At 70.3% G+C, this 57,671-nt stretch carries 48 protein-coding genes and 1 pseudogene (1 of these 49 running past the window's edge); 31 read left to right on the top strand and 18 right to left on the bottom strand.

The window, feature by feature from the left end; all coding sequences use genetic code 11:
* The 4 genes from KUTG_RS45420 to KUTG_RS45405 all read right to left on the bottom strand — a co-directional run.
* Positions 1-2,066: the 5' portion of a glycoside hydrolase family 172 protein gene (locus KUTG_RS45420; RefSeq protein ID WP_232241285.1), read on the bottom strand. Its footprint begins 340 nt before the window's first position; 2,066 of the gene's 2,406 nt are visible here — the first part of the coding sequence; the start codon lies at positions 2,064-2,066; its stop codon lies beyond the left edge, outside the window.
* A 79-nt stretch (positions 2,067-2,145) separates the two neighbouring features.
* Positions 2,146-2,475 carry an STAS domain-containing protein gene (locus KUTG_RS45415; RefSeq protein WP_043726119.1) on the bottom strand — a complete coding sequence of 110 codons (330 nt, stop codon included), beginning with the start codon at positions 2,473-2,475 and terminating at the stop codon, positions 2,146-2,148.
* Complete coding sequence (locus KUTG_RS45410; protein WP_232241284.1) at positions 2,472-3,701, bottom strand: PP2C family protein-serine/threonine phosphatase; 1,230 nt, start codon at positions 3,699-3,701, stop codon at positions 2,472-2,474. The genes KUTG_RS45415 and KUTG_RS45410 overlap by 4 nt, the downstream gene beginning before the upstream one ends.
* A complete protein-coding gene (locus KUTG_RS45405; protein WP_043732938.1) occupies positions 3,698-4,513 on the bottom strand; it encodes an alpha/beta fold hydrolase in 816 nt (271 codons plus the stop codon). The genes KUTG_RS45410 and KUTG_RS45405 overlap by 4 nt, the downstream gene beginning before the upstream one ends.
* Positions 4,514-4,748: 235 nt before the next feature.
* Here KUTG_RS45405 and KUTG_RS45400 point away from each other — a divergent pair, with 235 nt between their 5' ends.
* The 15 genes from KUTG_RS45400 (at position 4,749) to KUTG_RS45330 (ending at position 21,607) form a co-directional block, all read left to right on the top strand.
* On the top strand, positions 4,749-6,635 hold the full coding sequence (locus KUTG_RS45400; RefSeq protein WP_043726113.1) for an RICIN domain-containing protein: 1,887 nt from the start codon (positions 4,749-4,751) through the stop codon (positions 6,633-6,635).
* Between the two features lie 199 nt (positions 6,636-6,834).
* Positions 6,835-8,220: a sugar porter family MFS transporter gene (locus KUTG_RS45395; protein ID WP_052396832.1), complete on the top strand. Its 1,386-nt coding sequence runs from the start codon at positions 6,835-6,837 to the stop codon at positions 8,218-8,220.
* Positions 8,221-8,443: 223 nt separating this feature from the next.
* Positions 8,444-8,587 (top strand): hypothetical protein, encoded by a 144-nt coding sequence (locus KUTG_RS62440; RefSeq protein WP_198047546.1) that lies wholly within the window; start codon positions 8,444-8,446, stop codon positions 8,585-8,587.
* Between the two features lie 620 nt (positions 8,588-9,207).
* The gene (locus KUTG_RS45385) at positions 9,208-10,512 is read left to right on the top strand and encodes a hypothetical protein (protein WP_198047545.1); all 1,305 of its coding nucleotides are present in this window, start codon (positions 9,208-9,210) and stop codon (positions 10,510-10,512) included.
* Between the two features lie 12 nt (positions 10,513-10,524).
* Positions 10,525-11,769 carry an ATP-grasp domain-containing protein gene (locus tag KUTG_RS45380; protein WP_043726103.1) on the top strand — a complete coding sequence of 415 codons (1,245 nt, stop codon included), beginning with the start codon at positions 10,525-10,527 and terminating at the stop codon, positions 11,767-11,769.
* The gene (locus KUTG_RS45375; RefSeq protein ID WP_198047544.1) at positions 11,766-12,503 is read left to right on the top strand and encodes a tryptophan 2,3-dioxygenase family protein; all 738 of its coding nucleotides are present in this window, start codon (positions 11,766-11,768) and stop codon (positions 12,501-12,503) included. Before KUTG_RS45380 ends, KUTG_RS45375 begins: the two co-directional genes overlap by 4 nt.
* Positions 12,500-13,591: an aminotransferase class V-fold PLP-dependent enzyme gene (locus KUTG_RS45370; RefSeq protein ID WP_043726100.1), complete on the top strand. Its 1,092-nt coding sequence runs from the start codon at positions 12,500-12,502 to the stop codon at positions 13,589-13,591. Before KUTG_RS45375 ends, KUTG_RS45370 begins: the two co-directional genes overlap by 4 nt.
* Entirely contained in the window at positions 13,578-14,828 is a 1,251-nt protein-coding gene (locus tag KUTG_RS45365) for a tryptophan 2,3-dioxygenase (protein WP_052396177.1), read from the top strand. Before KUTG_RS45370 ends, KUTG_RS45365 begins: the two co-directional genes overlap by 14 nt.
* The gene (locus KUTG_RS45360; protein WP_052396176.1) at positions 14,825-16,420 is read left to right on the top strand and encodes an FAD-dependent monooxygenase; all 1,596 of its coding nucleotides are present in this window, start codon (positions 14,825-14,827) and stop codon (positions 16,418-16,420) included. The genes KUTG_RS45365 and KUTG_RS45360 overlap by 4 nt, the downstream gene beginning before the upstream one ends.
* The gene (gene ilvE, locus KUTG_RS45355) at positions 16,417-17,352 is read left to right on the top strand and encodes a branched-chain-amino-acid transaminase (RefSeq protein ID WP_043726097.1); all 936 of its coding nucleotides are present in this window, start codon (positions 16,417-16,419) and stop codon (positions 17,350-17,352) included. The genes KUTG_RS45360 and ilvE overlap by 4 nt, the downstream gene beginning before the upstream one ends.
* Complete coding sequence (locus KUTG_RS45350; protein ID WP_043726093.1) at positions 17,349-18,113, top strand: cyclase family protein; 765 nt, start codon at positions 17,349-17,351, stop codon at positions 18,111-18,113. Before ilvE ends, KUTG_RS45350 begins: the two co-directional genes overlap by 4 nt.
* 86 nt (positions 18,114-18,199) lie before the next feature.
* Positions 18,200-18,619 carry a PPOX class F420-dependent oxidoreductase gene (locus KUTG_RS45345; RefSeq protein WP_043726088.1) on the top strand — a complete coding sequence of 140 codons (420 nt, stop codon included), beginning with the start codon at positions 18,200-18,202 and terminating at the stop codon, positions 18,617-18,619.
* A 27-nt stretch (positions 18,620-18,646) separates the two neighbouring features.
* On the top strand, positions 18,647-19,222 hold the full coding sequence (locus KUTG_RS45340) for an NADPH-dependent FMN reductase (RefSeq protein WP_043726084.1): 576 nt from the start codon (positions 18,647-18,649) through the stop codon (positions 19,220-19,222).
* Positions 19,219-20,430, top strand: a complete 1,212-nt coding sequence (locus KUTG_RS45335; protein ID WP_043726080.1) for an ATP-grasp domain-containing protein — start codon at positions 19,219-19,221, stop codon at positions 20,428-20,430. The genes KUTG_RS45340 and KUTG_RS45335 overlap by 4 nt, the downstream gene beginning before the upstream one ends.
* Positions 20,423-21,607, top strand: coding sequence for an MFS transporter (locus tag KUTG_RS45330; RefSeq protein WP_043726077.1), 1,185 nt, complete (start codon positions 20,423-20,425; stop codon positions 21,605-21,607). Before KUTG_RS45335 ends, KUTG_RS45330 begins: the two co-directional genes overlap by 8 nt.
* Here KUTG_RS45330 and KUTG_RS45325 read toward each other — a convergent pair.
* Positions 21,597-22,457, bottom strand: coding sequence for an LLM class flavin-dependent oxidoreductase (locus tag KUTG_RS45325; RefSeq protein WP_043726075.1), 861 nt, complete (start codon positions 22,455-22,457; stop codon positions 21,597-21,599). The two genes, KUTG_RS45330 and KUTG_RS45325, sit on opposite strands and share 11 nt — an antisense overlap.
* Before the next feature lie 12 nt (positions 22,458-22,469).
* Positions 22,470-23,063 carry a TetR/AcrR family transcriptional regulator gene (locus tag KUTG_RS45320; RefSeq protein ID WP_052396175.1) on the bottom strand — a complete coding sequence of 198 codons (594 nt, stop codon included), beginning with the start codon at positions 23,061-23,063 and terminating at the stop codon, positions 22,470-22,472.
* An 89-nt stretch (positions 23,064-23,152) separates the two neighbouring features.
* Here KUTG_RS45320 and KUTG_RS45315 point away from each other — a divergent pair, with 89 nt between their 5' ends.
* Positions 23,153-24,118 (top strand): LLM class flavin-dependent oxidoreductase, encoded by a 966-nt coding sequence (locus KUTG_RS45315; protein ID WP_043726070.1) that lies wholly within the window; start codon positions 23,153-23,155, stop codon positions 24,116-24,118.
* Here KUTG_RS45315 and KUTG_RS45310 read toward each other — a convergent pair.
* The 4 genes from KUTG_RS45310 to KUTG_RS45300 all read right to left on the bottom strand — a co-directional run bounded on the left by KUTG_RS45310 (position 24,056) and on the right by KUTG_RS45300 (position 28,915).
* A complete protein-coding gene (locus tag KUTG_RS45310) occupies positions 24,056-25,972 on the bottom strand; it encodes an ATP-binding protein (protein WP_052396174.1) in 1,917 nt (638 codons plus the stop codon). The two genes, KUTG_RS45315 and KUTG_RS45310, sit on opposite strands and share 63 nt — an antisense overlap.
* Positions 25,973-26,015: 43 nt before the next feature.
* Positions 26,016-28,145 carry an ATP-binding protein gene (locus KUTG_RS45305; protein WP_052396173.1) on the bottom strand — a complete coding sequence of 710 codons (2,130 nt, stop codon included), beginning with the start codon at positions 28,143-28,145 and terminating at the stop codon, positions 26,016-26,018.
* Between the two features lie 72 nt (positions 28,146-28,217).
* The gene (locus tag KUTG_RS66765; protein ID WP_369794676.1) at positions 28,218-28,469 is read right to left on the bottom strand and encodes an MmyB family transcriptional regulator; all 252 of its coding nucleotides are present in this window, start codon (positions 28,467-28,469) and stop codon (positions 28,218-28,220) included.
* Positions 28,352-28,915, bottom strand: coding sequence for a helix-turn-helix domain-containing protein (locus KUTG_RS45300; RefSeq protein WP_369794590.1), 564 nt, complete (start codon positions 28,913-28,915; stop codon positions 28,352-28,354). Before KUTG_RS45300 ends, KUTG_RS66765 begins: the two co-directional genes overlap by 118 nt.
* A gap of 180 nt (positions 28,916-29,095) precedes the next feature.
* On the opposite strand from KUTG_RS45300, the gene KUTG_RS45295 reads away from it, so the two are divergent.
* Positions 29,096-29,410, top strand: coding sequence for an alpha/beta hydrolase family protein (locus KUTG_RS45295; RefSeq protein ID WP_052396172.1), 315 nt, complete (start codon positions 29,096-29,098; stop codon positions 29,408-29,410).
* 89 nt (positions 29,411-29,499) lie between these two features.
* Here KUTG_RS45295 and KUTG_RS45290 read toward each other — a convergent pair whose 3' ends face one another.
* The gene (locus KUTG_RS45290; RefSeq protein ID WP_232241283.1) at positions 29,500-31,131 is read right to left on the bottom strand and encodes an alpha/beta fold hydrolase; all 1,632 of its coding nucleotides are present in this window, start codon (positions 31,129-31,131) and stop codon (positions 29,500-29,502) included.
* A gap of 213 nt (positions 31,132-31,344) precedes the next feature.
* On the opposite strand from KUTG_RS45290, the gene KUTG_RS45285 reads away from it, so the two are divergent.
* The 3 genes and pseudogenes from KUTG_RS45285 to KUTG_RS66755 all read left to right on the top strand — a co-directional run bounded on the left by KUTG_RS45285 (position 31,345) and on the right by KUTG_RS66755 (position 34,010).
* The gene (locus KUTG_RS45285; RefSeq protein ID WP_043726068.1) at positions 31,345-32,337 is read left to right on the top strand and encodes a LacI family DNA-binding transcriptional regulator; all 993 of its coding nucleotides are present in this window, start codon (positions 31,345-31,347) and stop codon (positions 32,335-32,337) included.
* Between the two features lie 29 nt (positions 32,338-32,366).
* Positions 32,367-33,509, top strand: a pseudogene (locus KUTG_RS66760) (arabinofuranosidase catalytic domain-containing protein); the annotation flags it as partial.
* A complete protein-coding gene (locus KUTG_RS66755; RefSeq protein WP_369794675.1) occupies positions 33,492-34,010 on the top strand; it encodes an AbfB domain-containing protein in 519 nt (172 codons plus the stop codon). The pseudogene KUTG_RS66760 and the gene KUTG_RS66755, both read left to right, overlap by 18 nt.
* Before the next feature lie 46 nt (positions 34,011-34,056).
* On the opposite strand, the gene KUTG_RS45275 is transcribed toward KUTG_RS66755, so the two are convergent.
* Together KUTG_RS45275 and KUTG_RS45270 are read right to left on the bottom strand one after the other, a co-directional pair.
* On the bottom strand, positions 34,057-35,427 hold the full coding sequence (locus tag KUTG_RS45275; protein ID WP_084580557.1) for a polysaccharide lyase 6 family protein: 1,371 nt from the start codon (positions 35,425-35,427) through the stop codon (positions 34,057-34,059).
* 134 nt (positions 35,428-35,561) lie between these two features.
* The gene (locus KUTG_RS45270) at positions 35,562-35,840 is read right to left on the bottom strand and encodes a response regulator transcription factor (protein WP_043726063.1); all 279 of its coding nucleotides are present in this window, start codon (positions 35,838-35,840) and stop codon (positions 35,562-35,564) included.
* A 349-nt stretch (positions 35,841-36,189) separates the two neighbouring features.
* Between KUTG_RS45270 and pip the strand changes: the two genes are divergently transcribed.
* Entirely contained in the window at positions 36,190-37,125 is a 936-nt protein-coding gene (pip, locus tag KUTG_RS45265) for a prolyl aminopeptidase (RefSeq protein WP_043726060.1), read from the top strand.
* A 280-nt stretch (positions 37,126-37,405) separates the two neighbouring features.
* Here pip and KUTG_RS45260 read toward each other — a convergent pair whose 3' ends face one another.
* Positions 37,406-38,542, bottom strand: a complete 1,137-nt coding sequence (locus tag KUTG_RS45260) for an aminotransferase class V-fold PLP-dependent enzyme (protein ID WP_043726058.1) — start codon at positions 38,540-38,542, stop codon at positions 37,406-37,408.
* A 277-nt stretch (positions 38,543-38,819) separates the two neighbouring features.
* On the opposite strand from KUTG_RS45260, the gene KUTG_RS45255 reads away from it, so the two are divergent.
* The 3 genes from KUTG_RS45255 (at position 38,820) to KUTG_RS45245 (ending at position 42,220) form a co-directional block, all read left to right on the top strand.
* Positions 38,820-40,223 (top strand): MFS transporter, encoded by a 1,404-nt coding sequence (locus tag KUTG_RS45255; RefSeq protein WP_043726052.1) that lies wholly within the window; start codon positions 38,820-38,822, stop codon positions 40,221-40,223.
* A 98-nt stretch (positions 40,224-40,321) separates the two neighbouring features.
* Positions 40,322-41,737, top strand: a complete 1,416-nt coding sequence (locus KUTG_RS45250) for an NF041680 family putative transposase (protein ID WP_043715290.1) — start codon at positions 40,322-40,324, stop codon at positions 41,735-41,737.
* Between the two features lie 21 nt (positions 41,738-41,758).
* Positions 41,759-42,220 (top strand): winged helix-turn-helix transcriptional regulator, encoded by a 462-nt coding sequence (locus tag KUTG_RS45245; protein WP_043726050.1) that lies wholly within the window; start codon positions 41,759-41,761, stop codon positions 42,218-42,220.
* Here the strand turns inward: KUTG_RS45245 and KUTG_RS45240 are convergent.
* A complete protein-coding gene (locus tag KUTG_RS45240; RefSeq protein ID WP_198047543.1) occupies positions 42,200-45,592 on the bottom strand; it encodes a BTAD domain-containing putative transcriptional regulator in 3,393 nt (1,130 codons plus the stop codon). The genes KUTG_RS45245 and KUTG_RS45240 overlap by 21 nt on opposite strands.
* A gap of 99 nt (positions 45,593-45,691) precedes the next feature.
* Between KUTG_RS45240 and KUTG_RS45235 the strand changes: the two genes are divergently transcribed.
* The 4 genes from KUTG_RS45235 to KUTG_RS45220 all read left to right on the top strand — a co-directional run bounded on the left by KUTG_RS45235 (position 45,692) and on the right by KUTG_RS45220 (position 51,588).
* Positions 45,692-46,309, top strand: a complete 618-nt coding sequence (locus tag KUTG_RS45235) for a DUF7019 family protein (protein ID WP_043726048.1) — start codon at positions 45,692-45,694, stop codon at positions 46,307-46,309.
* Positions 46,309-49,722, top strand: coding sequence for a WD40 repeat domain-containing serine/threonine protein kinase (locus KUTG_RS45230; RefSeq protein WP_052396170.1), 3,414 nt, complete (start codon positions 46,309-46,311; stop codon positions 49,720-49,722). The genes KUTG_RS45235 and KUTG_RS45230 overlap by 1 nt, the downstream gene beginning before the upstream one ends.
* Positions 49,719-50,807 (top strand): protein kinase domain-containing protein, encoded by a 1,089-nt coding sequence (locus tag KUTG_RS45225; protein WP_052396169.1) that lies wholly within the window; start codon positions 49,719-49,721, stop codon positions 50,805-50,807. The genes KUTG_RS45230 and KUTG_RS45225 overlap by 4 nt, the downstream gene beginning before the upstream one ends.
* Positions 50,808-50,871: 64 nt before the next feature.
* Positions 50,872-51,588: an SDR family oxidoreductase gene (locus KUTG_RS45220; protein ID WP_043726046.1), complete on the top strand. Its 717-nt coding sequence runs from the start codon at positions 50,872-50,874 to the stop codon at positions 51,586-51,588.
* Here the strand turns inward: KUTG_RS45220 and KUTG_RS45215 are convergent.
* Positions 51,581-52,036, bottom strand: a complete 456-nt coding sequence (locus KUTG_RS45215) for a winged helix-turn-helix transcriptional regulator (protein ID WP_043726043.1) — start codon at positions 52,034-52,036, stop codon at positions 51,581-51,583. The genes KUTG_RS45220 and KUTG_RS45215 overlap by 8 nt on opposite strands.
* 200 nt (positions 52,037-52,236) lie before the next feature.
* Here KUTG_RS45215 and KUTG_RS45210 point away from each other — a divergent pair, with 200 nt between their 5' ends.
* Positions 52,237-53,781: an APC family permease gene (locus tag KUTG_RS45210; RefSeq protein ID WP_043726042.1), complete on the top strand. Its 1,545-nt coding sequence runs from the start codon at positions 52,237-52,239 to the stop codon at positions 53,779-53,781.
* A gap of 78 nt (positions 53,782-53,859) precedes the next feature.
* Positions 53,860-54,624, top strand: coding sequence for an alpha/beta fold hydrolase (locus KUTG_RS54780; RefSeq protein ID WP_052396168.1), 765 nt, complete (start codon positions 53,860-53,862; stop codon positions 54,622-54,624).
* Here KUTG_RS54780 and KUTG_RS45200 read toward each other — a convergent pair.
* Complete coding sequence (locus KUTG_RS45200) at positions 54,615-55,733, bottom strand: epoxide hydrolase family protein (protein ID WP_043726040.1); 1,119 nt, start codon at positions 55,731-55,733, stop codon at positions 54,615-54,617. The two genes, KUTG_RS54780 and KUTG_RS45200, sit on opposite strands and share 10 nt — an antisense overlap.
* 19 nt (positions 55,734-55,752) lie before the next feature.
* Positions 55,753-56,253 (bottom strand): hypothetical protein, encoded by a 501-nt coding sequence (locus KUTG_RS45195; RefSeq protein WP_157495239.1) that lies wholly within the window; start codon positions 56,251-56,253, stop codon positions 55,753-55,755.
* Positions 56,254-56,531: 278 nt separating this feature from the next.
* Here KUTG_RS45195 and KUTG_RS45190 point away from each other — a divergent pair, with 278 nt between their 5' ends.
* Entirely contained in the window at positions 56,532-57,656 is a 1,125-nt protein-coding gene (locus KUTG_RS45190; RefSeq protein ID WP_084580551.1) for an ALF repeat-containing protein, read from the top strand.
* Positions 57,657-57,671: the final 15 nt, after the last annotated feature.

Genomic DNA, 57,671 nt, shown 5'->3' with positions numbered 1-57,671 from the left:
CGAGTCTCGCCGCCGGCCTGATACCCATGCGCGGCACGGCTTCCGGCGTCGGCCGGATCGACCACATCGGACTGTGCCGCAGTGGCATTGCCGTCGCCGTACCAGTAGGCGGTGGAGCTGTAGGCCGCCGCGGCGTCGTTGGCCGGCCCATGCTCGATGCCGAACCTCAGGCCGGTGTCGAACGGCACGGAATCGGGCAGCAGTAGACGATATGCGCCCGTGCAGTCGTACTGGCAGCCGTCGCCGGCGGTCTGGTAGGCGGGGTTGCCGACCAGCGGCATCGCGTAGGTGGTGCCGTCGCGGAAGTACCAGCCGGACTCGTAGAAGTCCTCGGTGCCCGTGCCGTGCCAGGCCGGACTGGCCGAGCCGTCCACGTAGGCCCGCTCGTCGCCTTCGAGGTAGGCCCGCTGGTTGCCGGTCGGGATCAGCCCTCGCATGGTGTGGGTCGCGCCGTAGAACACGCCGTGACCACGCACGTCCATGAACGGAAAGTCCTTCCCGTTGACCGTGGTCGAGGCGATGTGGGTGGCGTGGAAGGGATCCTGGGCACTGCCGCCCGGTGCGGAGGTGATCTCCGCCGTGGCGCCGGCGATCGCCGCGCCGCTGCCGTTGACGAGCTGCACGGTCGCGGTGCTGGAGAACGGCATCGGCCACCACGCGGTCAACCAGCCGCCGGGAGTGGCGTCGATCGAGGACATGAGGGTGCGGGTGTCGAACTCCCCGAGCCCGGAGCCGAAGAACTCGCCCAGTGGAGCGTCCACAGTGGTCCGACCGTCGAAGGCGATGCGCAGCCGGGCGTTGGACAGCACGGAGTTCGTGGCGTCGACCTGACCGGCGGGCACGTCGTAGCGGAACACCCGGCTGCCCTGCCAGGTCGGCGCGGTGATCTGGTAGCCGTGGGCCTGTTCCTCGCCGGGATGACCGGGACCGAGGTCGACCACGTCCGTGCGGTTCCAGTCGGCGCCGACCTCGCTGTGCACGTCGTACCGGAACTCGTTGACGTCCACGGAGGACGACACGAAGTCGTTCTCCACGTGCAGCAACGACTTCCCCGCCGTCAACGCCGCCGGCAGCTCGATCGCCTGCTCGGCCCACATCCCGCCGGGCACCGCGGCCCCGTTGGACCACTGCCCCACCGACTGCCCGTCGACCACGAGGTTGGCGCGCTGACTGCCGATCCCCGGGTCGTAGCGACGGGTCAACCGCACACCCGAGTTGGCGGGATCGATCGCCACCGTAAAGGCACTGTGCCCGCCGGCGCCGAAGGCACGGCCGTCGTCGTTGACCCGCGGACTGCGCACCAACTGCGGCAACCGCAGGCGCAGCTGCGTGATTCGGCCCGGGCCGGCGAGCTGGGCCAAGGTCGTCGTCCCGCCGGGAAGGGCATCGGCCGACGCCGGCACGGTGCTCGCACCGGCCGCGGATCCCTTGGGATCGCGCAACCCGAACGCCCGCAGCTTGTCGATCACGTCCTGCGCCCGGTCGCCGGGATCGAACGTGCTCACACCGGCGGGATCGGCGAACGTGCGGTAGTCCACGTGGTAGAAGAGCGGATTCTGTTCGGTGGTCACGCGCATCGACTGCCGGTACGGCATCGGCACCTTGATCACGGAACCGCCCGCGGTGTCGTCGCCGTTGCCGACCAGCGGCCACACGAACGGCGCCCCCAGCTTGCCGTCCACCACGTCCTGAAGCGGGGCGTTGAGCACGATCTTCCCGTCGAGCTCCACCTTGATCCGACCGGTCTTGGCCACCACGCCGTAGTCGCGCGTGAACCAGATCGACGACAGCTCACCGGCCCCGGAGCGCTCCGCGATCACGCAGCCGTCGGCCGTCGTGCGCAGGCAGGAGTAGGTGCCGTTGAACCCGTCCTCATTGCCGCCGGTTCGGTCGAAGCTGGAGAACTGGCGGCTGCGCGCCCCGTCCTGCGGCAGCCCCAGGGCATCCATGTGCCGGTAGACGTCCCAGCCGACCGGACCGTTGTCCACAATGGACATGGGCCGGGCCGATACCGGCGAGGTGAGCATCGCCGCCAGGCCCAACGCGCACAACACCCTGCCGATCACCGGGTCCCCCTCCGCCGCACGGAATCCCGAGTCAACCAGCCGAGGACACGCGCTGTCCACGGCGGCGGCCTTCGTGTTTCTACAAGCCGTCGACCGAGTCGTACAGGGTGAAGAAATCGCTCAGACCGATCATCGCGAACACCCTGGTGAGCTGCATGGGCGGCGCGGCGATGGCGAACGTGGCGCCGAAGGACTCGACCAATCGGCTGCTGACGATGAATGCCGAAACGCCGCTGGAGTCGCAGAACCCGAGGTCGGACAGGTCCAGCACCAACTCCTGGCCCGCCGTGAAGGTCAGGCCCTGGCACGCCTCGCGCAGCTCGGGCGCGGTGGCCATGTCCAGATCGCCGTGCAGGCTGAGAATGTGCCTGCGCGGGCTGGAGCGCGTGGTGATGGCCAATCCGCTCACGACTCGGCCCGGACGGTCAGTGCCAACAGGGCGGTGTCGTCGGTGAGCCGGTCGCCGAGGCCGTCGAGCATCGTCGCCAGGGACGACACGATCTCGGCGGCGCCGCGGCCGACGAAGCCTTCGGCCAGCTGGGCGAGATGCTCATCGCCCAACTGGGCTCCGTCGAAATCGCGGGCCTCGGTGAGGCCGTCGGTGTACAGCAGCACGGACTCCCCGGGGGCCAGACGCGTTGACGCGACGGCAATGGTGGCGTCGGGCAGGATGCCGATCAGCTGGCCGCCCGGCGTGTTCAGCATCTCGACCCGCCCGTCGGCCCGGGCCACCAGGGCCGGTGGGTGACCGCCGCTGGCGACGGTCAGCGTGAAGCCGTCGCCGTCCGGCACGAGCAGCCCGAACACGACCGTGCAGTACCGGGCATCGGCGGCATGGCCCTGTTGCAGCACAACACTGTTGAGGTTGGACAGCACAGCGACGGGATCAGGGTCGTAGACGGCGGCCGCCCGCAGGGTGTACCGCGTCAGCGACGTGACGACGGCGGCCTCGGGCCCCTTGCCGCAGACGTCACCGAGGAAGAACGCCCATCGGTTGCCCGCCAAGGGAAACAGGTCGTAGAAATCGCCGCCGATGTGCTCGTACGACGCGGCGTGGTAGTGCGCCGCGACCTCCAGTCCCGGCACTGCCGGCAGAATCGGCGGCAGCAAGGTCCGCTGGAGCGTTTCGCTCAGCCGCTGCCACCGGGCGCGTTCCTGCTCGGCGGCCTCGCGGGCCCGCAGCAGCTCACGCTCGTAGGCACGGCGTTGGCGGGCGTCGAAGACCGTGCTGCGGATCAGCAGCGGCGCCCCGTCCGCGCCGGTCTTGACCGTGGAGTTGATCAGAACGGGCAGCCGCCGGCCATCGGCGGCCACCAGTTCCAGCGCGATCTCCCGCGCCTGCCCCTGCATGCGCAGCAGCGGCGCGAAGTGGGTCTCGTGGTAGAGCCGGCCGCCGACGGTGAGCAGGTCGGTGAAACGTTTGCGGCCCACCAGATCCTCGCGGGCGTAGCCCAACCAGTCCAGCAGCGTCGCATTGATCTTGGCGATCTCCCCGTCCAGCAACGTGGACAGGTAGCCGCAGGGGGCGTTGTCGTACAGGTCGGCCGCGTCGTCCTCCAGGAGCGCGGAGAATGACGGGCGGTTGTCGTCCTCTGCTGGGCCACCAACGGATTCGTCGTGGGCGGGGCTCATCATGCGCGGCTCGCGGGCAACGTCTCGAGAAAAGCCCGCAGCGCCTTGGCCGTCTGCTCCGGCGCGCTCAGGTGCGGGCAGTGCCCGGTGGCCTCCAGCACGACCATCTCGCTGCCCGGAATGGCCCGGTGCACGTACTCGCCGACGGCGAGCGGGGCGATCAGGTCCTCGCGGCACTGCATGATCAGCGTCGGCACGGTCACGCCGGCCAGGTCGGACCGGTTGTCGCCGGTGAACGTGACGTGGGCGAAGTGTCGGGCGATGGCCGGGTCGGTGCGGCAGAAGCTGTTGGTGAGCTCCTCGCCGAGCGCGGGCCGGTCCGGGTTGCCCATGATCGCCGGCGCCATCGCCGCCGACCAGCCCAGGTAGTTGCTGTCCAACGAGTCGAGCAGCTCGTCGATGTCGGCCGCGCTGAACCCGCCGGTGTAGCCGTCGTCGTCGATGTAGCGCGGCGAGGGGCCGACCATCGCCAGCGCGGCGAAGCGGGACGGCTCGCGGGCCGCCGCGAGCACGCCGATCATCGCGCTGACCGAGTGCCCCACGAACACCACATCGCGCAGGTCGAGCTCGTCGCAGATCTCCAGGACGTCGTCGGCGTAGCCGCCGAGGGTGGCGTACCGCTCGGGCCGCCAGGCGTCGAGGTCCGAGCGGCCGGCGCCGACGTAGTCGAACAGAACGATGCGGTAGTCCTCGGCGAAGGCGGGCGTCACCAGCCGCCACATGTTCTGGTCGCAGCCGAAGCCGTGCGCGAACATCAGCGCCGGACCCTCGCTACGACCACCGACCGTGACGTGGTTCCTGCCGCGTATACCCATGATCACCGAGTATGGCACCGGCCCGGCCCGACCGCCGCGCGTCTGGGCCGTCCGGCCGAGTCGAGGGACCGCGGCCCGGACCCGAAATGCAGCTTTGTTTCATTTGTTACGGCATTGTCCGACGCATTGTTTCGTTGTGCACCAGTCTTTCTTGACATCTCCAACAACCAGTGCTGCACTTCCTGAACCCTGTTACAGATGCGTTACATTTGTTTCACAAGGAGGGTGTCCCTGCATGACCTCCACCGAATCCCGCCGCAGAGTGCTGGCGACCTGCGCCGCCGCGGCCCTGGTGGCCTCGGGGGCCGTCTACGCGGTGGCCCAGGCGCCGTCGGCGTTCGCGGCGACCTCGGCCAACGTGTGGCTGACCACTCCCGACCGGTCAAACCTGTTGACGCAAAAGGCATCTGTGCCGTTCGGGACGCCGGGCAGCGGCGCGGTGATCACCGTCGACCCGAACACCACCTACCAGTCAATGGTCGGCTTCGGGGCCTCGCTCACCGACTCCGCGGCCTGGAACATCTACAACTCCCCGGCCCGCAACAGCATCATGACCGCGCTGTTCAGCCCGACCAGCGGCGCCGGCCTGGACTGGCTGCGCCAGCCCCTTGGCGCGAGCGACTTCTCGCGCAACTTCTACAGCTACGACGACGGCTCGGCCGATCCAGGCCTGTCGCGGTTCTCGGTCAGCCATGACCAGTCCTACATCCTGCCGCTGGTCACGCAGGCCAAGCAGCTCAACCCAGCCACCTCGGTGATGGTCGTGCCGTGGAGCGCGCCGGGGTGGATGAAGACCAACAACAACCTGGTCGGCGGGTCGCTTTCCACCAACTACGAGAGCACCTTCGCCGACTACCTGGTCAAGTCGGTGCAGGCCTACCAGTCGGCCGGCGTGCCGGTGCAGTACCTGGCCGTGCAGAACGAGCCGCAGAACCAGCCCGGCGGCTACCCGGGCATGCTGATGGACGCCGCCCAGCAGAGCCGGATCATCAACACCCTGGCGCCCAAGCTGTCCGCGGCCGGGCTGGGCACGAAGATCCTGGCCTGGGACCACAACTGGAACCTACCGTCCTACCCGGAGCAGGTTTTCGCCGCCACCGGCAACAACACCGTCGGCTCGGCCTGGCACTGCTACCTCGGCGACCCGAGCGCGCAGAGCGCCGTGCATGACCAGTACCCGAACAAGGACATCTTCTTCACGGAGTGCTCCGGCACCGAGTCGGGCAACACCTTCGCCGACTCGTTGCTGTGGCAGGGCCGCAACCTGGCCGTCGGTGCCACCCGCAACTGGGCCCGCAGCGTCAGCCTGTGGAACATGGCGCTGGACAACAACCATGGCCCGGTCATCGGCTCCTGCGGCAACTGCATGGGCCTGGTCACGGTCAACGGCGGCAGTGTCACCTACAACGCCGACTACTACGTGCTCGGCCACCTGGCCAAGTTCGTCAAGCCCGGTGCGGTGCGGATCAACTCCACCGCGCAGAACCAGGGCGGCATCGAGAACGTGGCCTTCCGCAACCCGGACGGCTCGATCGCGCTGGTCGCGGTGAACTCCGGCGGCACGCAGAACTTCCAGGTCTCCTACGGCGGCCAGTCGTTCGGCTACAGCATGCCCGCCGGCTCGATGGCCACCTTCACCTGGAACGGCTCCGGCGGCACCACGCCGCCGCCCACCGGCCCGATCGACTCGTCCAAGTGGTACTCGGTGACCAACCAGAACAGCAGCAAGTGCCTGGACGACGCCAACCGCGGCACGGCCGACGGCACCGCGCTGCAGCAGTGGACCTGCACCGCGGCCACCAACCAGCAGTGGCAGTTCCGGTCCACCGGCGACGGCTACTACCAGGTCGTCAACCGCAATGCGACCAACCTGAGCTGGGATGTGGCCGGCGGGTCTTCGGCGACCGCCGACGGCGCTCAGGTGCAGCTGTGGAGCTATGTCGGCGGCTCCAACCAGCAGTGGCAGGCGGTGGACCAGGGCGGCGGGAGCTACCGGTTCGTCGCACGGAACAGCAACAAGTGCCTGGACGTGCGGGATCAGTCCACAACGGACGGCGCCCTGCTCCAGCAGTGGACGTGCAGCGGTGGGCCGGCGCAGTCGTTCCAGTTGACGGCCCAGTGACCGTTCGGGCGCGCGCCGCGTCGGGGCGCGCGTCCGAATGCCCGCCCTCCCGTGACCGACCTGTGCCCGTTTCGGGGCGATGACGGAAGAACGGCTCTGCACTTTCCTACCGATGTTCACTCGGTTGCCGGAAACGGGCCTGCCCGAATGCCGTTCTCCTGAAGATGCCTCACTTGTGCGGCGGCCCTATGGTGTGATGATGACCTCTGCCACGGCACCGACGCCACGGCGTACCGCAGCGCGGAACTACGGAATCTGGTTTTTCGGCGCGCTGGGCGGCATTCTGTGGGGCTATGACACCGGCGTGATCTCCGGTGCCTTGCTGTACATCGACAAGGACATTCCGCTGAGCCCGCTCGACCAGGGCCTTGTCGTGTCCGGCCTGCTGGCCGGCTCCATGCTGGGCGCGGGGCTGGCGGGCCGGCTGGCCGACTCGTGGGGCCGGCGCAGAATGATCCTGGGCAGCGGTGCGGTGTTCGTGCTGGGCACGCTGGGCGCGGCGCTGTCCGGGAACGCCACGTTCCTGGTGGGCTTCCGCTTCGTCATGGGTGTCGGCGTCGGTGTCGCTTCCGTTGTGGTGCCGATGTATCTGTCGGAGCTGGCGCCCAAGGAGGTGCGGGGAAAGCTCACCTCGCTGATGCAGCTGCTGGTGACCGTGGGCATTCTCTTGGCCTACATCGTCGACTTCGCGTTTTCGGCCGGCGGCGACTGGCGCTGGATGATCGGGCTCGGCGTGATTCCGGCCGTGCTGCTGATGTTCGGCATCTATACCCAGCCGGAAAGCCCACGCTGGCTGGCCGTGCACCACAAGGACAGCGACGACGCCGAGAAGGTCCTGTTGTCCCTGCGCGGTGACAAGGAGGCCGCGGCGGCGGAACTCAGTGAGATCAAGGAAAGCGTGCGCAGGGAGGCCGAGCAGACCGAACCGCTGCGGCTGCGCATGCTGACCACCGGCCGGCTGCGGCCGATCTTCGTCGTCGGCATGCTGCTGGTGTTCTTCCAGAACTTCGTGGGCATCAACACGATCATCTACTACGCGCCGACCCTGCTGACCAACGTCGGTTTCGGGGCGTCCGGGGCGATTCTGGCCAATGTCGGCATCGGCGCGGTGAACATGCTCATGACGCTGCCCGCGATGCGGCTGATCGACGTGGCCGGCCGGCGGCCGCTGCTGCTGTGGGGCGCCCTGGGCATGTGCGTGGCGATGATCCTGTTGGCCGTGGTCAACCTGTCCGGCCTCAGCACCGGTCCGCTGCTGCTGACGCTGACGCTGGTCGGCATCGTCGGCTACATCGCGTCGTTCTCCATCTCGTGGGGCCCGGTGCAGTGGGTGGCGCTGCCGGAGTTGTTCCCGCTCAAGGTCCGCGCCGGCGCGGTCGGCCTGTGCGTGGTGTTCAACTGGCTGTTCAACCTGGTGGTGGCGCTGGCCTTCCCGTCGCTGCTGGCGACGTTCGGGGCAGGGCTGAACTTCCTGTTCTTCGCGGTGATGACCGGACTGGCCTTCCTGTTCGTGTCCAAACTGATGCCGGAGACCAAGGGCCGCAGCCTGGAGGACATCGGCAACGATCTCGTGTACGGCCACTGAGTCCGCCCCATCGGGCAGCCCTGGTGGCGGGCCGCGGGCCACACTCGAACCGTGGATCGGGTGGCACGTGACCTCGCGGCCCTGCCCCGGCCGGGGCAGGGCGCCGCCGAGCTGGAGGAGGCGCTGTCCCGCGCCATCCGGCCGCTGGTGGCGCACGGCGGCCTGCGGCTGGTCGGCCGCAACCCGAACGCCTCGATCGCGTTGGAGTCGTTCAGTTTCGTGCATGGCTACGAGCCGGAGTTTCGGCCGGGCGCTGTACCAGGGCCTGGTGGCCGGGGCGGATCCCTACCCGCTGGACACGCTGGAGCGGCGGCCGGTGCCGGCGGCGGTGATCGCGCACCACGGGCGCAGGCGTCACGCGGCATGATCCACGTCAGCTGCTCGGGCCCAACCCCGTTGGCCAGCAGCCACAAGCAAGCGTCGACGCCGGTCTTGCCTGCGCCGACGACCGTGTAGTGGCCGGCCGGCTCGGGCGCGGTGGCCAGACCGTTCGGCGGCACACACCGCACCCCGTCGGTCACCTCGAACGCCGGCGGCCTCGTCGATCCGGCCGCTGCCCAGCTCCGTCGACCCCACGCCGTAGAAGGACGACGGCTGGTGCAGCCGCACATACGGGGACGCGACAGTCCAGTGCCCGCCCGGCCGGTGGTAGCGGTCGACCATCGCGACAGTCGCGTCCGACTCGGTCAGCAGCGTGTCCACGAACGCCATCCCCATCGCGCCCGCGCCCACCACGAGATAGTCGGCCTCGATCCCCCTCGTCGCGCTCATGCCCGAATCCTGGGCCCGAGCGGGGCGGTTCGGCTACCCCAGGACTTGGGGGTGGACAGGACGTGACGCGGGTCGAAGAAGGCTGGCCGGACTCCGTCAAGTCGGCCGACAAACGCCAATCCTCGTCAACGTAGACTTCACACCGTGAGCGAAACAGCAATTGCTCACCCTCCGCATTCACCATTCACCAGCAGGGGGTCACCAACAGTGCCGAACGTGGTCACCAAACATTATCTCGCGGAATCCTCGGTGTCGAAACCGCTCCGCGAAACCGCGCGTGAGCTGCGCCTTCCCGAGGCCTATGCCGCTTCTTATGGTACGGTCCAGCTCGATCGCCCGCTGTTTGTCCCCGAACGGGAGATCGGTGATTTCGCCACCGATCTCGCCGCTGTCTTCGACATTCTGGTTTCGCTGCCCGGCCGCCTGTTCGACGGTGACCTCCGCCGCTACTGCGCCGCGCTGGGCATGGACGACCGGTTGGCCGAGCTGATGTGCCGCGGCGCCACCGGCGCGCCGCCGTTGTACGCCCGGGCCGACGCCTACCACGACGGCACCTCGTTCAAGCTCCTGGAACTCAACATCGGCAGCGAACTCGGCGGCCTCGACACCGCGCAACTCAACCGCGCCTTCCTGGCCCGGCCCGAGTTCGCCGACTTCGCCCGGCGGCACGAACTCGGCCACGTCGACACGATTCCCCGCGTCGCCGCGGCCCTGCGCGCAGCCGCCCTCGTCGACGAGCCGGTGGTCGCGCTGATCGAGAGCACCAACGGTCTCGCCGCCCACGCCCACGTGTTCACCGCGCTACGGGAAGCGTTGCGGGATCAGGGAATCGACCTGTTGCTGGGCGAGATCGACGAGCTCGGCGAGCGGAACGGCCACATCACGCTGCGGGGCCGGCCGCTCGACGTCGTGCTGCGCTACTTCGTCGCCGGCGAGCTCGTCGACGACCCGGCCGGGCAGGAGAAGCTGGACCTGCTGATCGCCGCCCCCAAGACCGTGTTGTTCACACCGTTGGAAGGCGGGGTGCACGCGAGCAAGGGCAGCCTGGCGATGCTGCACGACCCGGACGTCCGCGCCACCTTCACGCCCGACGAGCACGCCGTCGTCGACCGGGTCGTGCCATGGACGCGACTACTCGGCACCGCCGCTGACCAGGACGAACTGGTCCAGCACTGCCGGAACGAGCGCCGCAATCTGGTGCTCAAGCCGGGCGTCGGCTACGGCGGCGTCGGCACCGTGGTCGGGCATTCCGTCACCGACGAGCAGTGGGAGCGGGCCCTGGCCGAGCGCCGGACCGGCGACCACGTGGTGCAGCGCCGGGTCCGGCCGAGGACCGAGCCGGTGCTGAACGCCGAGACGAACACAGGAGAGGAATGGGTGGCGAACTGGGGGATTTTTGTCGACCCCGCCGGTTATGCCGGCGGATTCGTGCGGGCGCTCAAGCCCGCCGACGGGGCCGTGGTGTCGTATTCCAATACCGGCACCCGCGGGACCTGTGTCTTCACAACCAGAACTTCCTGAACGGATCCTGACATGACCAGAGCAACGGGGGGCGATGACGCGCGCCCGCACGTCGTCGTCATCAACCGGTGGCGCGAGCACTACGCCGACTACCACCGCTATCTCGACCATTCGACACATCGGGTCACCTACATCAGCACCGAGATCGGCCTCGGTTCGGTGCCGCCGACCGCGACCGACATCGCACTCGTCGACGCCACCGACGATTTGTCGCAGGCCCGCGCGGCATTGGCCGAACTCGTTTCGAAGTACGGTCCGCCGCACCGCATCGTGGCATTGAAGGAGGACGACCTGCTCGTCGGCGCCCAGCTGCGCGAGGAGTGGGACGTGGCGGGACACCGGCCGGCCGATCTGCTGAGGTTCCGCGACAAGTTCCTGATGGGCCAGGCCATCGCGGCCGCCGGGCTGCCCATCCCCGCGTTCGCCACGGTGACCGGACCGGAGTCGGTGCTCGACTTCGCCGACGTCCATGGCTGGCCGGTCGTGCTCAAGCCCCGCATCGGCAGCTCCAGCGCCGGCGTCGTGGTGCTGGACGGCCCGGCGGCGCTGGCCTCGTTCGAGCTCACCGACGAGCCGATGCTGGTGCAGGCCTTCAATCCGCACCCGATCCATCACGTGGACGGCGTGTTCACCGGCACGGATCTGGCCTGCCTGCGGGTTTCTCGCTACGTCAACACCTGCCTGGGCTTCCGCGAGGGCTCCTTCCTCGGCTCGGTCGAGGTGGACGACCCGTTGGTGATCGGCGCGGTTCGCGCCGCCGCCACCGACTTCCTCCGTGCCCTCACCGACCGGCCTACTCCCCTGCACCTCGAAGTGTTCTTCGACGGCGAGACCTGCACCTTCCTGGAGGTCGGGGCCCGGGCCGGCGGCTCGGAGATCCCGTTCATCTGGCGTGACCTGCACGGTTACGACCTCATGCGCGCCGCCTTCGACCTCCAGCTGGGCCTTGAGCCCCAGCTGCCCCCGACAACACGTGTTGTCGAGGTCGGCGGCTGGCTGCTGATCCCGGCACCCGCGGCTCGCCCGTGCCGGATCACCGAGGTGACATCGATGGTCGGTGGCCAGCCCGGGCCGTACGCGGAGGCGCTGCTCGGCGTCGGCGAGATCCTGCCTGAGGCCGATGCCTACTACGAGCACGTCGGCGGCCGGTTCCGCTTCCGTGGCCGGTCGAGCGCCGAGGTGGCCGAAGCCCTGGAGGCGACGGCCAAGGGCTTCCGGGTCAGCGCGGAACCGGTCGAGCGGGTGGGTGCCCGATGAACAACGACCAGGTCCTGCGGGACTACTCGGAGCAGATCCTCGACGGCGACGGCGGCAACGACTACGAGCGCTACATGCACACGGGCACGCTGCTGTCGTTGCAGCGGCGGCCCGAGGAGGTCGTGCACCGCGACGAGCTGCTGTTCCAGGTGGTGCACCAGTCCACCGAGCTGTGGCTCAAGCTCGCCCACGCTGAGCTCGTCACCGCGACCGACCGGCTCCGCGCCCGTGACCTCGACGCCACGGTCGCCCTGCTGACCCGGGCCTCGCTCGGCCTCGTTCTGGTGACCGAACAGCTGGAGATGATGCACCACCTGTCGCCGTGGGACTTCCAGACCATGCGGACTGTGCTCGGCCACGGCTCCGGCGCGGACTCCCCCGGCTGGCGTTCGATCCACCGGCAGGGCAACGCGCTCGGCCGCGCGTTCACCGACTACGTGACCGCCGAGGGCGTCGACCTGGCCGAGCTGTACCGCAGCCAGGTGCACAGCCCCCAGCACCGTCTGGCCGAGGCGATGATCGAGTTCGACGAGCGGGTGTCGCTGTGGCGGGTGCGGCACTACAAGATGCTCACCCGGGTCATCGGCAACGAGGTCTTCGGCACCCAGGGCACCCGCACCGACGTGCTGGCCCGGCTGATCGAGGACCGGTTCTTCCCCGAGCTGTGGCGGCTGCGCACCGAGCTGACCGAGACCGGCCCGATGGGCCGGTACCACCTCGGGACGTCGTCGTGAGCCTGTCCCCCGCCGCCTTCCGGGCCCACTTTCCCGTGCTGGGCACCAAGGTCCACCTGGCCAGTTGCAGCCTCGGCGCGCGGTCGGTGGACGTGGACGCCGCGCTGGAGCAGATGCGGGCCGACATGTCCTGGGACCGCTTCGAGGACCAGCTGCGCCAGGCCCGGCACGGCTTCGCGGCGCTGGTCGGCGCTCGGCCGGAGCAGATCGCCGTGGTGCCCAACGCCTCCGTCGGGGCGTACCAGGTCGCCTCCACAATGGACTTCGCTCGGCGATCGAAGATCGTGACCACAGACCTGGAGTTCCCGTCCGTGGCCCACGTCTGGTTGGCGCAATGCCCTCGCGGCGCGGAAGTCGTGTTCAGCGGCGAGATCGACGCCGACACGCGGCTCGTGTCGGTGCCCATGACCGGGTACCAGTACAGCGAGCGGCTGCCGGTCGCCGACGTCGTCCAGCGCGCCCATGAGGCCGGCGCCGAGGTGTTCGTCGACGCCTACCAGGCCGTGGGCACCGAACCCGTCGACGTCGACCGGCTCGGCTGCGACTACCTCGTCGCCGGCACCATGAAGTACCTGCTGGGCCTGCCCGGCCTCGCCTTCCTCTACGCGCGCTCCCCCGAGCGCACCGATCGTGATCCGCAGCTGACCGGCTGGTTCGGCCGGGTCGACCCGTTCGCCTTCGACCCGCGGCGGCTGGATTTCGCCTCCACGGCAACGAGATTCGAGACGGGCACCCCCGCCGTGCCGGCCGTCTACACGGCTAACGCAGGCCTGCGGCTGGTCGCCCGGGCCGACCTCACCGCCGTCCGCGAGCATGTCCTCGGGCTCACCGACCTGGCCGTCGAGCGCCTGACCGCGATGGGCCGCCCGGTCCGGGCCCTGCCCCGCGATCGGCGCGGCGCGCACATCGGGCTGGTCGACGCCGATCCTGTCGGCCTCGCGAAGCGGTTGACAGAGCACGACATCGCGGTCAGCCCCCGTGGCGACGTCGTGCGCCTGTCGTTCCACCACCACAGCAACAGCGATGACATCGACGCGCTCTGCGCGGCACTTTCCCGAATCGAGCGACAGAACCATGTCCACGGCTGAGTTACGCACCTGGCTCCACGAATCCGACCCCAAGAAGTTCCCGTACGCCGCCGTCGTCGGCCACTACCGCCGTGTCGGCAAGCACTTCGTGCGCCCCGAGCTGCTGTCCCTGCTGGCCGAGGTCCGCGACCGGCTGCCGTCCATGCACGGCCCCTGGGAACACATCCAGACCCTTGCGTCCTTTCTGGACACCGCGCTGGACAAGCCGGACCAGCGCTACGACTACCCGACCTACCTCGCCCTCGCACTGCTGCAACTGCCCACTGTGGACGACCCGGTGGAGCAGGCGCCGTTCGCCCGTTCACGGTGCGACCGACTGATCGCGCAGCTGGTGGCCGACGCGTTGGCGTTCGAGGTCGCCGCCTCCGAGGGCGCGACCGCGCTGCTGCCGGAGATGCGGCCCGATCCGGACCTGGTCGTCAAGCGCTGCAAGCACGGCCTGCGCGTGATCCGACCCGTGCTGGCCCGGATGTCCCTCGACGGCGGCCTCACCGCCACCGAGCCGCTGGAGCTGGCGCGGCAGGCGTGTTCCGTCGTGCAGGCGGACATGTCGTTCAGTGAGGAACGGGCGCAGGAGCTCAGCGTGCTGCCGGTCTACACCGCGCACGACGAGTACCTGTTCCTGCGTGTGCTCCAGACGTTCGAGACGACGTTCTCCCTGCTGGCCGTGCTGCTTCGCGGCGTGACGGCCGCGCTGGCCGACCGCGAGATCGATCGGGCCGCGCACTTCCTGGCCACCGCCGAGAACGCGCTGCGGGAATCCGCGCCGCTGTTTTCCATGCTGGCCACCATGCAGGTCGAGTCGTTCCGCACCTTCCGCGAGTTCACCGAAGGCGCGAGCGCGATCCAGTCCCGCAACTACAAGCTCGTCGAGTCGCTGTGCCGGGTGCCCGACCCCGACCGCGTCGATTCGGCCGCCTTCCACTCCGCGCCGGACGTACGAGAGCGCGTGCTGGCCGGACAGGACACTTTGGACTGTTCCTTCCGTGAGCTGTGCGATTCCGGCGTCAGCAAGGAGGACCGCGAACGGATCGCCGAGGGCATGAAGAGATTCGCCCGCGCGCTGATGCGATGGCGTAACACCCACTACCGGCTGGCTGTGCGCATGCTCGGCGAGGCGTCCGGCACCGGATACACCGAGGGCACGCCGTATCTGAAGGCCGTGCGGACCGTTCCGGTGTTCCACGCCGTTGACGTGGCCGACGAGGAGACCGACGAGACTGCGAGGACCCGATGACTGATTTCGACGCACCCGTCGGCATCGTCGGGGCCGGCCCGGTCGGCCTGGTCGCGGCGCTGCGGCTGGCCCGGTTCGGAGTGCCGACCGTGCTGCTGGAGGCCAGGCCCGAGCTGCTCAAGCAGGGCTCCAAGGCCTGCCTGATCCAGGGCGACGTGCTGGAGATCCTGGACAAGTTCGGTTGTGCCGAAACGATTCGGGACGAAGGCGTGACGTGGACCGTGGCGCACACCTACGTGCGCAACCGGGTCATCCGCTCCGCCGAGTACCCGCGCGGCCTCGGGTTCGGCCCGTTCGTGAACATCTCGCAGCACCGCATCGAGCAGGTGTTGGTCGAGGCGGCCGAGGCCAACCCGCTGTGCGATCTGCGTTGGGGCCACGAGGTTGTCGAGGTGGCACAGGACTCAGACGGCGTGACCGTACGGGTCGACACCCCTGACGGCGAGCGGGATCTGCGGTTCGCCCACCTCGTCGCGGCCGACGGCGTGCGCAGCAAGATGCGTGAGTTGATGCAGGTGGACTGGACCGGCTACACGCACAAGGACCGGTTCCTCATCACCGACATCAAGGCGAAACTGCCGCTGGCCAAGGAACGGCACTTCCACTACGACCCGTCCTTCAATCCCGGCCGGCAGCTGGTGATGCACCCACAGCCCAACGACATCTGGCGCATCGACTGGCAGTTGCCGCCGGACGCCGACATCGTGGCCGAGCGCCTCGACGGCCGCTTCGACCAGCGGGTACGCGCGGTGATCGGCGACATCCCGTACGAGATCGACTGGGTCAGCACCTACCGGTTCCACCAGCGGGTCGTGGCGCGCCTGCGGGTCGGGCGGGTGCTGTTCGCCGGCGACGCCGCGCATTCCCTGCCCCCGTACGGTTCCCGTGGCATGAACAGCGGCATCCAGGACGCCGACAACCTGGCCTGGAAGCTCGCGTCCATCCACAATGGAGAAGCCGGCGAGGAGTTGCTGGAGTCCTACCACGTCGAGCGGTACGCGGCGGCTCGCGAGAACCTGCGGGTCACCGAGGCCACCATTCGGTTCATGGTGCCGCCCAACCGCCTTCGCCGCTGGGCCCGGGCCGCGTTGCTGGGACTGTCGCATTCGCTCGGGCTGGCCCAGAAGCACGTCAACAGCGGGCGCATGGCCGAGCCGTACGTCTACACCTGCTCGCCCATCGTGCAGCCGTCCGACGACTCCCTGCTGGGGTCGTTCGCGCCGGACCTGCCGATCGTCGAGGAGCCGTTGCGGCTGCGGCGGCTGCTCGGGCACCGCTTTGTCGCACTGTGCTTCGCCACCACCGGCCGTCGCGCCGCCGAGTTGTTGCAGCAGGCCCGTTCCAGCTCGTGTGACCTGGTCGTGGTGATGCCCGAGGGCGCACCGACGGATGGCGTTCCCGCCGACGCGCGGGTCGTTCGATCGTCCGACGCCGCCGCGCTCGCCCGATACGGCACGGTCGGCGGCACCTGGTGGGTCGCACGACCGGATGGACATCTCGCCGCCCGTGGCACCAAGGGCGAGGATTTCGCCGCGGCCCTACGATTCTCCGCCGGCGTCGACCGCACACTCGTGAAGGGATCCCCCGCATGACCGCCCCCGATTACGCCTGGCAGAACGGCCGTCTGGTCCGGTGGGACGAGTGCGTCGTGCACGCCCGCAGCCAGGGCGCCTTCTGGGGCGCCAACGTCTTCGAGGGCGTCCGGGCCTACGCCGATGACGGCGCCATGCGGGCGTTCCGCCTGGACGATCACCTGGCCCGGCTGCGGCGCTCGATGAAGAGCCTGCACATGGGGATCGCCCACAGCGACGCCGAGCTCAAGCGGGCATGCCTGGACCTGGTGCGGGCCAACGACCTCACGGTCGACACGCATCTCTGCGTGGTGGCCTACTTCGACCAGGGCCCGAACTTCGACCCGTTGGCGTACACCACGTCCACCGGCGTGCACATCACCGCACTGCCGATGCCGCGCTCCCCCAAGCACGAAGTCGGTGCCGCTGCGAGCATCGCGTCGTGGCGGCGGATCAGCGACGACTCCATGCCGCCACGGATCAAGACCGGCGCCAACTACCACAACAGCCGGCTGGCCCAGCACGAAGCCGTGCGCAATGGTTACGACACGACGCTGCTGCTGAACCAGCGTGGCACCGTGGCCGAGGCTCCGGGCGCATGCGTGGTGATGGTCCGCGACGGCGAGCTCGTCACGCCGCCGGGCACCAGCGGCGTTCTGGAGGGCATCACCGTCGACACCGTGGCCCGCCTGGCCGAGGAGAGGCTTGGACTTTCCTTGCACCGCCGCGAGATCGACCGCACCGAGCTGTACGTGGCCGACGAGCTCTTCCTCTGCGGCACGCTGGCCGAACTGCTGCCCGTCACCAGCGTCGACCGAACCCCCGTGGGCAGCGGCCGACGCGGCCCGATCACCGCCCTGTTGCAGAACCACTACGACGACGTCGCCCGCGGCCGCAGCGACCATCCCGAGTGGAGCACGCTCGTGCCCGCCCGACAGGAGGTGTCGGCATGACCGTGCTCGCCGACCTGTTGACCGCCTTGAACACCGGTGCGGTCGAGGTGATCGACCTGACCGCGCCGCTGTCCGAGGACACGCCGATCATCGACCTGCCGGCCGACCGCGGCCAGCCATGGCCGTTCTCCCGCGAGGTGATCAGCGAGTTCGACGCCGCCGGGCCGACCGTGCACTGGAACAACATCCGGCTGTCCGAGCACACCGGCACCCACTTCGACGCGCCGTCGCACTGGCTGTCCGGCAAGGGCACCCAGGACGTCTCGCAGGTTCCGCCGGGCCGGCTGGTCGCGCCGGCGGCGGTGATCGACCTGTCGCACGAGGTGGCCCAAGACCCGGACTTCCGGCTGCGCCGGGAACACGTCGAGGCGTGGATCAACGAACACGGCCCGCTGCCCGACGGCGGCTGGCTGCTGTACCGGACCGGGTGGGACGCCCGTGGCGGCGACGCCAAGGCGTTCATCAACGGCCGGCACACCCCGGGCGTGTCGGAGGACTGCGCGCAGTGGTTGGCGTCGGAGACGCCGGTGATCGGCCTCGGCGTGGAGACCGTCGGCACCGACGCCGGGCTGGCCGACGAGTTCGAGCAGCCGTTCCCGTGCCACTGGTTCCTGCACGGGGCCGGCAAGTACGGCCTGACGCAGCTGCGCAATCTCGCGCTGCTGCCGCCGACCGGCGCTGTGGTCATCACGTCGCCGCTGCCGATCGTCGGCGGCTCCGGCAGCCCGACCAGGGTGCTCGCCCTCGTCACCCGTCCGTGAGATCCGGTCCGTACAACGTCAAGTCCGCCGGGAACGGCCGGCGCACTTCCCGATACTGGAATTCACGTGACCGAAGGGACCCACCCATGCCGGACTACCTCTCCCTGCTCGACACCCGCCGCCGCGGCGCGCTGGTGACCATCAAACGCGACGGGCGCCCCCAGCTGTCCAATGTGGACTTCGACTACGACGCCACGGAGCGCATGGTGCGCCTGTCCACCACCGACGACCGCGCCAAGATCGCCAACCTGCGTCGGGACCCCCGGGTGAGCCTGCACGTCGCGCTGCCCGAAGGCTCCGCCTACGCGGTGTTCGAGGGCGTGGCCGAGCTGTCGGCCGTGGCCGCCGACCCGCACGACAAGGCCGTCGAGGAGCTCATCGAGGTGTTCCGCGGCGTGCAGGGCGAGCACCCCGACTGGGACGACTACCGGCGGGCCATGGTCGCCGACCGCCGCCTCGTCGTCCGCTTCCGCATCGACCACGCCTACGGCTACCTGCCGGCCTGAACCCCTTCACCCGAAAGGCTTTCCGAGATGCCCCGCCTGCACGTGATCATCGCCAGCACCCGCCCCGGCCGCTCCGGCCCGGCGGTGGCCGAGTGGTTCACGAAGATCGCCGAGAAGCACGGCCGGTTCGAGGTGCGACTGGTCGACCTGGCCGAGATCGGCCTGCCGCTGCTGGACGAGCCCAACCACCCGTCCGAGCGCAACTACACCAAGCAGCACACCAAGGACTGGAGCGCCTCGGTGGACGCCGCCGACGCCTTCGTGTTCGTCGCCCCCGAGTACAACTACTCCATCAACGCGGCGCTGAAGAACGCCATCGACTACCTGTACTTCGAGTGGCAGTACAAGCCGGTCGGCATCGTCAGCTACGGCAACACCTCGGCCGGCCTGCGGGCCGCGCAGATGACCAAGCAGGTCGTCACCACGCTGAAGATGGTGCCGGTGCCCGAGTGCGTGGCCATCCACTTCATCGGCCAGCACATCGACGGCGACGGCGCCTTCACCGGCACCGACGCCATGTCCGCCTCGGCCGAGGGCATGCTGGACGAGCTGCACAGCGTCGCCGAGGCGCTGGAACCGTTGCGCGCCAAGGCCGTCGGATGAGTCCGCACGTGATCGTCGTCGGCAGCGGCGGCCGGCCCTACCGCGAGTACGCGTTCGCCTCGCTGGCGCGGCGGTACCGGCTGTCCGCCCTGCTGCCGGCCGAGCCCACGTGGCAGAGCCTCTACCTCGACTCCTGGCGAGTCGTCGACTTCGCCGACGACGCCGCCGTGGTCGAGGGGCTGCGGGCGTTGGCCCGGCCCGACTCCGGGGTGCTCACCTGGGACGAGACCGTGCTGGAGAGCACCGCCCGGGCCGCCGAGAAGCTGTCCCTGCGGCACATGTCGGCCGAGGCCGCCGCCCGTTGCCGTGACAAGTACCTGACCCGGTCCCTGTTGTCGGCCGCCGGGTTGTCCTCCGTGCGCCACGGCCTGGCCCACAGCGCCGACGAGGCCGTGTCCATCGCTTCCTCGCTGGGGTTCCCCGTTGTCGTCAAGCCTCGCGCCCTGGCCGGCAGCGTCGGCGTCGCCCTCGCCACGTCGGTCGACGAGGTGCGGGAGGCCTTCGGCGTGGCCGCCGGGGCCGCGTTCGCCACGCTGACCACCGGGCACGGGGTTCTGGTCGAGGAGTACCTCGACGGGCCGGAGATCAGCGTCGACAGTGTCGTGTCCGGCGGCGCTGTCCAGTGTGTGCACGTCGCTCGCAAGCGACTCGGCTTCGCGCCGCACTTCGAGGAGGTCGGGCACCTGCTGACGGACTGGGCAAATGAGCCTTGGGCCCGCGCCGCGCGTGATCTCGTCGTCGGCGCGCACCAGGCCCTCGGTGTCGAACTCGGCGTCACCCATGCCGAGCTGCGCCTCACCTCCGCCGGGCCTCGGCTGGTCGAGCTCAACGGCCGACTCGGCGGGGACCTCATCCCCTACGCCGGCTTCCTCGCCACCGGCGTCGACCTCGTCGTCGCCGCGGCCGAGCTGTCTCTCGGCCAGGTGCCGGACCTGACCCCGGCGCACTCCCGCTCGGCCGAGGTCCGCTTCGTGTACCCGCCGTTCGACGCCGTGGTGCACCGGGTGGATGTCGCTGCCGCCGCCGAGGTCCCCGGCATCGAGCACGTCGCCGCCCTGGCCGAGCCCGGCGCCACGCTGCGTCTCCCGCCGCGCGGGGCCATCCCCCGGCTGGCCGCCCTCGTCGCCGTGACCTCTGACAACACTTGTTGTCAGGCCGCCCTGGACGCCGCCGAGGCGTTGATCACCTGCGAGGTCACTCGTGCCTAGGCCGGTCAATGGCCTCATCGCCACTCACGGGCTGTCGTCGTTCTGCCTCGGGCTGGTGTTCCCGTACACCGCGATCTACCTGTCCGACCTGCCGAGCGTCGGCACGCCCGGGGTGGCGGTGTTCTACGCCTGCTCCGGCGGCGCCAACCTCGCCACCGCCCTGCTGCTCAGCACCGGCGTGCTCCGCCTTCGCGGCGTGCCCCTCGGTGTGCTCGGCACCCTGCTGTGGTTCGTCGGCTACTTCGCCCTCTACCTCGCCGGCTCCTACCCCGCCGTCATCGCCGCCGGGCTGGCCATCGGCGTCGGTCAGGGCAGCTTCCTCGCCGCCATCATCCCCATCGTCAACTCCCTGGTGACCGCCCAGGAACGCCGTCGGGTCTTCGCCCGGCGCTACGCCGTGCTGAACGGCACCCTCGCCCTGGGCTCACTCGTCGCCGCCGGGCTCACACTCGCCTTGCCCCGCACCGTGATCCCTTATCTGTTCCTCGCCAACGCCGTCGGCATGCTGCCCGTCACCATCGCGATTCTGCTCGTACGCAAGCACTTGCCCACCGTCGCCGAGGAGCGGGAGTCCTCAGCCACCCCCGTCGGCCAGCTGTGGCGGATCACCCTGTCCGCCGCCGTCTTCCAGCTCGCCGTCTACCTCTTCGGGCTCAGCCAGTTCGAGGCCACCGCTCCCCTGGTCTCCGTCAACCTCATGGCCATGGGCCTGTCCACCGTGTCCCTGCTGCTCATCGTCGACGTCGGCGTGATCGCCTCGTGCCAGGCCCTCATCACCCGCCTGCTGGAGAAGCGCCCCGAGCTCTTCGGCCTCCGCGTGGCGATGCTGCTCTGGGTCGCCGGCTACCTCTGCGCCGCCGTCGCCTCTTTCGGCTCGTATCCCCTGCGCCTCACCGGTCTACTCGCCTACGCCGTCCTCTTCGCCCTCGGCGAGTGCGCCTACTCCGCCTCATTCCACCCCTGGCTCATCTCCCTCGTCCCCGACCGCGACCTCACCCGCGCCAACGCCCTCGTCAACTCCATGATGGGCATCGGCAACCTCGCCGGCCCCTCCATCGGCGTGACCCTCGCTCTCACCGGCAGCGCCCCCACCGTCTGGCTCACCCTCGCCGCCTGCTGCGCCGTCGTCACCTTCGCCACCGCCCGCACCCGCCGCCGTCAGGCCGTCACGGCTTAGGCGGGCCGGCGTTGATGCGGCGGAGGACCGGTTCGAGGCGGTCGATGTCGGGGCCGGTCTGGAGCTGGCGCTCGTCCCACCAGGTGGCGCCGGCCTCGGCCAAGGGGGCGAGGATGTCGGCGGCGGTGGCGGGATCGGTGGCGCCGCCGAGGACGACGTCGAAGGGACCGTCCGCGTCCGGACGGTGCTCGTGGACGTAGGCGACCACGTCGCGGACCTGGTCGACGGGCGGGATCTGGCCGTGCCGGGCGGTTTCGAACAGGGGGACGACGCCGTCCCAGCAGGCGGCGCGGCGGAAAGGGCGGCGGGCGGGCCAGAAGCCGCCGACCCAGACCGGAGGGCGGGGTTGTTGCACGGTGGCGGGGAGCAGGGTGACGTCCCGGACCTGGTAGTGCGGCCCGTCGTGGTTGACGGGGTGGCCGGACCAGTACCGCGCGAGCAGGTCGAGGCCCTCGTCGAGGCGCGCGGCCAGGACGACGGGATCGGTGGGTTCGCCGAAGCTGCCGAACTCGTCCTCGATGGGGCCGCCGAGGCCGGCGCCGAAGATGACCCGGCCACCGCTGAGGGAGTCGAGGGTGGCGACCTGGCGGGCCAGCTGCTCGGGGCGACGCCGGGCGACGGGCGTGACCAGGGTGCCGAGGCGGATGCGGGTGGTGGCCAGGGCGGCGGCGGTGAGCAGCATCCACGGGTCACCGAAGGGGACACCGCGGCGGAGATTCTTGTTGTGCACCAGGTGATCCCAGACGAACAGCCCGTCCCAACCGGCCTGCTCGGCCTCGACGGCCACGCGGGCGACGGTGCGGGCGTCGGCGAAGTCGCCGAAGTTGGGGAGATTGATCGAAAAGCGCATCGCAGCTCCTGATCAGCGGAGATCGTCGACAGTGGCGGGACGGCCGGGCAGGTCGGATTCGGCCCGGAGGCCGTCGAGGTAGATCCGCAGGCTGCGGTGGGCGAAGGGCTCGACATCGGACCAGGACCGGCCGGCCGGCGGACGGGTGAGCTGGGCCAGGGCCATGAGCACGTCGGCGAAGCTGACGTCGGAGCGGATCTGACCGGCCTGCTGAGCGGCGGTGACGAGGGTGTCGACGGCGGTGATCACGCGCTGCTTGAGGTCCGCGAGGCCGGCGTGGTCGGCCGACGAGAGCAGCGGACAGAGGATGGTGATCCGCTGGTCGGCGACGGCGTGGACGAAGCCGCACAACGCCGCGTAGGAATCGGGCGAGGACTCGACGGCGAGCTCGGCGGCGTCGGCGGTGCGGGTCATGACGCAGCGAACAACCTCGTGCAGCAAGGAAGTGCGGTCGGCGAAGTGCCGGTAGACGGTGGCGTTGCCGATGGCGGCCCGCTTGGCGATGTCGTCGAGGGCGGCGTCGGGGCCGTGCTCGGCGAACACGTCGGTGGCGGCGGCCAGGATGCGCGCGCGGTTGCGGAGCGCGTCGGCGCGGACGGTCGGCATGCGCCCTCCTCTCACTAAGTGGGGATTTTATCCACGCTTGCGCTACGGTGACAAACGGGGATTAAGTCCCCACTTACATGGGAGGGATCATGCGCTTCGGACTGATCGTGGACTTCCGCCGGTCGCCGGCGGAGACCCGCAGCTCGACGGCGGTGTACGCGGACACCGTGGAACACCTGGCGCACGCCGAGACACTGGGCTTCGGACACGCCCTGATCGGCGAGCACCACTTCACCGATGACCATTTCGTGCCATCGCCGCTGATCGCGGCCACGGCCATCTCCGCCCGCACGACGACGATGCGTGTGGCGACCAACGTGGCGCTGCTGCCGCTGTACCACCCGGTCCGGCTGGCGGAGGACGTCGCGGTGCTGGACGTGCTGTCCAACGGCCGCGTCGATCTGGGCGTCGGCGTCGGATACAACGCCGTCGAGTTCGCCGGTTACGGCGTCGCCCCCGAGGACATCGGCAAACGGGCCAACGAAAACCTGGACATCGTGCGCCGGCTGCTCGACGGGGACACCGTCAACGGCGCGAAGATCACGCCGCCGCCGGTGCAGCAGCCGCACCCGCCGATCTGGGTCGGCGGCACCAGTCGCGCGGCCGTCCGACGGGCCGCCCTCTACGGCGACGCCTACACCGGCCCCGCCAATCCGGACGTCTGGCGCATGTACCTGGAGGAACTGGCGCCGACCGGCAAGGAACCGCGCCTCAACCTCACCGGCAGCCCCTGGCTTTTCGTCTCCGAGGACCCCGAACGAACGCTCGCCCTCGTCGGCCCCGGCCTGCTGCACTGGTTCAACGAGGCCGCACGACTGGCCGCCTCCAACAACGTGGCCAACGCCGGCATCCGGAGCATGGCCACCATCGAGGATCTGCGCGGCGTGGTCTCGATCCTCACGCCGGACGACATGGTCGCGAAGATCCGGTCCATGGTCGGCGATCTCCCGGTCGACACCTTCGGCCTCCGGCTGGCCGCGCCGGGCCTGCCGTCACGGGACGTCGACGATCACCTGGAACTGTTCGCCAGCAAGGTGATTCCCCACTTCGCGTGAGGCGATGCGCCGACAGTCCAGCGCGGCGAGATGCTGGCGCACCCGGTCGGCGGCGGCCCCCTGATAGACGTTCAGCACGGTTGACCACACCTCGCGGGCCTGGTCGTGCTGGTCAAGAGTCCGGTGTACGTGCCCGAGCTGCTCCAGCGTTCGGGCGGCCTCGAAGTCATTGCGCCACAACGCGACGGCCTGCCGATAGCACTGAAGAGCACAATCGGGGTGTCCGGTGTGCTGGGCGATGTAACCCCGACTGTCCAGGACCGCGGCCTCGTCCTTCAGCGCCAGGGCCTGACCCAGGTGCGCCAGGGCTTCCTGGTGTTGCCCCAGATCGGCATGGGCGCGACCGAGATAACGATGGGCCTGGACGTCATGGGAAACGGCCGCGAGACGCCAGGAGGCGAGTTCGGCGTCACGATCGGACTGCCGGAGGTGAAAGGTGGTCATGGCCCACGCCAACTGCCGGACCTCGCAGGAATGGCCGCGCTCGGCGGCCCACCGTTGCACGGCAAAGAGATTGGCGTGTTCGGCGGCGAACCAGGCCAACGCCGCCGGCTCATCCATCGGCTCCGGCGCGTCGAGTTCCGGGGACGCCCGATGCGGATCCAGCACGCGATCGGCGGCGAGGGCGGAGCTGACGTAGAAGTCGAGCAGTCCTCGATTTATGTCGGATCCTGGAGTCGCGGCGAACCGGCGGATCAGGTCGTACATGACATAGCGGCCATTGGCTTGCCGCCGCAGGAGTGAGGCATCTTCCAACTCCCGCAACACCTTCACCACCCGCGGCCTTGACAGCCCGGTCAGCGCGGCAGCGGCCGCCGCGCTGATGTCGACGCCCGGGGCAACTCCCAGCAACCCGAAGACCTCCCGCTGCTGCGGGGTCAACGTCCGCAGCGACCACGACAGCACCGCCGGCAGACTGGCGGCCGGATCGGCGTCGTCCAGGGCATCCAGCCCCAGCTCGGTCAGTTCGGCGGCGAACTCCGACAGCGGGATGTCCGGATGTGCGTGCGCCCGACCGGCGACAATGGCCAGCGCCAACGGATATCCCCCGCACAGCCCGATCAGCTCGCGGACGACGTCGGGCTCGGCGGCCAGTCGCCAGTCGCCGATCCGCCGCGCCAGCAGCCCGTACGCCTCGTTGTCCCCCAACACGTCCAGCCGCACGTGCCGCACCCCGTGCCGGTGCAGCAAGGCACTCAAGGTCGTCCGGCTGGTGATCAGGACCGTGCACGTGGACGAGCCCGGCAGCAGCGGCACCACCTGGTCGGCACTCGCCGCGTTGTCCAGCACGATCAGCATCCGCCGACCGGCGACATGACTCCGGTACAGGGCGGCGTGTTCGGCCAGCCCGCCGCGAAAGTCGTTCACACCGAGGGCGTCCAGGAACCCGCGCAGCGCCGCCTGCGGCTCTGCCGGATCGTCGTCGGGGCCGTAGCCGCGCAGGTCGACGAAAAGGTGTCCGTCCGGGAATTCCCCGGCGTGCTCATGAGCCCAGTGCAACGCGAGCCACGTCTTGCCGATGCCGCCCGGGCCGGTCAACACGGTCGGCACCTCGACGGTGAAGTCGGCCCGGCCGGTGAACCCGTGCGGGGCGGCCGGCAGCTGCCGTGGGCGCGTGGACCGCTCGGCTGACGGAAGGTCGTTCTCCGCCAACAGGTCCTCGTACTCGATGGGCGCGAGCCCCAGCACGTCAGCCAGTTGGCGCAGGGTGTCCGGCCGGGGATTGACCCGCGTGCCGTTCTCCATGCCGCGAATGGTGCTGACCGACACGCCGGATCGGTCGGCGAGCGCTTCCTGGGTGAGCCCGGTCCGCGTGCGGAGCTCCCGCAACGTCGATCGGCGTCGGTCCGCCATCGTTCATCGCCCCCTGCCGCCATGATAATCGCCCCGGCGCGGTTCACCCGGCAGTTGTGTGATCCACGCTGTCAAGTTGCCGCCGCACGCGCTCGGCGTCGCCCTCACGGCCCTGCTCCTGGAACAGCAGCAGCGCCTCGCCCCAGGCCGCGCGGGCCTCGTCGGCCCGGCCGAGCGCGGCCAGCGGGTGGCCGAGGCCGTCGAGGGCCACCGCCGCGAACACGGTGTTGCCGACGTCACGGAAGATCGCCAGTGCCTGCTCGTAGTAGTCCACGGATTCCCGGTGCCGACCGGTGTGACGGGCGATGTGCCCGAGGCTGTCCAGCGCCGCCGCCTCGCCGTCGCGATAACCGTTGCGGCGCTGCATGGTCAGGGCTTCCTCGCAGTGCCGCCGTGCGGCGTCCTGGTCGCCGAGGCGGGTTTCGTACCAGCCCATGGAGTTCAGCGCGTCGGCCTCCCACACCGGCTGGTCGAGCGTGCGATATCGGTTCAAGGCCTCGGAAGTGTGCTCCAGGGCCCGCCGGTCGTCCCCGCGCTGCTCCCACGCCGCCGCGAGCATGCGATAGGTGTTGGCCTGCTGCAACGTGTCGCCCTCGGCATGGGCGAGGGCCTGCTCGAAATGCTCGGTCGCCTCCTCGAACCGGCCCAGGGCGCCGTAGGCCCGGCCGAGGAAACCATGGGCGTTGGCCCGCGACTCCGGCACGTCGGCGTCCACCGCGGCCTGCCAGACGATGAGCCGGTTGTGATGCCAGCCCCGCCGGTGCAGGAAGCTGTTCATGGTCCGGGCCAGCTGCCACACCGTGAGACCGGCGGCATTGCGTTGCACGGCAAGGAGGTTCGGGAGCTCGTCGTCGAACCAGGCCAGCGCCGCCGCCACGTCCGGGATCGGCTGGGGCTCCACGGTCGGCGGCGGCAGCTCCAGCGGCTGCGGATCCAGTTGCTGGGCGGCGGCGTTGGCGGTGTGGAGGTAGAAGTCCAGCACCCGTCGCAAAGCCTCCGGTCGCTCGGCGACTTCCTGTTGCGCGGCAAAGGCACGGATGAGGTCGTGCATCGCGTACCGGCCGTTGGCCAGCCGGGTCAGCAGAGACGCCTCCGTCAACGCCCGCAGCACCCGGGTCACCTGCGCCCTGGACAGCCCGGTGAGGCTCGCGGCGGCCGGCAGGCCGATGTCCGCGCCGGGGGCGGTGCCCAGCAGGGCGAACACCGTGCGCTGCTCGTCGGTCAGGGCCTTGAGCGACCAGGACAGCACGTTGGTCAGGGCATCCAGGCCGTGTTCCCGCAGCTCGGCCGCCAGCCCGGCCAACGAGGTGCTGTTACGCCCGCGACTCACCATGATCGCCAACGCCAGCGGGTACCGCCCGCAGGCCTCGATCAGCTCCTCGGCCGCCGCCGGCTCGGCGGTAACCCGCTCAGAACCGAGGCCCTGCACCAGAAACTCGCGCGCCTCGTCCTCGTCCAGGGCGCTCAGCGGCACGTGGTGGGCGCCATGCCGGTGCAGCAAGGCGGAGAGGACCCGTCGGCTGGTCACCAGCACCGTGCAGGTCGGCGTGCCCGGCAACAACGGCACGACCTGGTCGGCCGTCGCGGCGTTGTCGAGGACGATCAGCATCCGCTTGCCCGCGACCTCGCTCCGGTACCGAGCCGCGTGCTCGTCCAGGTCGCCGGTGACACGCGCGGTGTCGACGCCGAGGGCGTCCAGGAAGCCCCGCAGGGCCGCCAGCGGCTCGACCGGGTCGCTGTCGGGGCTAAATCCCCGCAGGTCGACGAACAGCTGCCCGTCCGGAAAACGATCAACGTTCCGATGCGCCCACCGCACCGCGAGCCAGGTCTTGCCGATGCCGCCCGCGCCGGCGACCGCGCTGATGACCACCATCGACGCCGCCGCGTCGAGCTGGGCCAACTCCGCCTCACGCCCAGTGAATCCCGATGGTGACAACGGTAGTTGTCGAGGCGCCGACGCCGTGCCCAGCACGGACGCCATCAGCTCGTCGCGGTCCCCCGGCGACAGCGTCATCGCGTCGGCCAACTGGCGTAACGAAGCCAACTGCGGGCTGGGGCGGTCCCCCGTCTCCAGGCCCCGGATCGTCCGCACCGACACCCCCGAGCGCTGGGCCAGCCCCTCCTGGGTCAGGCCCGCCCGCTGCCGGAACCGCCGCACCACCGAGTCGCCCACACCAACCCCCACTCCGGTGGGTCGGACATTAGCGCACCAACCGGTCAGCCCAGCGCAGGAACGCTGATTCGATCACAGGGCCGGGTGCGCCTGCCACGAGGCCAGGAACCGCAGGGCGCCGTGCGAGGGCGAGCCCGGTTCGGCGGTCAGCACCATCAGCCGCTGGTTGCTGCCGTCCGGGCTGGCCCACAGGTCGCAGTCCAGCGTCAGGTCGCCGGCGACGGCGTGGCGGTAACGCTTGACGCCGTTGCTGGCATTAGTGGCGTGGTGCGCGGCCCACCACGAGCGGAAGTCCTTGTCCTGCACGGCAAGCTCGCCGACCAGCGCGGTGTGGGTGGAGGCAGGGCGTCGAAGTCGGCGAACAGGGCGCCGGCCAGGCGGTTCCAGGCCAGGATGTCGAGGCGGCGGCCGAGCACCAGCGCCGGGGCGTCAGTGAGCTGGTCGAGCAGGCGGCGCATGGCCGGCCGGACGCGCTGCGTGTCCCGGCGACACTTGGCCGGGGCCTTGCCGGCGACGGCGTAGAGGTAGGTCTGCTGCTCGTCGGCCAGCCTCAGGACCCGGGCCAGCGTTGCCAGCACCGACGAGGACGCCGCCACCCGGCCCTGCTCCAGCCGCGTGTAGTAGTCGACGCTGATCGACGCCAGCTGCGCGACCTCCTCGCGGCGCAGCCCGGCCACCCGCCGATGCTCGTCGGCGTGGGACAGGCCGACGTCGCGGGGCGTCAGCTCGGCCCGCCGCGCCTTGAGGAAGTCACCGACATCGGAAGCCATGCCGCGATTGTCCACCCGGGACGGACCGCCGTGGGAGGGCACGATCCGGCCCAGGAACAGACCTGATCTGGTACGCCCGGATCGGCTCGACAACGGTGGTTGTCATGCGAACCGACGTGACGTTCACCAGCAACGACCTGCTCATCGCCGGCCACCTCCACACCCCGGACGAGCCAGCACGTGTTCGACGGCTGGCAGTACTACTGCACCGACCGCGCCCGGCATCCCCGCGCGGCCAAGGAGTTCACCTGGAACAGCGTGGACCAGATCCTGGCCTTCGACGCGTTCAGGCTCATCGACCAGATCGCCCCACGCCCGCTGCTGATGGTCGTCGGCGCCGACGCCCTGACCAAGCACATGACCACCGACGCCTTCGAGCGCGCCGCCGAGCCGAAACGGCTGCACTGGATCGAGAACGCCGGTCACGTAGACCTCTACGACCTCGCGACAACACCTGTTGTCGGCGTGCTGCCCGACTTCTTCGGCCGGCTGTGACCACCGGATGCGGTGCGCACCGGTCGGCGCGCACCGCATCGTCGGGTCAGCGCAGGGAGTTCGTCTTGCTGATGAACTCCTGCGTCTGGTCACGCAGAGCCGACGGGGCCACCGCCGGCGCGAACGACCGTGCCGCCGACTTCGGCGTCTTGACCGGGCCGGGCACCGGGAACACCTGATCCTCGCCCATGAGCGGCACGCCCGGACACACCGCGCTGCCCGGCCGCGAGTTGTCCAGCAGGAACACGTTGACCATGCCGTCGACGCAGGGGTTGGCGGTCAGCGCGTACTGACCGTGGTACGGCGAGTCGTCGACGGAGATCAGGCTGACGCCCGGCGCCGCCGCGACGGCCGCGTGGGAAAAGATCGTAGCCGGTCTGCGGGTCGAACTCGCCCTGCACGACCAGCACGTTCTTGGCCACCGACGGCGGCAGGGTCGGCAGCGTCTGACGCGGGGCGTCGGACCAGAAGCCACAGCTCTCGGAGATGCCGTAGGCCCAGCCGAACAGCGGGTACTTCGGGCCCTGGCGGTCGCTCAGCGCCTTGTACCAGGCGGCGGACCTGGTCGGCTGGTCGCCGCAGGCGACACCGATCCGCACGTCGGAGATCTGCGTGTAGTCGGGCTGCAGCGCGGCGCTGACATCAGCCGTAGTCACGGCGGCCATCGGCTTGCCGAAGGCGGTGTCGAGCTGGGACTGCAGGGCGACCGGGGCCGTGGCAGCGCCGCCGAGCGCCTTGACGCCGTTCTCGAACACGGCGGTGGCCAGCAGCCAGGCGAACTTGCTGCCCATGCCGACGAAGGCGCCGTTGAAGTTGTCCGGGGACACCCCGTGCGCCTTGTAGTAGTCCCGGACCTGCTGCCACTTCTGGTGGACAACATCTGTTGTCGAGCCGAACACGTCCGGCGCGTTGCGGGTCAGCCACGGCACGTAGACGTCGTCGAACTGGCGCTGGTCGATCACCGGGAAGTCCTCGAAGTCGGCCAGCAGCCGGCCCTGCCAGTTCACGCTGGAGTCCAGCACGATCTTGCCGGCACTGGCCGGGAACAACGAGGCGTACTTGGCGCCCAGCCAGGTGCCGTAGGAGTAACCCAGATAGTTCAGCTTGGCCTGGCCCAGCAGCTGCCGGATCAGGTCCATGTCATGCGCGGTCTGCCACGTCGTCAGGAACGGCGACGCGGCCAGGCTCTGGCACGCCTCGGCGATCGCGCGCGGCACCTGCTGGTGAGCGGCGATGCTCGCGGCCGAGCGGTCGCTGGCGTCCATCACACCGACCGGCAGCCGACCGGTCGGGACATTGCAGAGCACCCCCTGGTCCTCCGGCTTGGTTCCGCCTTCGTGGCCGGTGCCACGCGGGTCCATGCCGATGAAGTCGTAGCGGGCGCTCACGCTCGGTTCCAGGCTCGCCAGCGCTCCCGCCAGCGACGATCCCTGGCCGCCGGGACCGCCCGGATTCACCAGGATCGCCCCCAGCGAGGCGCCGGTCGCGGCCACTCTGCTGATCTGGACCTTCATGTCCACACCCGACGCCGGGGCGGCCCAGTCCCGCGGCACAGTGACCAGCGCGCACTGCGCCGGCTTGGCCGCGCCGGCCGAGAAGGGGCACGCGGCCCAGGTGAGCTGTTGGTTTTCGTAGCCGGCCAACGGATCCGGAGCCGCGGACGCCGCCGCCGGAAGACCGACCAGGAGCACGGACGCAACGGTTAACGACAGCAATTTCACTCGAATCATGGTGGTTTGGCCACGCACGGCCGCGCACCGGCCATGAGTCGGTTCATGGCTCGTATTTCCTCCGACCTGAGTTGGACTCGAATCGACCGGAAGGAGGAGGCGCGCCGGCTAGCACCGATACCCGGCCGTTCCGGAATGCGCCCCCCGAGTGCCAATGAAGACGATCTCCACCGGGCCTGAATCGGCCCGCGCTATCGTCGACAGATGGCCGTGACGCTGAGGGATGTGGCGCGCCTGGCCGGCGTGTCGATCAAGACCGCGTCCAACGTGGTCAACGGCTACTCCTTCGTCAAGCCCGAGAACCGCAGGCGGGTCGAGGAGGCGCTGGCCGCGACCGGCTACCGGCCCAACATCGGCGCCCGCAACCTGCGCCGGGGCCGCACCGGCTTCATCGCGCTGGTCGTGCCCGAGCTGGGCATTCCGTACTTCGGCGAGCTGGCCGGCCTGGTCATCACCGCCGGCCGCGAGCAGGGCTGGAACGTGCTCATCGAGCAGACCCAGGCCAGCCGCGAGGGCGAGCGGGCCGTGCTGGCCGCCCTCGGCCCGCACCTCATCGACGCCGCCATCATCAGCCCCGAGGCCCTGCACGCCTCCGACTTCGCCGACCTCGACCCCGGCGTGCCGCTGGTGATGATCGGCGAGCACTCGGTGGACGTGCGCATCGACCACGTCGCCATCGACAACGTGCTGGCCGCCCGCACCGCCGTCGGCCACCTGGTGGAAATCGGCCGCCGGCGCATCGCCGCCATCGGCGCCCACCCCTACCGCGGCACCGCCGCCCTCCGCCTCGCCGGCTACCACCAGGCCCTGGCCGACGCCGGCCTGCCCGAGCTGGTACGCCCGGCGCTGCACTACCACCGCCAGGACGGTGCCGCCGCCATGGCCTCCCTGCTCGACCTGCCCGAGCCGCCCGACGCCGTCTTCTGCTTCAACGACCTGCTGGCCGTCGGCGCCCTGCGCGCCATCGCCGACCGCGGCCTGCGCGTGCCCGAGGACATCGCCGTCGTCGGCTTCGACAACACCGAGGAGGGCGCCTACAGCCGCCCCACCCTCACCAGCATCGCCCCCGACAAGCACGCCATCGCCAGCACCGCCGTCGACCTGGCCCGGCGTCGCATCGAGACGGACGGCGAGTTCGAGCCCGAGGACATCCAGACCCCCTTCACGCTGGCCATCCGCGAAAGCACCAGCGCCTGACGGCTCCCTTTCCGCCACATGTGGCGCACATGTGGCGATGGTCGCGCTCCCATCTGTTCACTGTCCTGAACCGGACACCGGCATTTACAACGTTGTGCCAACGATGTAACCCTGAGGTGCCACGTGGCGTCCCCACCCCTGCGAATCCGGGAGACCCAGTGCCACGACTACTGTCCATCGCCGGGATCCTCTGCCTCATCGCGGCCTGCCTGGCCGCCGTCACCACGCCCACGGCGCAGGCGGCGACGGCGCTGCCCTGCGACATCTACGGCTCGGCCGGCACGCCGTGCGTGGCGGCGCACAGCACGATCCGGGCCCTCTACTCCGGCTACAACGGCCCGCTGTACCAGGTGAAGCGGGCCGACGGCGGGCTGGCCGACATCGGCCTGTTGACAACAGGTGGTGTCGCGAACGCGGCGGCGCAGGATTCCTTCTGCGCCAACACGACCTGCATCATCAACGTCATCTACGACCAGTCGCCCCGGCACAACGACCTGACCATCGAGGGCGAGGGCGGCGCGGGCCGGGCCGATGTCGGGGCGCCGGCCAACGCGCTGCCGGTGAGCGTCGGCGGCCACACGGCGTACGGCGTGGAGATCTCCTCGGGCATGGGCTACCGCGACAACTCGACCAGCGGGGTCGCGGTCAACGGCCAGCCCGAGGGCATGTACATGGTCGCCTCCAGCACGCACGTCAACGGCGGCTGCTGCTTCGACTACGGCAACGCCGAGACCAACAACCAGGACACCGGCAACGGCCACATGGACGCCGTCTACCTGGGCCTGCGCTGCGAGTTCGGCGGCTGCAACGGGCCGGGCCCGTGGGTGGCGGCCGACCTCGAGAACGGCCTGTACCAGTCCAACACCGGCACCAGCGCCGGCGACCCCGGACCGGGCATCCTGCCCTACGTCACGGCGATGCTGTCCAACAATGGCCAGAACCACTTCGCCCTCAAGCGCGCCAACGCCCAGACCGGCGGCCTCACCACGACCTACTCCGGCTAGGAGCCGACGGTGAAGAGCGGCTACTCCCCCATGCACCAGGAGGGCGCGATCGTCCTCGGCACGGGCGGCGACAACAGCAACGCCGATGTGGGGTCCTTCTTCGAGGGCGCCATGACAACAGGTGTTCCCAGCGACGCCGCCGACAGCGCCGTGCAGGCCAACATCGTGTCCGCCGGGTACGGCGGCTCCAACGGCGTCCCCGGCGGTTCCCTCACTCCGGGCTCGTCGATCTCGCTGCGGGCCACCACGGCCTGCTGCACCACCCGCTATCTCCGCCACGCCAACGGCGACGCCGTCACGTCGGTGATCAGCAGCGACCTCGACAAGGCCGATGCCACGTGGATCGTCCGCCGGGGCCTGGCCAACCAGTCGTGCCTGTCGTTCGAGTCCAAGAACTACCCCGGCGACTACCTGCGCCACTCCAACTACCAACTGCACCGCCAGCCGTTCGACGGCAGCGGGCTCATGGCGCAGGACGCCACCTTCTGCGCCACCGCCGGCAATTCCGGCGCCTACACGTCCTTCCAGTCCAACAACTATCCGGGCTACGACATCCGGCACTACAACAGCAACGTCTACATCGCCCACAACGGCGGCGCGAACCCCTGGGACACCACGACCCTGTGGGCCCAGGACACGACCTGGGAAGTCACCGCGCCCTGGGCGTGAGGAGGTGGTCCCGGCCGGCTTTGGGGGTCGGCCGGGACCGGGACGGCTACGGCGCCTTCGGCCCGACATCAGCCGTTGTCAACGGCCGGGCCGGGGCGGAAGTGCTGTACTGGTCGGCCCCGACGTCCTTGGCCGACGGGCGGGTCTGCTGGTCGATGTCCAGCGTCACCTGCGGGTAGGAACCGGTCGCGGCCCCGATGGCCGGGCTGCCGGCGCTGGGGCGCAACAGCTTGTGGGCGTCCCGCACCAGCTTCGGGTCCACGGTCCGGTACGCGCCGGACGGCAGCGATCCGGCCGACGAGCCGGACAGGATGTTGCCGGTGAAGTGCAGGGAGGTGCCGGTGCCCTTGGCCGCCGCCTGCCCGTGCCCGAGCAGGATGTTGTCGGCCAACGTGTCGTCCAGCGGCGGGTACTTCTTGCTGCTCTCGTACCAGATCAGCGAGTCGGTGCTGGACAGCGTGTTGAAGGCGACGACGCAGTGGTCCGAGGACTCGTGGTCGGTGCCGTTGGTGGTGTCGTCGCGGACCTCGCCGCCGCCGAACTCCATGGCCGGCCCGGAGGTGTCCTCGACGATGTTGTTGACGACCACGTGGTTGTTGCCGAAGAAGCGGATGCCGGTGCTGCCGCCGATCAGGATGTTGCCCTCGACGCGTGTGTTCCACCCGTGCCGCAACGACAGCGTGCCTTTGCTGTTGGTGATCGTGTTGTAGCGCACGACATTGTCCGAGGACTTGATGGAGATCGCCTCGGAGTCGCCGTCGGCCTTGTCGAGCAGGTTGTACTCGATCAGGCCCTTGGCGTCGGCGTGCTGGCGGCCGGACAGGCCGAAGCGGATGGACTCGCCGCCGTTCGCGCCCTTGAACTGGTGGTTGTAGAAGTAGTTGTGGTGCACGTGGACGCGCTGGGCCATGTCGTGCGCGCCGGGCCCGACCACTTGCAGGTACACGCCGGCCGCGGTGCGGTTCTCGAACGTGTTGTGGTCGACCTCGGTGTCGTCGGCCTTCACGGTCAGGTCGGCGCCGCCGATGTTGCCCTCGAAGGTGTTGCGCGTGACCCGGTTGGCCTTGGCGTCCCCAGACACGGTCAGCCCGCCGCCGTCTGCGAACACAAACCCTTGCACGACAACGTGGGACGCGCCGGTCAGGTCCAGGCCTCCGGAGCCGGTGAACCGCGCCTGGCCGAGGGAGGCGGCGGCGATGGTGATCGGCGCCTGTGCGGTGCCGGAGCGGCCGACCTTGATCAGCCCGGCGTCGTAGTCGCCGGCGCCGACGACCACACGGTCTCCGGGCCGGGCTTGTGCCAGCGTTACGGACAATTGGGACGGCGAGGAGGCGACGAGCGTTTGCGGCGTGGCCGCGCCGGCGAGCTGCGCGCCTCCAACGGCGAGCAGGCCCGCCACCCCGGCGGCGATCACCATTTTTCGAGCATGACTCATATTACGTGCTCCTGGTCAGGTCGCAGGAAACCAGACGGCCGGCGCACGGCGGTGGAGTCAGGGAACCACCAGTCATCCGATGAGTCAAGACGCGATCGACGGATCCGATCGAAGCATCAGTCCGGGTGCTGTCGCACCCATTTCACGAGCGCCGCTCGTGACGCGATGCCCAGTCGCCGGTAGCCGTTGCGTAGATGCGTCTCCACGGTCCGTTCGCTCAGGAACAGCCGGGCGGCGATCTCGGCGTTGGACAGGCCTTCGCCCACCAGCACCACGATTTCCGCCTCACGCCTGGTCAACGCGCCGAGACCACGGGCCCGGGCCAGCCGGCGGGCGCGATCCAGCCACGGCTTGGCGCCGGCACGCTCGAACGTCGCCAGGCAGTCGGCGATCATGTCGGCAGCGGGAGCGCCGTGACGCTCGGCGTGCTCCAGACGTGCTTGTGCGGCAAGCACAGGCGCGCCCGGCAGCGGATCCTCGAAAGCTCCGACGTCTCCGAGCGGCGGTACGTCCCACAGGTGGCCGCGTGAAGGGCGATGGTGGTCTCGGCCAACTGCCTGGCCTCGTCGAAGCCGAATTCCGGCCCGGCCAGCTCCTCGCGCCAGTCACGCGGGACCCGGCGGCGACGTCGTCGCCGGTCTCGGCCAGCTACGGAACGAGGTCGTCCGGTAACTCGATGGCCGCGTCCGCCGCGATCCGACACCATGATCGGGCAGAGACCGACGCCACGAGGGGACACCGCACATGCCTGAGCCGTACGCGCACGGAATGCTGGACGTCGGGGACGGCAACCAGATGTACTGGGAGACCTGCGGCGATCCGGCGGGCAAGCCGATGGTCTGGCTGCACGGCGGCCCCGGCCAGGGGTGCCCCGAGGGGATGCGCGACAACTACGAGGGGCTGGCCTACCAGATCGTGCTCTACGACCAGCGCGGCTGCGGGCGCAGCACACCCAGCGCGGTCGATCCCGGCACCGACATGCGGGTGAACACCACTCATCACCTGGTCGAGGACCTCGAACGGCTGCGTGAGCACCTGGGCATCGAGCGCTGGCTGCTCCGCGGCGCCTCCTGGGGTTGCACGCTGGCGCTGGCCTACGCGGAGCGATACCCCCACCGGGTGTCCGAGATCGTACTGTCCGCCATCATGACCGGCCGCCGCCGGGAGATCGACTGGCTCTATGGTGGCGCGTCCCGGTTCTTCCCCGAGGAGTACGCGCGGTTCGCCGGCGATGTCGGCGGCGGCGTCGATCTGCTGGCCGACTACGCCCGGCGGATGGCGGACCCGGACCGGGACGTGCAGCTGCGGGCGGCAGCGGCCTGGGCGCGGTGGGAGGACACCGCGCTGTCGCTGGAGCCCAATGCCAGGCCGGGCGCGTTCAGCGGACCGGTCGACGACAGCGTGCTGACCCTGGCGCGGATCTGCGCGCACTACTTCGCCAACTACGCCTGGCTGGACGACGGCCAGCTGATCCGCGACGCGGGCAAGCTGGCCGGCATTCCCGGGGTGCTGGCGCACGGCCGGCTGGACCTGAGCTGCCCGGTCGAGACCGCCTATGAGCTGGCCGCGGCCTGGCCCGGCGCGGACCTGTTCGTCTGCGACCAGTCCGGCCACCGTGGCAGCCCGGCCAAGGGCGAGTATCTTCGCGCGGCCATGGCGCGATTCGCCGAACAGCGCTGACCGGCTGTCCCGCGAGCAGCTCGCGGACGCGGTCGAGGCGTTCGCGGGCTGTCTCCAGGTTGGGGCGGACGCGGACGGCTCGGAGGTCGCCAGCCCGACACCGTTGGGCAGGAAACCGTTGTGGGAGGTCAGGTTGCCGAAGCCGGGCCGGCGTTGCCGATGGCCGGCGTCGACCCGAGGAACAGGCCGGTGACGATCGCGCCGCCGACGCCGGGTCATGGCCAGCTGGCGCGCCTTCAGCCGTCCGAACAACTCCGCTGCGGTGCTCCGTCCATGGTGCTCATCCTCCGCTGCGTCGATACTCGCGAATGGCGGCGACGACGGCATCGACGTCTTCGGCGGTGCTGTAGTAGTGCAGGGCGACGCGCAGGAGGTCGCCGCGCGGGCTGGTGGCGATGCGCCGCGAGCCGAGGAAACCGGCCAGGGCGTTGGGATCGGCGTCCACGACCGCCACCTGCGGGCCGCGCAGCGCCGGATCGGCCGGCGACCACAGGCGTTCCCCGGCCGCCACCAAGGAATCGTGCGCGTACTGGCCCAGCTCCGAGATGTGCCGGCGAACCGCCTGCTGGTCCACTTCGCCCAGCATGCGCAAGCCGGCCACGGCGCCGTAGGCGGCGGGAATCGCCGGCGTGCCGGCCTCGAATCGCTTTGCGCCGGAGGGATAGTCGATGTGCCGGGGGTCGAAGCCGAACGGGTTGCGACGGCCGAACCATCCGGTCGCCTGCGGATCACGATCGTCCACCAGACCACCTCGCACGTACAGGAAGGCGATCCCGGGAATGCCCAGCAGGTATTTCAGCGCCCCGGCGGCCAGGAAGTCGCAGCCGAGTTCCCGGACGTCGATGGGTTCCACACCGGCGCCCTGATAGGCGTCGACGAAGGTCACTGCGCCAGCGGCCCGAGCGTTCTCGATCACGTCGCGGGTCGGCAGCCGAACGCCGTTGCGGTAGGAGATCAGCGGCACGGACACCAGCCCACAGGTCTCGTCGATCGCAGCCGTGTAGTCCTCCGCGTGCACGACACCGTCGTGCTCATCGACGTAACGGACCTTGGCGCCGTTGGCCTCCTGCGCCAACCACACGTGGGCCACCGACGGGAACTCCATGTCGGTGCTGACGATCGTCGGACGCGTCCGCCAGTCCCTTGTGGACGCCACCTGGTAGGCGGCCGAGGAGACCGAAGGCAGCACGGCGATCTCGTCGACGTCGGCGTTGACCAGCTCCGCGAACAGCGTCCGGGCGCGGTCGACCTCGACCATCCAGCGGTCCCACGGCGCGCCGTACTGCACCAGTGTGTGCTGGAATTCCAGCAGCGCGGCCGACAGCGTGTCGGAGAGCGCGCCTTGGCTGCACGACGCCAGGTGCGTGAGCTCACGCAGCGCCGGGAATCGCCGTCGGAATTCTTCGGAGGTCAACATCCGTTTCCCTCTCGTCTCAACGAATCAGGCAGGGACCTACGTCGACACCACACCCCAGGCTATCCGGCCGGCGTGCAGGAAACCCCACCGCGTGGCGATATCCGTGACGTTCGCGCTGCCAGGTTCCGCCGCCGGCAGCCCCGCGTGCACCCTCGGACCGGAATCCCGTCGACGGGTCGGCGAGGATCCTGTACTCGCGGCCGGCTCGATGACCCGGCAACCTACCGCGAACGGGCTGACTTGTATTGACCACAGTCAGCCGGGTACTGTCCTGGCTATGGTTAACACAAGCCAGCTGGCCAGGCGCTCGGGGCGGACGCTGCTCGTGCTGAGCGGGGCGCCGTTTCTGGCCAGCCTGGACCTGTTCGTGGTGAACGTGGCGTTCACGGCGATCGGGCGCGACTTCCAGGGGCACTCGCTGGCCGACCTGAGCTGGATCCTGAACGGCTACCCGATCATCTACGCGGCGTTGCTGGTCCCCTGCGGACGGTGGGCGGACCGGGTGGGCCACAAGCGGGTGTTCCTGCTGGGCCTGGCCGTGTTCACGCTGGCCAGCGCGGCCGCGGCGGCGAGCCCGAACCTGGCGGCGCTGATCGCGTTCCGGCTGGTCCAGGCGGCGGGGGCGGGGGCGCTGACGCCGACGAGCCTGGGACTGCTGATCCACGCGGTGCCGCCGGAGGACCGGGCCCGGTCGGTGCGGATCTGGGCGTCGATCGGGGCGCTGGCCTCGGCGCTGGGGCCGGTGGTCGGCGGTTTCCTGGTCGAGCTGTCCTGGCGCTGGGTGTTCCTGATCAACGTGCCGATCGGGATCGCCCTGCTGGTGCTGGGATTCCGGGTGATCCGGGACTACCGGGCAGAGGAAACCGAGACAGGGCTGGACATCGTCGGCGCGGTGCTGCTGACGGTGGGCATCGGGGCGCTGGCCCTCGGCCTGGTCGAGGGATCCGGCTGGGGCTGGACGAGCCCGGGCATCCTGGGCAGCCTCGCGCTGGCCGCCGCCACGCTGATCGCCTTTGCCGTCAACAACAAGCGGCACCGGTCGCCGATCATTCCGCCCAGCCTGCTGCGGGTGCGGAGCTTCGTCTGGTCGACGGTCGCGGTGACGTTCTTCAGCGCCACCTTCGGCGCCGGCCTGCTGTCCCGGGTCTTCTGGCTCCAGGACGTCTGGGGCTACTCGGCCGTCCAAACCGGACTGGCCATCGCACCGGGTCCGCTGATGGTGCCGGTGTTCGCCATGGTGGCCCAGGCCCTGAACAAGCGAGTGAGCCCGGGCGCCCTCGCGAGCATCGGGTGTCTGCTGTGGACGGTCGGCACGCTGTACATGCTGCTGGCGGTCGGCCCGGAACCGCACTACCTCACCGAAATGCTGCCGGCCTGGCTGATCACCGGCGTCGGCGTCGGCCTGGCGCTGCCGACGATGCTGTCGAGCGCCACCGCGGAGCTCCCGCCGGCCCGCTCGGGCACGGGCAGCGCCGTGGTGAACATGGCCCGCCAGATCGGCACGGTGTTCGGCATCGCCCTGCTGGTGGCGATCCTGGGCTCCCCCATCGGCTACGACCAGCAGCACAAGGCCTTCACCGACGTCTTCTGGATGGTGACGATCATCGGTATCGTCGCGGCGGTCGCCAGCCTCGGCCTCACGCAACGAAAGGCGGGCCGGCCGTCTAAGCTTGAGATTTAAGGTTGGCGTGCCCACGACGGCACCCGGTTGATCATGGATGAAGCCCTTGGTTGATCATTCCTTCCTGCGACAGTCGGAAGATCACACCAAGGGCTTCGATGATCAGTGTGCACCACACCAGCGCCACCGCTGTGCTGGGGGACCTGTCCGGGTTCCGTAAGGCGTTCTACCAGTGTCTGACCGCACGGGCGGACGCGTTGTTCGAGTTGGCCGACGCGGCACTGTGCGCCGAGGGACCGGTCACCTCGCTGGTCGAGTTATCACTGGCCACCGAACACCGACGGGGCCACGGCACCCTGTACGACGGCCTGCGCCAGGGCAAGATCGACATCACCCGATTCCGCAACGTTGTCGCCCGCCAGTCGATCCCCCGCTGCGACGACGGCCGGATCGTGTTGGCCATCGACGTGAGCCACTGGCTACGCCCGGATGCGAACACCAGCCCGGAGCGGCTGTTCTGCCACACCTACGCACGCGGTCGCGGCCAAGCCCAGATCATCCCCGGCTGGCCCTACTCCTTCGTCGCCGCCCTGGAACCCGGCCGCACCTCGTGGACGGCGATGCTCGACGTGACGCGCGTGCGTCCCGACGATGACCACACCGACCTGGCCGCCACCCAACTCCGCGCCGTGGTGGACGCGCTGGTCACCGCCGGACACTGGCACGCCGGCGATCCAGAGATCTGGATCACCGGCGACAGCGGCTATGACGGTCCCCGCCTGGCATTCCTGCTGGCCGACCTCCCGGTCCAGGTGCTGGTGCGACTACGGTCCGACCGGGTGCTTGCCTTCCCCGCGCCGCCACGGCAGCCCGGCGCCCGAGGCCGCAGCACCCGGCACGGAGCCCGGTTCGTGTTCGCTGATCCGGCGACCTGGCCGGCCCCCGTGCGCACCACGACGACCGACACCACCCGCTACGGCGCCGCCCACGCTCGCTCCTGGGATCGGTTGCACCCCAAGCTGACCCGCACGGGCGCCTGGGCCGACCACGCCGGCCACCTGCCGATCATGGAAGGCACGGTGATCCGGCTCCAGGTCGACCGGCTACCCGGCACCGGCACCCCGAAACCGTTGTGGCTGTGGCACTCCACGACCGCGGCAACCGCAGGGCAGGTGGATCGGCTGTGGCAGATGTTCCTGCGGCGCTTCGACCTGGAGCACACTTTCCGTTTCCTCAAACAAACTCTGGGCTGGACCACGCCTCGCGTCCGTACGCCCGGAGCCGCGGATCGATGGACCTGGCTGATGATCGCGGTCTACACCCAGCTTCGGCTGGCCCGTCACCTCGTGGAAGATCGACGGCGTCCCTGGGAGCGAAAGTCGGCAACACCTGCCCGGTTGTCCCCGACCCGGGTCCGGCGAGGTTTTCGCGCGGTTCGCCCGACGGCCGCTTTGCCTGCCAGCGCACCGAAATTCTCCCGGCCCGGTCCTGGACGTCCGACAGGGTCACGAAACTCCCGCCAAGCCCCGGTACACGACCCCGGCAAGCCCAAAAAAACAGACATTGAGGGTTAAATCTCAAGCTAAGGTGGTGGCATGAAACGAGAGGGCGCGCTGGCCGACCTGGGCTCGTGGCAGCCGAACCGGTGCTCCCTGGCGCTGGCGATGGACGTGATCGGCACCAAGTCGGCGTTCCTGTTGCTGCGCGAGGCTTTCTACGGCACCACCCGGTTCGACGACTTCGTGCGCCGGGTCGGGATCACCGAGCCGGTGGCCGCCGCGCGTCTGAAGGACCTGGTCGAGGCCGGCATCTTGGACAAGCAGCCGTACCGCGAGCCCGGGCAGCGCACGCGCAGCGAGTACGTGTTGACGGAGAAGGGCACGGCGCTGTTCCCGGCGCTGCTGGCCCTCATCCAGTGGGGCGACGAGTACCTCCAGCCGGATGGCGGCCCGATCGAGTTCGTCGCCGATGACACCGGCGACCGGGTCCACGCCGACGTCCGCACGCCGGAGGGCGCCGCGGTCGCCGTCGACAACCTACGGCTGCGCCGCCGCTGACCGGGCCCGAGCCCGCTGGATGTCCCAGCGCGCGTCGAATTCCCCGTACACGGCAATGGCTTCGGCCAAAGCGGTTGCGGCGGCGTCCGAATGGCCGCGGGCCGCGTGCAGCACGGCCAGATCCTCCAGCGCCGCCCCGAGTTCCACCGCGCGCCCGATCCGCCGGTAATGCTCGACGGCCTCCATCGCCGGCTCGGGATCCCCGGTGACCAGGGCCCGGCACCGCAGCGCCGCCGAGTAGGCCCGGGCCGGCTGCTGCTCGCGGGCGGCCTCGTCCTGGCACTGCTCCGCGGCCTCGCGGGCCACCGCCACATCCCCCTGCTGCAACGCCAGCCGGGCCAGGTCCGGCAACCACTGGTGCCGCAACGTCATCTGCGAGTAGTCGGCCCGCAGATTGGGCTTGAGCAGCGACACGGCCTCGTCGACGCGCCCGTCCCGCTCGGCCGCAACCGCTTGCGCGGCAACAAGGAAGTCGCAGTTCTCCCGCTCGGCGGGACTGGCCACCGGCAGCTCGGCGGCGGTCAGCAGGTGGGCGTCCGCGGCGTCGTCGTTACCTCGCCGCAAGGCAACCAGCGCCGCGATGCCGTGCAGCAGGAGCAGCGTCACGGTGCTCTCGCGCAGGCCGTAGAAGGTCATCTCCGGGCTGTCCTGCACCACGGCGTCCAGCTCGACCAGGGCCTCGTCCCAGCGGCCCGTCCAGTAGTGGTGCACGGCGGCGGGCAGGTGCAGCTCCGTCGGCACGGCGTGCTGCCGGCCGAGTTCCCGGGCGAACCGCAGGGTCTCGTCGACGTCGCCGAGCCGGTCCAGGTTCTGCAGGCTGAACAGCCGGTTGTCCAACAGGTTCAGCCGCATGCCGACCAGTTCCGGCAGATCGGCGATGGCGGCGATGGCCTCGTCCACGACCTCGATGGCCGCCGCGTGCTCGCGGCGCACCGAGTGCACCACCCACAGCTCCTGGAGGCCGTGCGCGGCGGCGAAGGCATCGCCGCACTCCTGCCCGCGCTTCACGCCTCGTCGCGCGCTGACCTCGCACGCCGTCAGGTCCTGGTTGCCGGTCCGCTCGCCGATGGCCGTCAGCACCTCGTGCCGGGCCTTCCAGATCTCCGGCACTGCCGGCCCGTCAAGGGATTCGCGCAGCATCTCCACCGCGGCCGCGCCCTGCCCGCGCCGGCACAGGATGTGCGCCAGGATGGACCGCATCTCCGACAGCCGGTCGAAGTCCCTGGTCCGGCCGATCACGTACCGCACCTCGGACTCCGGCACGCCGCCGAGCGCGAACGACAGCCGCGCCAGCTCCGCGGTCAGCGCCTCGCGCGCGGCCGGCGTCAGCGTCGACATCGCCAGGGCCCGGCCGATCAGGTCCATGGTGATCTGCGGCGCCAGCTGGCCCAGCCGGGAAGCGTTGTCCCGCAACCAGTTCACGACCCACGGCTCGACCACACCGGCCACGGCCAGCAGTTGCTCGGCGACCTGGGCCAGCGGCGCGCCGGCCTTGGCCAGCGCCTGCGCGGCGTGGTTGTGCAGGGCCAGCCGGACGGCGCTCGGGGTGCCCTCGTACAGCGCCTGGCGGATCAGGCCGTGCCGGAACGCGAGGTACTCCCCGCTGGCCACCACCACGTTGCTGGCGATCGCCTCTTCCAGCAGCCCCAACAGCTCCGGCACCGGCCGGTCGCTGACCACCGACAGGTCGCTCATCGCGAACTCGCCGCCCAGCAGCGAGGCCCACTGGAGCACCGCGCGGACGTTGCCGGACAGGAAGCTCAGCCGCCGGGTCAGCGCCGCCACGAGAGAACCCGGTGCGGTGTCGGCGATTCCGTGCTCGATCTCGGCATTGCCGCCGGCCACGGTGATCGCGTCCTCACGGGACAGCGCGTCCAGAAGCTCCCGCACGTACAGCGGATTGCCGCCGGCACGGGCGGTCAGGGTGCTCAGTTCCGGCCCGGGCGGCGCGCCGACCGACTGCCGCACGATGTCCACGACGTCGTTGGCGCTCAACGGTTCCAGGTCGACGACGAAGCCGCCCTCGGCCGCCAGCCGGACCTGGGTGACCTGCGGCCGGCGCGGCAGCGTCCGCGCGCTGGCCACCAGCAGCAGCGGAAGTCGCGTCGTGGCGCGGGAAAGCCGGTGCCACACCAGCAGGCTGGTCTCGTCGGCCCACTGCATGTCGTCCAGCACCAGCACCAGCGGCGCCTGCTCGCAGAGCGTCTCGGCGAACGCCAGCAGCCGGTCGACCGCGGCGGTCACCGGGTCGGAGCCGGGCAACAGGCCGTTGGCCGGGCTGTGCAGGCTGTCGGCCAGCTCGGCCCGGCGCACGTCGGCCGACCGGCGGTCCACGTCGAGGCAGTCCAGAATGGCCCGCAGCGGAAAGCGCTGTCCGAGTTCGTCGGCCACGGCCCAGCCGAGCTGGCAGCCGGCCTGCTCGGCCCCGGCCAGACCGGCCGCGAGCAGCGAGGACTTGCCGATGCCGGGCTCGCCCTCCAGCCAGATCACGCCGCCGCGCCCGGCCACCACCTCGGCCACCATGGCCTGCATGCGGGCCACTTCCCGGGCCCGGCTGACGAAGCCGTCCGGCACGCGGGCGTGATGGCTGGCCCGGGCCGAGATCACGGGCTTGACCTCGCCGGCCTGTAACTGGTGAAACAACTTGGTCAGCGGTGGGCTCGGCTCGATGCCCAGCTCGTCCATCAGCAGCGTGGCCGCGTCCTGATAGACGGCCAGGGCCTCGTCGCGACGGCCGGTGCGGTGCAGGGCGGTCATCAGCAGGGCCCGCAGGCTCTCGCGCAGCGGATAGGTCCGGACCAGTTCGGTCAGCTGGCCGACCACGTCGGCGGCCGCCCCCAGGCCCAGCATGGCCTCCGCCCGCTGCTCCTGGGTGGCCAGCCGCAGCTCCTCGAGGCTGGCCCGCCGCCGTTCCGCGTACGGGCCGGGAATGCCGCCGAAGGCCTCGCCGTGCCACAGCGCCAGCGCCGCGTCGAGCGCGCGCAGCGCCGGGCCGTGTGATCCGGACGCCAGCAAAGTGGCGGCGTGCTGGCGAAGTTCCTCAAAACCGGTCAGGTCGACGTCGACCCGCAGCAGGTAGCCGGCGCCCGAGGAGGCGAGCAGCTGGCTGGGGGTTCGGTTGGCCCGCCCGGGCTCCAGCGCGCGGCGCAGGTCCGAAATGTACGTGTAGAGGCTGCCTTCGGCGCTGGCCGGCGGATCCTCGCCCCAGATGCCGTCGATGAGCTCGCTGCGGGACACCACCTTGCCCACGCTCGCCGCCAGCATGGCGAAGACGGCCCGCTGACGCGGCGGCCCCAACGGGATCTCGCCGTCGTCGGACCAGGCGCGGACCGCGCCGAGCAGTTCTACCTTCACCGAGGGCGCTGTCCCCACGAACGGGAGCATACCCATCGCCGGAAACCGCCGTGATCGACCCGCCACGCCTTGTAGCCTGAGCCGACTGGAGTAGCAAGGCCGGCAGAAGGGGGCCCCGTGTCGCTGCGGTACTACGTCTACATCAGCGATTCCAAGGTCGACATGCTGCTGCCGCAGGTCGATCCGGCGTTCGCCGGCAAGCGCAGCACGGAGCTCGGGATCAATCTCAAGGTGGTCACCGGCAAGCGCAAGGTCGAGTCCGACGCCGACCGGATCGCCCGGCTGGAGCGGGTGGTGCGGCACATCGACGACTTCTGCGACGTCGGCACGATCGACGAGCCGGGCCAGTACTTCCGGGGCCGGCTGGCGATGCGCTGGCGGGAGGCGGCGGGCGGCGTGACCTATTTCGCCGGCGCCACCGAGGACACCGTGGTGGGGCTGGGCGGCTCCAGCCATCACATCATCGGAGGAGCGCCGGAGAAGGATCGGACGTTCGCGCCGTCGATGCTGCCCGGGCTGATGCCGGCCATGCGGGCCATGCTCGACGACGAGGCGTCGGAAAGCGCTCTCGAGCTCGCGTACATGGCGAATCGGCAGCTGCGCGGCGACGAGCAGGAGCTGGAGTTCATCGCCAAGCGCCTGCGGCACGGGCCGAGTCCCTACCCGGAGATGGATCGCGGCCGGGCCGTGAACGTGGTGGTGGGGAGCCCGCTGTTCGTCGCCCTGGCCGAGTGATGGCCTGGCAGCCGGGAGAGACCGTCCTCGGCCTGTACGCCGTCAAGGACGTGCGCAGTGGCGGCATGGGCGTGGTGCACCGGGTGCACCACGTCGGCTGGCAGGTGGACCTGGCGGTGAAGACGCCCCGCCCGGAATGGGTCACCACCGAGGAGGACCGCCGGCACTTCGAGCGTGAGGCCGGCACGTGGGTCAACCTCGGCCTGCATCCGCACACCGTGAACTGTGTCTACGTCCGCACGATCGACGGCATGCCAAGGGTGTTCGCGGAGTGGGTGGACGGCGGCAGCCTCGCTGAGGCGGTGGCCGACGGCGGCCTCGACACCACGGCGAAGATCCTCGATATCGCGATCCAGACCGCCTGGGGCCTCGCCCACGCGCATGAGGCCGGTCTGGTGCACCAGGACGTCAAGCCGGCCAACGTGATGCTGGCTGCGGACGGCACGGCCAAGGTCACCGATTTCGGGCTGGCCAAGGCGTTGCCGGCCGGCGAGGACGCGCCGGCCGGGGTCAGCTTCGCCGGCATGACCCGGGCGTACTGCTCCCCCGAGCAGGCCGAGGCCATGGCCGGGGGCGATATGCGCATCACGGCGGCGTCGGACGTGTGGTCGTGGGCGATCACCGTGCTGGAGATGTTCGCCGGCCACCGCCCGACCAACTACGGTCAGGCGGCCGGCGCGGCGCTGACGACACTGTTGGACGACGGCCTGGCCATCCCCGAGCAGGTCGTGGCGCTGCTGCGGTCCTGCTTCGCCGACGGCCCGGAGTCGCGGCCCGCGGCCCTCGACGTCGCCTCGCGGCTGATCGACGTCTACGGGGAGTACCCACGCTCGAAGCCCAAGGCCGCTCGCCTGCTGGCCGACGGCCTTCCAACCAGGCCCTGTCGCTGCTGGACCTCGGCCGAGCCGAGGAAGCGGAAGACCTGTGGCGGCAAGCGGTCGGCGCGGATCCGTACCACCTGCCGGCCGTCTACAACCAGGGCCTGCACCAGTGGCGGGCCGGCCGGCGCACGGGCGAGGAGGTCGTGTCCGACCTGGTGGCCGCCCGCGCCGCCGAGCCGTCCGGCAGCCTCGGCGCGTTGCTGCTGGGGGCCGTCCAGGTTGAGCGGCATGACGACGAGCAGGCCCGCGAGCTGCTGGGCCAGGCCCTCGCCGCCGATCCGTCCTCAGTGGACGCTCAGACGGCGTTGGCGGCGTTGGACAACCGGCCGCCGGCCATCAGCGTCGACCTCGATCACAAGCAAGTCCAGGCGATCGCGCTTACCCCGCACGGCACGGAGGTGCTGTCTCGGGGACGAGAAGGGCCGGCTGGTGTTGTGGACGCCGGCCAAGGGCGGCAGCCGGCGCGCGGAGCGGATCCTGAGCCGGCGTGGGGATCCGATCGAGGCAGTCGCGCTGAGCGCCGGCGCCAAGGTCGGCGCGGTGGTCCGCAAAGGCGGCGCGGTCGAGCTGTGGGATCTCGCGCGCGGCCGCCGGCGGCGCGGGCTGCGCGAGGGCGGCGGCGTGTGCGCGGTCGCGGTCAGCGCGGACGGCAGTTTCTACGCCACGGGCCAGGTTTCCGGCACGGTGTCGGTCTGGTCGGTGGAGGACGAAAGCCGGGTCGCTGCCGTCATCGCGCACCGGGGGCCGATCGACTCGCTGGCGTTGAGCCCCGACGGCCGCCGTGTCGTGACGGCGTCGTTCGGCAAGAAAGACAGCAGCGTCCGAGTCTGGGACCTGGCGACCGGAGTGTGCGCCGCTGGCCTGACCGGGCCGCAGCGGGGAACGCTGTACGGAGAGCCGTTGTACGCGTACGACCTGGACACCGGGGCGATCAGCCCGGACGGCAGCAGCGCTGTCGTCGCATGGTGGAAGGGACCGCTGACGACCTGGGACACCCTGCGCGGCACCGTGGTCAGCGAGGTGCCGAACCCGATTCGGGACACGTACGGCGTCCTGATCGCCGGCACTACCGTGCTGACGACCGCCGAGTCCCCGGTCCGGGTCTGGGACGCGCCGACCGGCAGTTGCCTGCGGGACCTCGGCCGCGACCTCCGGCCCACCATCGTGTCGGTGCGCGCCGCCGCGATCAGCGCCGACGCCCGCGTGGCCGCCTTCGCCGACAGCTTCGGCGGCATCGCGCTCCGTTCCCTGCCCACGGCCGACTATCGGGCGCCCTGGTGCTACGCGCGGCCCCAGGAGGCCCACGAGCTGGTCAGCACGGAGAACACCTTCCGTGGCCGCATGGATCAGGTGAAGGCCCACACCGAGCAGGGCCGGTTCGCCGAGGCCGGTGCGACACTGCGGTCCATTCAGGACGTTCCCGGCTACACCCGCACCCACGAGGTGCGCGAGGCCTGGGCCGAACTCGCCCCGCACGGCGAGCGGGCGTCGCTGCTCGGGGCGTGGCATCTGTTCGAGTACGCGGCGGACGGCGAGTCCACGCAACCGCCGGCAGTGGCGCTGCGCCAGGACGGCAGGTACATGGTGACCACTCGCTGGACCGGTGAGGTCGACCTGTGGGATTTCCAGGCCTCCGAAAGGATACTGACGTTCGACCGCGGCGAGGGCGGCATGGCCGTGGACGTCCGCTTCGCCGTGGACGGCCTGCTGGCGCTGGTGCTGACCACCTCCGGGACCATCCGCCAGCTGCGCCTGGACGACGGCGTCAAGCGCATCTTCACCAAGGACACCGGCAAGCTCACCGCGTTCGACGTCAACGCGGCCGGCAACGCGGTCGTCATCGGCGACGAGACCGGCACGCTGCGGGTGCGGAACCTGCCCAGCGGCAACGTCACGGCCGAGCTGAAGTCGTTCAGCGGCACGATCCGCACCGTGGCGCTGAGCCCGGCCGGCCAGTACGCGGCGGCGCTGGGGCCCGTCGGCGACGAGCACGAGATCCACGTGTACGGGAACTCGAACACTCCGAAGTGGACACTGAAGAACCGTTCCGCCCACGAGGAACTGCGCTTCAGTCCGGACGGCGAGCTGCTGTTCGTCAGCTACGCGCTGTCGACCGGCGTGTGGGTCACGGCGACCGGGCAGTTCCGGTACTCGGTGCCGTGCGAGGGCACGATGACCGGCCGACGGCGGCTGGCCCTGAGCGGCGACGGGCAACTGGCGGTGACGCCGGACGGGAAGTCGTTGCGGGTGTGGCGGACCGACACCGGCAAGCTGGTCCGATCGCTGCCGGCGCCGACCTGGCCCAGCGTGTTCGAGCTCAGCCGGGACGGCACGTTCCTGGTCGCCGGCGATCTCGACCGCGTCGTCCGGGTGTGGGACGTGCGGACCGGGCAGTGCCTGCGGGAGATGGAGGGCCACGCCGCCGGTCTCCATCGCATGATGCTCAGCGACGACGGTAGCACGCTGTTCACCACCGACCTGGGTTCGTCCATGCACGGCTGGGAGCTGGTATGGGACTACGACTTCCGATGATCAGGCTCACGTCCGGCGAGGTCAACCAGGTGATCACCGGCACCTGCGTGATCGGCCGGGCGCCGGAGTGCGACTTCCCGATCCCGGCCGACCGCAAGGTGTCCCGCCGGCACTGCATGATCGACGTCGGCCTGGTGTCGGTGACCGTGCACGACCTGGGCAGCCGCAACGGCACCGTGGTCAACGGAAAGCCCTGCGAGGCGGCGGAACTGCGTGACGGGGACGAGCTGCTGATCGGGGACACGATCCTCCATGTCGCCCTGTTTCCGCACCGGGTCAGGGAACTGGGCCGTGGTGCGCAGGGGGTCGTGGAGCTGATCGAGGAGACGCCGGACGAGTTCGTCGCGGTCAAGACGCTGACCGAGCAGGGCCAGGTCGACCCGGCCGCCCGCGACGCCTTCCAACGTGAGCTGGACTGCACCAAGGCGTTGCGGCACGACAATATCGTCGAGTTCCTGGGCAGCGACACCGAAGACGGCGTGCTGCGGATCCGCTACGAGTACTGCGCCGGCGGCCACCTGACCGGCCCGTTGCCCATAGACACGGCCGTATCGCTGACGCTGCAAGCCCTCGACGCCCTGGCCTACGCCCACGAGGCCGACATCCCGGTGGCGCTGGCCGACGGCAGCACGGCGATCGGCCACGGCCTCGTGCACCGGGATCTCAAGCCGCAGAACCTGTTGCTCACCGGGGACGGCCGGCTGAAGATCGCCGACTTCGGGCTGGCGAAGGCGTTCGACCAGGCCGGCCTGTCCGGCCGCACCCGCAGCGGCGCGGTCGGCGGCAGCGTCGCTTTCATGCCCCGCCGCCAGCTCATCGACTACAAGTACGCCCGCCCCGACGTCGACCTGTGGGCGATCACCGCCTGCCTGTACTGGATGATCACCGGCCACGCCCCGCGCGACTTCCCACCCGGCGCCGATCCCGTCGCCGTGGTCCTGCGCGAGCCCCCGGTCCCTCTCCGCGATCGGACGGCGGCGCCGGCCGGACTGGCCGAGCTGATCGACTCGATGCTCGACGAAACCGTCGACGCCGGGCCGGCCACCGCCGCCGAGCTGGCGGCGGCGCTGTCCCGGGCAAGCTGACTTTACATTTTCAACCCACGTGGGTAGCGTCCGTTCCACCGGACCCCACCTGGGAGGAACACCCATGCAGATCAACGGATCGGTCGCACTGGTCACCGGGGCCAACCGCGGTATCGGCCTGGCCGTGGCGCAGGCCCTGGTCGCGGCCGGCGCGGCCAAGGTCTACGCCGGCGCGCGCAGGCCGGAGACCGTCGTCGACGACCGGCTGGTCCCGGTCAGGCTGGACGTGACCAGCGCCGAGGACATCGCCGCCGCGGCCGCGCTGGCCGAGGACGTGGACATCGTGGTCAACAACGCCGGGACCGGCGGCATCGAGGCCCAGCTGTTCACGGGATCCCTCGACGTCGCCCGGGAGGTCATGGAGACCAACGTGTTCGGCCCGTGGGAGATTGCCCGCGCCTTCGCGCCGGTCCTCGCCGCCAACGGCGGCGGTGCGCTGGTCAACGTGCTGTCGTCCACGTCGTGGTGGGCGATGGCCGGCGCGCCGGCCTACTCCGCCTCGAAGGCCGCCGCGTGGTCGCTGACCAACGCGCTGCGACTCGGCCTGGCCAAGCAGAACACGCTGGTCGTCGGCGTCCACTCCGGATTTGTGGACACGGACTTCAGCGCCGCCGTCCCGGCCGACAAGATCACCGCGATCGACCTGGCCGACCAGATCGTGCGAGCCCTGGCCGAGGACCGGACCGAGGTGCTGGCCGACGAGTTCACCGCCGCCACCCGGCGCGCGCTGGCCGGCGGCATCGAGGCCGTGCAGGGCATCACGCCGTACAAGGTCAGCTGAGCTCGGCGTCGCACGGCGCCATGATGTCCACATCGGACTGTTCGACCTCGCGGCCGTCGCCGGTGACGAAGGCCACGCGCAGCGGCTCCCCGGTGGTCCGGGTCCGGCGTGCCGCCGACGGCCCGGCCGGCCGGGGCCGGTACTTGTCGCCCCACTGCTGGAACGCGCCGAGAACGGGCAGCAGGTCGCGGCCGGCGTCGGTCAGGTGATAGCTCAGGCGGTGCCGGCTGCCCGCCTCCTGATAGGACCGCGTGCGCAGCACGCCCGCCTCGACCAGCGTCTTCAACCGCGTGCTGAGCAGGTTGGGGGCCACCCCCAGCGCCGACTGGATCTCGGCGAACCGGTGCTGGCCAAGGAAGATCTGACGCAGGATCAGCAGCGACCACCGCTCGCCGAGCACCTGCAGGCTGCGCTCGATCGAGCAGCTCGGGACGTCCAGTTCCGACACCGGCCACCTCCTGGCTTCAGATCCTGAATCCAGAATGGCAAACCGGCTGCCCCCGACGCAACTCACGGTGGGGTCGCGCTGTGCGCCACATCGCCCTGTTCGCCGATCGCGCCCACGCCCTTCGATCACGTATCTTTCCTCCTCGGCCCGGAAAGACTCCGGAACACTGCACCCCGCCCCACCACCGTCCCGGAGGAGAAATGACCGAAGTCGTGGCGCACGCCGTCCCCCCTTCCGCCACCAGCAAGGGTTTGCGCCCCGGCGCCCTGAGCATGGTGTCGTCGGTCGTGATCGGGACCGCGTCCACCGCGCCGGCGTATTCCATCGCCGCCACGCTCGGCCTGCTGGTGATCGCCGGCACCGGCTTCCAGGCCGCCTCGTTCGTGCTGTTCGCCTTCGTGCCGGTGATGTTCGTCGCGTTGGCCTTCCGTGAGCTGAACTCGGCCGAGCCGGACTGCGGCACCAACTTCACCTGGGCCACCCGCGCGTTCGGCAGCAAGGTCGGCTGGATGTCGGGCTGGGTCGTGACGATCGCCCAGCTGCTGGCCATGACCAGCCAGTCGGCCATCTCCGGCAAGTACACGCTGCTGCTGTTCGGCGCCAAGGACCTGGCGGACAACAAGTTCGCCACCATGGGGGTGGGCCTGGCGTGGCTGGTCCTGCTGTGCTGGATCTGCTACCGCGGCATCGAGGTCTCGGCCCGGCTGCAGTGGGTGCTGCTGGCCGTCGAGCTGACGGTGCTGGTCATCTTCTCCGTGGTCGCGCTGTACCGCGTGTTCGACGGCAGCGCCGGGCCGCAGGCCTCCGCGCCGCAGCTGAGCTGGCTGCTGCCGACCGGCATCGGCGCGGGCGCGTTCATCGCCGCCACGCTGCCGGCCGTGTTCCTGTACTGGGGTTGGGACAGCTCGGTCTCGGTCAACGAGGAGTCCGCGGATCCGCGGCGCGGCCCCGGCAAGGCGGCGGTGCTGTCCACCGTGCTGCTGGTGCTGAACTACGTGATCGTCACGATCGCGGCGCTGGCCTTCGCCGGCATCGGCGCGGCCGGCATCGGACTGGGCAACCCCGACAACTCGGACGACGTGCTGGCCGGTCTGGGCTCGGCCGTGTTCGGCGAAGGCTCGTTCGGCAAGGTCATGGGCGTCTTGCTGATCGTGTCGGTGCTGACCAGCGCGGCCGCGAGCAGCCAGGCCACGATCATGCCGTGCGCCCGCACCACGCTGTCCATGGCCTCGCACGGCGCGCTGCCCGAGGTCTTCGCCAAGGTGCACCCCCGCTACCTCACGCCGACCGTGTCGACCTGGACGTTCGGCATCGTGTCCTTCGCCCTGTACGTGCTGCTGTCGCTGCTGAGCGACGACGTGCTGTCCGACTCGGTCAGCGCCGTCGGCCTCACCATCGGCGTCGAGTACGCGATGACGGCGCTGGCCTGCGTGTGGATCTTCCGCAAGACCCTGCTCGGCAGCGTCCGCAACTTCTTCATGCGGGGCGTGTTCCCGCTGATCGGGGGCCTGTTCTTCGCGCTGGTGCTGGTGCTCGCAGTGATCTACTACGCCCAGCCGGACAGCGGTGAGACCACTATCTTCGGCATCGGCGGCGTCGCGGTGATCGGCGTGCTGGCCATCGTGATCGGCGTGCCGCTGATGGCGATCGTCTACCGCGGCTGCCGTGACTTCTTCGCCGGGCGCAGCCTGCCGCGCGGCTCCGTGCCCACCGACGGCGACTCGATCGTCGCCGACCGGGTCTGAAGGCGGAAATTCGCGCGGTGTCGACCTGACTTGGGGCACCGGTGGTCGACAATCGGCCACCGTGCTCCAAGATGCGGTATGGGCATCGAATTAGCGTTCCGCGGCAGCGCCGGCACCGGTCCGACCGTCGTTCTTGTGCACGGCAACTCCGCCTCGTCGGCCGTGTGGCAGGGCCTGCTCGACGGGCCGTTCGGCCAGCGATTCCGTTGTCTCGCCGTGGACCTGCCCGGGCACGGGGCGGCGCCGCGCGGCGACGAGTACTCGATGCTCGGGCACGCGGCGGCGTTGGCGCAGTTCATGTCGTCGGCCGACGCCGAGGACGCCGTGGTCGTCGGCTGGAGCCTGGGCGGGCACGTGGTGCTGCACGCCTCCGCGTCGCTGCCCCGGGCCACCGGTTTTGTGCTGATGGGGACGCCGCCGATCGCGACGCCCGAGTCGCTGTCCCGGGGTTTCCTGCCGAATCCCGCCTTCGGCGTCGGCTTCCAGGGTGAGGTCGGCGCCGAGGAGGCCGCGGCGTATGCGGCGGCCATGCTGTCGCCCGGGTCGTCGGTGTCGCCCGAGGTGTTCGTCCCGGACATCCTCGCCACCGATCCTGCCGCCCGCACCGGCCTCGCTGCCAGTGTCGCGGAGGGTCGGGTCGTCGACGAGCTCGCGGCCGTGGCGAATTTGGGGCGGCCGCTGCTCGTGCTGCACGGCAGCGAGGATCAGTTGGTGTCGCTGGACTATCTGCGCACGGAGGGGTTGGCAGTCGAGGTGCTGGACGGCGTCGGCCACGCCGTCCCGGTCGAGGCGCCGGAACGGCTCGGGCAGCGGCTCACCGAGTTCGTCGAGAGTTACCGGTAGGGGCGGAAGAACTTCCGCAGCTCGGCCGCGTACAACTCGGGCTGCTCGAACGGCGCGAAGTGGCCGCCGCGGTCGAGTTCGGTGAAGTACGCCAGGTTCGTCGTGCGCTCCAGCCACGCTCGCGGCGGCAGGACCACGTCCCCGGCGAACAGCGAGAAGCCGGACGGCACCTCGACGCGGCGGGCGAGCTGGGCCGGTGGGATCGCCGCATTCGCGTTGTACATGCGCATCGAGGAGCCGATCGTCCCGGTCAGCCAGTAGATCGTGATGTTCGTGAGAACCTCGTCCATGGTGTAGGTCTGGTCGAACTTGTCGCTCCAGGACCGGAGTTTCTCCACGATCCACGCGGCCAGGCCGGCCGGCGAGTCGGTCAGGCCGGCCGCCGCCGTCTGCGGCTTCGTCCGGTGCATCGCCGCGTAGGCGCCCTCTGTCCCTCCCCAAGCCGCGACCGCCTGCATCCAGTCCCGCTCCGCCTGGGTCAGGTCGGCCGGATCTCCTTGGTAGATCGGGAGTCCGCCGTCCGTCCGGTGCACGGCCACGACCCGCTCCGGGTGGTCAAGGCCCAGGTACCGGCTCACGTGGCTGCCGATGTCCCCGCCGCCCGCGGCGAACCGTGGGTAGCCCAGGGTTTCCATCAGCTCGGCCCAGAGCCCGGCCACCTGTGCCGAGTTCAGGGCGTGGCCCGGCCGGCCGGAGTAGCCGAAGCCCGGCACGTCCGGCACCACCACGTCGAAGGCGTCGGCCGGGTCCTCGGGGTCGGTGAGGAGCCGGATCACCTTGGAGTAGCGCCAGAAGGAGTCCGGCCAGCCGTGCGTGAGCACGATCGGCAGCGCCCCTTCGGACGCGGCCTTGGCGTGCACGAAGTGGATACGGTGGCCGCCGACCTCGGCCTGGAACCGTGGCAGCTTGGCCAACTCCGCCTCGACCGCCGGCCAGTCGAAACCGTCCGCCCAGTACTCGACCAGCCCCTTGAGGTAGTCAAGATCCGTGCCCAGCGACCAGCCGGCGTCCTCGGGCGCGTCCGGCCAGCGGGTGTTTCGAAGGCGGGCGCGGAGATCTTCCAGCTGCTCGGCGGTGGCGTGGGCTTCGAACGGCTCGGGGCTGGGCATGCTCCCAGCCTAATCCGTCCTACGCGGACGCCTTGAGCTCCAGCAACGTCGCGGGGTCGGAGCCGCCCGTGCCGACGCCGATGCCGGTCCAAGTGCCCTTGCCGACGGGCACAGTGCTGCTCTGGCCGTTGACCGAGATGGTCGCCTGCACCGTGTGGTTGTCGCCCTTGACCTGGTAGGCGTCGGTGAGCTCCAGCTTGAGCTCGCCGGACGAGCCGAGTACCTGGAAGCAGTAGTGCCCCGGGTCGGCGCTGTGGTCGCCGGCGTTGAAGGCGTGCACCTCGATCAGGCCGGTGACGTTGACGCAGTCGACCATGACCAGGTGGCCGTCGCCGCTGATCAGCTTGATGCCGCGGTTGGCGAGAATGGCATCCGCGCCGGGATAGGTGTAGTCCTCGACGAGGCCGGTGTCACCGGCGTCCTGGGCCGACTGGCGCTCCGCCACACCGGCCCCGACGGACAGCGCCGCCACCGTGCCGACGACGGCAGCCGTGACGAGTACACGGGCAAAGGCTCGCATGGTGGCTGGTCCACTCCTGTCCTGTCGAGACGGCACGACACGGCAGCAGAAGATCGGATCCCCCTGCCGACGCCCGCCCCCCTCATCCGCGACGACGTGCCCAAGCTAAAGCGCTGGTCGGTCAAGAGTCAAGAACTCCCAGATCACGCGGCCGTGAACTAGCATCCGCCACGGGGAGGAGTGGGGGGATCCACGTCGGGGACCCGCGTGCCTTTGGGCCGGCGATCCGTTGCCACGCCTCGGTTTCTGCCGCGTTCCAACGGAGGGCACGAGCATCCATGAGACAGTTGACCAGAGCGATCGGCACGGTGCTGGCCGCCACGCTGGCGATCGGCGCAGTGACCGTGCCCTCGGCCGCCGCCGACACCCCTGAACCGTCCGAGCGCCAGCAGCTGCTGTCGTTGATCACCGACGGCGGCCCGGTCATCGCGAATGCCGCCGAGGCCGCGCTGACCGGCACCGACGACGACGTGCACACCTTCGTCAGTACGCGCCTGCCCTTCATGCAGGAGACGCAGGACCGCATCTCGGTGCAGCAGATGCTCAACACCGGCGGTCCGGCCACGCAGCAGGCCGCGAACACCGCGCTGAGCGGTGACATCGCCGCCGTGCGATCGTTCCTCGCCACGGGCTGGCAGCAGGCGTGGAAGGACGACATCCGGATCCAGATCAGCCGTCTCCAGACGGCGGCGACCGGCCCCGCGGTCAAGCAGGCGGCCAACGCCGCGCTGAACGGCACGGTCGACAACCAGATGGCGTTCCTGGACACCGGCTGGCAGCAGGCCCAGGACAACGACGACCGGATTTCCGTGCAGCTGCTGGTGAACCCCGGCGGCCCGAACGTGAAACTCGCCGGCAACCAGGCGCTGTCCACCAGCATCGACGACGTGCGGTACTTCCTGCGCAACGGGTTCCAGGTCGCGCAGCAGCGTGACGAGGAGACGGTGACCGTCTCGCAGCTGGCGACGCTGGCGCAGAGCGCGGAGGGCCGGTCGGCGAAGTTCCTGCAGACGGCGCAGGACGCGGCCAGCCAGGCCGTCGCCGCGGCCGCCGCGGCCAAGGCCGCCGCCGTGATCGCGGCCGACGAGACCAAGAAGGCGCAAGGGTCCGCCGCCCAAGCGGCGGATGCCGCGTCCCGGGCCGCCAGTGCCGCCACCCGTGCGGCGGAGGCCGCGCAGACGGCGATCCGCTCGGCCCAGGCCGCCACCAACGCGGCCCGCGAGGCCTCGAACGCCGCGAGCCAGGCGGCGTGGGCGGCGTCGAAGGCCGGTCAGGCCGCCGCGAACGCCCGCAGTGCCGCCGCGGACGCCGCCAACGACAAGGGCAAGGCCGTCGCCGCGAGCAACGCCGCCACGGCCGCGCGTGACGCGCCCGTGGCGCGCGGTCCGTCGCCGACGCGGTGAGCCACGCCATCGCCG

The organism is Kutzneria sp. 744 (genome assembly GCF_000568255.1).
In the GTDB taxonomy this organism is placed as follows: domain Bacteria; phylum Actinomycetota; class Actinomycetes; order Mycobacteriales; family Pseudonocardiaceae; genus Kutzneria.
This window is presented reverse-complemented; position numbering and strand designations above follow the sequence as displayed.

Bases quoted from the DNA above. Each gene is read 5' to 3' on its own strand.
- KUTG_RS45320 (WP_052396175.1), bottom strand. From the start codon at position 23,063: ATGCCGACCGTCCGCGCCGACGCGCTCCGCAACCGCGCGCGCATCCTG.
- KUTG_RS45195 (WP_157495239.1), bottom strand. From the start codon at position 56,253: ATGCGAGCCTTTGCCCGTGTACTCGTCACGGCTGCCGTCGTCGGCACG.
- KUTG_RS45340 (WP_043726084.1), top strand. From the start codon at position 18,647: ATGCCCCGCCTGCACGTGATCATCGCCAGCACCCGCCCCGGCCGCTCC.
- KUTG_RS45225 (WP_052396169.1), top strand. From the start codon at position 49,719: ATGATCAGGCTCACGTCCGGCGAGGTCAACCAGGTGATCACCGGCACC.
- KUTG_RS45395 (WP_052396832.1), top strand. From the start codon at position 6,835: ATGACCTCTGCCACGGCACCGACGCCACGGCGTACCGCAGCGCGGAAC.
- KUTG_RS62440 (WP_198047546.1), top strand. From the start codon at position 8,444: ATGGCTACGAGCCGGAGTTTCGGCCGGGCGCTGTACCAGGGCCTGGTG.
- KUTG_RS45360 (WP_052396176.1), top strand. From the start codon at position 14,825: ATGACTGATTTCGACGCACCCGTCGGCATCGTCGGGGCCGGCCCGGTC.
- ilvE (WP_043726097.1), top strand. From the start codon at position 16,417: ATGACCGCCCCCGATTACGCCTGGCAGAACGGCCGTCTGGTCCGGTGG.
- KUTG_RS45255 (WP_043726052.1), top strand. From the start codon at position 38,820: ATGGTTAACACAAGCCAGCTGGCCAGGCGCTCGGGGCGGACGCTGCTC.
- pip (WP_043726060.1), top strand. From the start codon at position 36,190: ATGCCTGAGCCGTACGCGCACGGAATGCTGGACGTCGGGGACGGCAAC.
- KUTG_RS45190 (WP_084580551.1), top strand. From the start codon at position 56,532: ATGAGACAGTTGACCAGAGCGATCGGCACGGTGCTGGCCGCCACGCTG.
- KUTG_RS45315 (WP_043726070.1), top strand. From the start codon at position 23,153: ATGCGCTTCGGACTGATCGTGGACTTCCGCCGGTCGCCGGCGGAGACC.
- KUTG_RS54780 (WP_052396168.1), top strand. From the start codon at position 53,860: ATGGGCATCGAATTAGCGTTCCGCGGCAGCGCCGGCACCGGTCCGACC.
- KUTG_RS45325 (WP_043726075.1), bottom strand. From the start codon at position 22,457: ATGCGCTTTTCGATCAATCTCCCCAACTTCGGCGACTTCGCCGACGCC.
- KUTG_RS45270 (WP_043726063.1), bottom strand. From the start codon at position 35,840: ATGATCGCCGACTGCCTGGCGACGTTCGAGCGTGCCGGCGCCAAGCCG.
- KUTG_RS45230 (WP_052396170.1), top strand. From the start codon at position 46,309: ATGGCCTGGCAGCCGGGAGAGACCGTCCTCGGCCTGTACGCCGTCAAG.
- KUTG_RS45200 (WP_043726040.1), bottom strand. From the start codon at position 55,733: ATGCCCAGCCCCGAGCCGTTCGAAGCCCACGCCACCGCCGAGCAGCTG.
- KUTG_RS45400 (WP_043726113.1), top strand. From the start codon at position 4,749: ATGACCTCCACCGAATCCCGCCGCAGAGTGCTGGCGACCTGCGCCGCC.
- KUTG_RS45405 (WP_043732938.1), bottom strand. From the start codon at position 4,513: ATGGGTATACGCGGCAGGAACCACGTCACGGTCGGTGGTCGTAGCGAG.
- KUTG_RS45310 (WP_052396174.1), bottom strand. From the start codon at position 25,972: ATGGCGGACCGACGCCGATCGACGTTGCGGGAGCTCCGCACGCGGACC.
- KUTG_RS45285 (WP_043726068.1), top strand. From the start codon at position 31,345: ATGGCCGTGACGCTGAGGGATGTGGCGCGCCTGGCCGGCGTGTCGATC.
- KUTG_RS45250 (WP_043715290.1), top strand. From the start codon at position 40,322: ATGATCAGTGTGCACCACACCAGCGCCACCGCTGTGCTGGGGGACCTG.
- KUTG_RS45345 (WP_043726088.1), top strand. From the start codon at position 18,200: ATGCCGGACTACCTCTCCCTGCTCGACACCCGCCGCCGCGGCGCGCTG.
- KUTG_RS45410 (WP_232241284.1), bottom strand. From the start codon at position 3,701: ATGATGAGCCCCGCCCACGACGAATCCGTTGGTGGCCCAGCAGAGGAC.
- KUTG_RS45275 (WP_084580557.1), bottom strand. From the start codon at position 35,427: ATGGTGATCGCCGCCGGGGTGGCGGGCCTGCTCGCCGTTGGAGGCGCG.
- KUTG_RS45335 (WP_043726080.1), top strand. From the start codon at position 19,219: ATGAGTCCGCACGTGATCGTCGTCGGCAGCGGCGGCCGGCCCTACCGC.
- KUTG_RS45350 (WP_043726093.1), top strand. From the start codon at position 17,349: ATGACCGTGCTCGCCGACCTGTTGACCGCCTTGAACACCGGTGCGGTC.
- KUTG_RS45245 (WP_043726050.1), top strand. From the start codon at position 41,759: ATGAAACGAGAGGGCGCGCTGGCCGACCTGGGCTCGTGGCAGCCGAAC.
- KUTG_RS45300 (WP_369794590.1), bottom strand. From the start codon at position 28,915: ATGGCTTCCGATGTCGGTGACTTCCTCAAGGCGCGGCGGGCCGAGCTG.
- KUTG_RS45365 (WP_052396177.1), top strand. From the start codon at position 13,578: ATGTCCACGGCTGAGTTACGCACCTGGCTCCACGAATCCGACCCCAAG.
- KUTG_RS45210 (WP_043726042.1), top strand. From the start codon at position 52,237: ATGACCGAAGTCGTGGCGCACGCCGTCCCCCCTTCCGCCACCAGCAAG.
- KUTG_RS45260 (WP_043726058.1), bottom strand. From the start codon at position 38,542: ATGTTGACCTCCGAAGAATTCCGACGGCGATTCCCGGCGCTGCGTGAG.
- KUTG_RS45220 (WP_043726046.1), top strand. From the start codon at position 50,872: ATGCAGATCAACGGATCGGTCGCACTGGTCACCGGGGCCAACCGCGGT.
- KUTG_RS45375 (WP_198047544.1), top strand. From the start codon at position 11,766: ATGAACAACGACCAGGTCCTGCGGGACTACTCGGAGCAGATCCTCGAC.
- KUTG_RS45380 (WP_043726103.1), top strand. From the start codon at position 10,525: ATGACCAGAGCAACGGGGGGCGATGACGCGCGCCCGCACGTCGTCGTC.